We start from the raw sequence: 48,333 nt of genomic DNA on the forward strand, positions 1-48,333 counted from the left end.
ATTTAATTGAATTATATCTTACAATATATAAAGTAATTTCATTTCCTCAAATGATTTGTATCATATATTTCCTACGCAACTCAATTACTTCGATAATATGCTGTTCTTTTTATAACCAATACTGCTACCAGAATTATAAAACACGGAATGCCTATATATTTAAGCTCACTTAGAATAACATTAATTCCCCATTCTGAGAAAAATTTTTCTACACCAATTGGTGAGACTTTTATCTTTCTAAATGGAAAAAAATATCTTGAGTTTTCAAAAGGAATAAAAAAACCTACTCCTTTCCCACCTGATGTCATTGCGTCCAAAATACCATGTGACACGGTTGATAAAAACAAAACAATAGCAAAAATTAGCTTTCTACTTTTTCCGAATATAAATGAGAGCAACGCACTCCATAAAACAGCAAAAAGTATAGAATGTGTAAAGCCTCTATGTCCAAAAGGATGCGAATAACTAATACCAAATTTGAATGCTAATACATCAAGATCTGGCAAAATTGCAGAACCAATTGCTAAAAACAAAAGTAGTTCGCTCTCCTTAGAATCTATAAGCTTAGACGTTGTATAGGCTACTAATCCATGACCAAAAATTGAAGCCATTATACTTTATCTTTAGAATCTATAATAATAGTAACTGGTCCATCATTAATTAAATGCACTTTCATATCTTCACCAAACTCACCTGTTTGTATAGGTTTCCCTAGTCCCAATTGAAGTTTACCTAGCAATTTTTCATAAAGCGGAATAGCAACATCTGGCTTAGCTGCCTTTAAATAACTTGGCCTATTACCTTTTTTGGTACTTGCATGTAGTGTAAATTGACTTACCACAATAATATCTCCTCCAAAATCTACTATAGACATATTCATTACACCATTTTCATCTGGAAATATGCGAAGGTTCAAAATTTTATTACAAAGCCAATCTATATCGTCTTTATTATCGTCGTCAACAATACCTAACAACACCAAAAGTCCTTTTTGAATGGATACAATTTTAGAACTATCTATTACAACAGAAGCTTCAGAAACACGTTGAACAACTATTTTCATTCGTTATCCCAATTATCAGTTCTATAATGCTCATCTTCCCCTTCTAAAATCTGTAAATAACTTCGGTATCTAGAATATGAAATCTCATCATTTTCTAGAGCCTCTTTTACTGCACATTTTGGTTCTTTTAAATGCAAACAATTATTGAATTTACAATCTTGCTTTAGCGCAAAAAACTCAGGAAAATAATCACCTACTTCTTCTTTATCCATATTTACAACACCAAAACCTTTTATACCTGGTGTGTCTATGATTTTTGCATCGAAACTTAAATCGAACATCTCAGCAAAGGTTGTTGTATGCTGACCTTGCATGTGCTGTGTGGATATAGACTTGGTTTTTAAATCTAAGGAAGGTTCTATAGCATTTACTAATGTAGATTTCCCTACTCCAGAATGGCCTGCAAACATGCTAACTCTATTTAACATTAAAGCTTTAACCTTATCAATATTTTTTCCTGTAGTGGCAGAAATACCAATACATTCGTAACCTATTTTTCTGTAAACACTTGCTAAGTATTTTACCTCTAATAGAGTTTCATCATCACAAGTATCTACCTTATTAAACAACAGAATTGTTTTAATAGAATACGCCTCGGTTGTTACTAAAAACCTATCGATAAAGCTCGTAAAGGTTGGCGGATTATCTATTGTTACCAATAAAAATACTTGGTCTATATTAGACGCAATAATATGTGTTTGCTTCGATAAGTTTACCGATTTACGAACGATATAATTCTTACGGTCTTCGATTCTGTTAATAACGCCAGTCTCAGTATTATTCTTTGTTTCTAATTCAAATTCTACTATATCACCAACAGCAATAGGATTTGTACTCTTAATACCTTCTAACCTAAAACGGCCTTTAATTCTACATTCATAGAATTTACCATTTAGGGTTTTCACAGTGTACCAACTGCCTGTAGATTTATATACTATTCCTGTCATTACCACAAAGATGACCAATATTGTTTAATGGAACAAAAAAAGACAACCCTAAGACCAGTCATGGTCGGAAGATTTTTTCTTCCGACCATGACTGCGCAAATTGCAAGCCTTTTTTATAATATTTATCTTCTTAGTGATTAATAATTTTTTCTTGGTGATTAATAGATTCTTGGTGTATCGCCTTAAACATCTTTAAAACAAACTCTTCGCTCAGTCCTCTTTCATCTCCTTCTAATACCATTTTACCTAAAATCTCGTTCCAACGTTTGTTTTGCAACACTGCCACGTTCTTTTGTTTTTTAAGCGTTCCAATACCATCAGCAACTTTCATTCGTTTCCCTAACAAATCAATAATTTGGTTGTCAACCACATCAATCTGAGTTCTTAAATTATTAAGTTCTGCATTATATTCGGCTTCTGGATCAGACTCTTTTCTAATTCTTAAGTCTTGCATAATCCTAACCAATGTTTTTGGTGTGACTTGCTGGGCAGCATCACTCCATGCATTATCAGGATCGAAATGTGTTTCTATCATTAACCCATCAAAATTAAGATCTAATGCCGTTTGAGACACATCAAAAATCATGTCTCTTTTTCCAGTGATATGAGATGGGTCATTTATTAAAGGCAGATCCGGAAACTTATTTTGAAACTCAATAGCTAATTGCCATTCAGGTATATTTCTATATTTAGATTTCTCATAGGTAGAAAACCCTCTATGTATGGCTCCTAAATTTTTAATTCCGGCAGTATGTAATCTTTCAATACCTCCTAACCATAAAGCTAAATCTGGGTTTACTGGGTTTTTAACCAATACAATTTTATCAGTTCCCTTTAATGCATCAGCTATTTCTTGCATTATAAAAGGGCTCACAGTAGAACGTGCTCCTACCCATAACAAATCAATATCATGCTCTAAAGCCAATTCTACATGGTTTCTGTTAGCAACTTCTGTTGCTGTTTTTAGACCTGTCTCTGCCTTTACTTCTTGCAACCATTTTAAGCCTAAGGCACCAACACCTTCAAAATTTCCTGGACGTGTTCTAGGTTTCCAAATACCTGCTCTATAATAATTAACATCTGTGTCTTTTAACTCTTGGGCTATCTTTAATACTTGGTCTTTGGTTTCTGCACTGCATGGTCCTGCGATGACTAAGGGATGGTTTAACCCTAGATTATCTAACCATGTCCTCATTTCTTTTTTATTCTCCATTATTGCTTATTAATCTAATTATATCTTAAAACCTACGAGGTTTTTTTTAAACCTTGCTGGATATTTATTACTGTATTCCGTTTAATATATCTTTTATGTAATTTGTTGTCTCCATTTCTTTATAAACCGATTTAAAATCGTCATCTTCCATAAGCTTTTTAAAATACTGAAGATTATGGATATACTCGTCTAGAGTTTCTATTACGTTGGTTTTATTTTGTTTAAAAATTGGTGTCCACATTGCTGGCGAACTTTTTGCCAAACGTACCGTACTTTCAAATCCACTACCAGCCAGATCAAAAATATCGCGTTCGTTCTTTTCTTTATTAATAACGGTTTTACTTAGCATAAATGAACTTATATGAGATAAATGCGACACGTATGCTATATGCTTATCGTGTGCTTTTGGATTCATATAACGAATTCGCATACCTAATTCTGAAAACAATTTTAAAGCCTTCTCTTGAAGCTTGAATGCTGTTTCTTCAACCTCACAAATTATATTCGTTTTGCTTTTATACAATCCATAGATTGCTGCTCTTGGCCCAGAATATTCTGTACCAGCAATTGGATGCACAGCTAAATAATTTCTGCGTTTTGGATGGTCTTTTACTTTTAAGCAAATATCCTCTTTGGTTGATCCTGTATCAAATACAATAGTTTTATCAGAAACATGATTTAAAATACTTGGCAAAACTTTTAAAGCTGCATCAACAGGAATTGCTACAACGACCAAATCAGCCTTATCTAAGTCTGAAAGTTTTGCCTTTTCATCAATAACTCTTAGCAGAATCGCTTCATTTAAATGTGCTTCATTTTTGTCAATTCCAAAAATAGTGCTACTCGGATAAATCTTCTTTAGATCTAATGCAAAACTTCCTCCGATTAACCCAACTCCTACGACAAAAATATTTTTCATACTAACTAAACTCTTTTTATAGCTTCTTTAATAACATCTTCTGAAGTACATAATGAAAATCGCACATAACCCTCTCCATTACTTCCAAAAACGGTTCCTGGAGTAATAAAAATTGAGTGCTCTTTTAATACCAAATCTGTAAATTCTTCTGATTTTATATGTGGTGGCAATTTTGCCCAAACAAATAATCCTGTAGCATCTTTATCATAAGTACAATTAAGATCTTCTGCTAATTTCCATATTAACTGACGTCTTAGTTGGTAAACGCTATTTAAACTTACAAACCACATATACGAACATTTCAAAGCTTCAATAGCTCCTTTCTGAATGCCATAAAACATCCCAGAGTCCATGTTGCTTTTTACTTTTAATACTGCGCTTATAAAATCATAATTACCGACTAACATACCTACTCTCCAACCTGCCATATTAAAGGTTTTACTCAAAGAATTGAGTTCTAAACAAACATCTTTAGCGTTCTTATAACGCATAATACTTATTGGTTTTTCATTAAGCACAAAACTGTATGGATTATCATTTACAATAAGAATATTATGGCGTTTACCAAAGGCAATAACTTCATCATAAAACTTATTAGATGCATTTGCACCAGTTGGCATATGTGGGTAATTTACCCACATAATTTTTACACGCTTTAAATCTAAACGCTCTAATGCAGTAAAATCTGGCTGCCAATTATTATCTTCTTCTAAATCGTAAAATATAGGGTTTGCCTCTAAAAGTTTAGTCACTGCTGCATAAGTAGGGTAACCTGGATTAGGAACTAAAACTTTATCCCCTTTATTAAGAAATGTCATTGATATATGCATTATTCCTTCTTTACTACCTAACAAAGGCAACACTTCTGTTTGGCTACTAAGGCTTACTTTGTAATGCTTATTATAAAAATTAGCAATTTCTTCTCTAAGCTCTGGCAAGCCTTGATAACTTTGATATTTGTTTGCACCTTCATCATCTAAACTATCTCTTAATAGCATAGTTGCTTTAAAAGGTGGCTCCAAATCCGGACTTCCAATTCCTAAATTTATAATTGGTTTTCCTTGCGCTTTTAAAAACGCAACCTCCCTTAATTTTTTAGAAAAGTAATATTCTTCAACACTTTTTAAACGGTTGGCAACTTTAATCATAATCTCGTATTTTTATATTCACCCAACACTTTATAATTCTCTGCCATTAATTGAATAATTGATGACGCTTTTTTATAATCTTTATAATCCTTAAAAGTGACATCTACAAAGAAGGCGTACTTCCAAGGAGTCTCTATTTTTGGCAAAGATTGAATTTTAGTTAGGTTTAGTTTGCAATCACTTACTACATTTAGTATTGTAGCTAAGCTACCACGTTTGTGATTCAATTCAAATTTTAGAGAGGATTTATTCAGTCCTTTTCGTTCAATCTCATCATTTTTACGCTTAACAATAACAAAGCGTGTCTCATTATGTTTTATAGTTTGAATGCTTTCTGCTAATACATTAAGACCATATAATTCAGCTGCGTTTTTACTAGCAATTGCTGCAATTCCCTTAATGCCTTGTTTCGCAATTTGCTTCGCTACATCCGCAGTATCTTCTGCTTCTACCAATTTTATATGTGGAAGATTTTTAAAAAAATCTTTACATTGTAGTAAAGCCATAGGATGCGAATGCACTTCTAAAATAGATGCTATAGTTTGACCCGTTAGTGCTAAAAAATTATGCTGAATATCTAAATAATACTCACCAACAATACTTAAATTATAATTATCAATTAGGGCGTAATTTGGTATAATAGAGCCTGCTATAGAATTTTCTAATGCCATTACTATATTATCCGTATCACCTTGCAATAGAGTATCTACAGCACTATCAAAAGACATACACTCAACAACTTCTGCATTAATACTGAAATATTGTTGAGCGACTTGGTGATGAAACGACCCCTTAATTCCTTGTATTGCTATTGGTTTTTTCAAACGTTCATTGTTTCTTTTATGAGATCCAGAAGCGAGTTCAGTATTATTTCAAGTTCCTAATAGTTGAAATAAAAAAAGTCTCGATTAAATCGAGACTTTAAATTTATATTTTAATTAAAACATACTAAGCCTCGTTTCTTTAGCTAAAAAAGAAATAAAACCAGTTATAATATGTTTTAGATATGTTCATGTTTGTTTTCCATGCAAGTGGAAATCTATAATTAGATGCTAATGTAATTAATATTTTTATAAATTAAAATGTGAGCTTTGCTTTTTTAAACTTATCATTAAAGTTTTAAAGAATTAACGATAAAGACAATACAATATTATATAATACTTATTTTTGGGTAAACTTTTTCTAATATGTCAATTGAAGTTCAAAACATTACAAAACTATACAAAGATCAAAAAGCACTTAACGATGTTTCTTTTAAAGTAAAGGATGCTGAAATAGTTGGTTTTCTTGGACCTAATGGCGCTGGAAAATCTACAATGATGAAGATTTTGACGACTTATATTGAAGCTTCTGAAGGCTCTGCTTATGTTAATGGGTTTGATGTAAACTCTGACAAAAAAAATGTGCAGAGTTCTGTCGGTTATTTACCTGAACACAACCCTTTATACACGGATTTGTATGTTAAAGAATATTTGAATTTTAATGCTAACGTTTATGGCACTTCTAAATCTAGAATTGAAGAGGTTATAGAATTAACTGGCTTAACACCAGAAGCGCATAAAAAAATAAGTCAACTTTCTAAGGGTTATAGACAACGTGTTGGTTTAGCAAATGCTTTATTACACAATCCTGACGTTTTAATTTTAGATGAGCCAACAACAGGTTTAGATCCAAATCAATTAGTAGAGATTAGAAAACTTATTAAAACTATTGGTAAAGAAAAAACAGTTTTCCTATCTACACATATTATGCAAGAAGTTGAAGCCATGTGTGATCGTGTTATTATTATTAATAAAGGTGAAGTTGTTGCAGATAAATACTTAAAAGATTTAAGAGATGAACGAGAACAAATCGTGGTTGTAGAGTTTGATTATCGTGTTGAGGATGCTTTCTTATTAAAACTACCAAAAGTAATTACAGTAAAGAACACACATAACTTTATTTACGAAATCACTTTCTCTACTAAAGACGATATGCGTTCTCATGTGTTTGATTTCGCACATAATAATGATTTAAAAATTCTTCAACTCAATCAGAAAAACGCGAGTTTAGAGAGTTTGTTTAGAGAATTGACTAGTTAAAAATTAACTGCCCAATATAGATACGCTCTACATTTACAATTGGTGGTTCGTTAACCGAAATTAAATTCCCTGTCCCTCTAAGTTCGCCTGTTAGTGATTGTATTGGGTTAACCACCATATCGTTGCTTCCACGATGATAAACATCTACATACTGAGCAATGAGATTCTCGCCTTCGAAACGTCCAGAACCAGAATAGAAACCTACAAATAGATTAGTAACTGAACCTTCTAAATAAAAGAATGAAATATTATTGGAAACAATACTTATGTTTTCTGAAGCAACAGTTAGTCTAAAATCGCCAACTGTGAATTCGCTTCCTCCATTAAAATCTTCAGAATACAACACTATTGTATTATAATTTAGAATTCCGTCTGAAGAAATTTCATATTGAGACGATGTTCTTATTTCAATAAGGTTCGGAGCTTCAACATAAATTTTTGTGATTCCATATTCTCTAACATAATTACAGCTATTATTATCGGTTAGTATTAATTGATTACCAATAACTTCAACTATTACGTCATTAATTAAATTTTCACCAGATTCAATAGTAACTTTATAATCTGGTGACTCTTTTATAATTAGTTCTACATCTCTATTTACCAAGATTCTTTCGAAATTTGAAACTTCAACCATTTCCTGAATTATATTTCCAGAAGTTTGAAAGCAATCGATTCCATCTTCTCTATTGCAAGCGACAAGAAGTAATACAAAAATGTATATTAGTTTTTTCATAATCGTACTCCTATTCCAAATTCAACTGCTTCCGCTTTTGCAACATGAGATTTTAATGTCACAGATCCGAATAGCTTAGCGCCAAAATAACGTTTTAACCCTATTCTTATATAGGTTCGTCCTTCAAAATCAAAAGGATAATAGATGTAATAACCCAATTGAGTTTCTAAAGACAATTTATTGATGAATAATTCGTGCCCAACAAATAGCCCAACACGCTTATAATCTTCATCTCCACTAACATTTTCTTCAGGAAATGAAACAGACTGGTAGTAAATAAATTCTTTTAAAAAGTTTGAGAAAAACACATCTGCACCAAACTGAATTGCGCTGGCATGGCTTAAGCGTTTATCTGCATAAGCCGAAAGGCTATAAAAAGGAAATTGGCCACTACCTATAACATCGCTTTGGTTAATTCCGGTTCTAAAAGCAAGATTATATTTAATTGGTTCAGTGAATTTTTCATCACTTAAGTTATTTATATATTCTGGGTTTTCATCATTAAGATTATAAATTAAACCGACATTTAAAGCTATTATATTAATACTGGTATTTGGAGCTTTAACACTGCCATTAGAATAATGGATTAAAGACAAACCTGCTTGTAACCCAAAGCGATCAAGAAGATGTTCCTTTTTATAATTCAACATTAAACGTGTTGAACTCAAAAAATAGCTTCCAAAAGCAACATTTTTAGGGTTTTCTATTTTATCATACGGATTGGTATTAAAGGCTATACCTTGTGCTATTCTTAGCATTACATTGCGCTTAAAAAAATAGAAATTATAATGTGCATACAGCCCAAAAATATCACCTAGCTTCTCGTTTTTTAAATCTTGATAAATAAACGACGCACCATAATCTGGATAATTAAAACGTTGTTCCCAAGCTTTATTACCAAATGTTTTTTTATTCCAACTAAAAACAAACCCTTCTGGATGACCTGTAATTAAATGAAGTATATCATTATTATGAAGTGCTATATTACCTGCAAAATAATTGAGATCAAAATAAGAATTAGATATTTCCTTTTCTTGTGAAAATGATAGATGCCCAAATAAGACAATAAAACTCGTAAGCCAGTACTTCATTTATAAATGGTTACTGGCAAAAATATAATAATTAACGTAAAACATGCAATAGAAAACTTATTACGAATTAAAACTACTTCAATATATAGCCCATACTAAACATTCTAGACATAGAACTTTTGGTGATTTTTATTACCTATTTAGTTTTTAGGCTTACCGTCTATTCGTTTCAAGAATAGAAACCTAGGGTTAAATTTTAAACAGGAAACACAGCGCAATTAGTTCTTTTTCACCAAATTTTGAGTCTAACTTAGGTTTAAAGTATTAATACTACTCATTTGCCCACCCTATTGTCAATTACCATAAACACCTCTGGTTAAACATGATATCGGAATTTTTCCATTATAAAAAAACTCCATTTTATTTGCTAACTCAATGACATGTTTTCTAGTGTAGAATTTTCTAGTTCTGTTCTAAAACTTTGAATAACTTGTTATTGGATAAATCCTGCTCCAACAGTATTGTTAGATTGTGAATCTATTAGAATGAAAGAACCATTTGTTCTATGCGATTTAAAAGCATCGTAAAAAATAGGCTTGTTTAGTTTAAAGGAAACGGTTGCGATATCATTCATTTTTAAAGCATCTACAGTCTCATCTACACCAGAATAATCTGGGTTTATTTTATGATGAATCTGATCTACTTTTGCAAACACTTTATTAACTCCATGTTGCACTATATATTTCTTTCCTACGATTAGATTTTGAGAATCCATCCAAGAAACTGTTGCTGTAAACTGTTTTCCTACTGTTGGCTGGTTCTTTTCTTTAACGATCATATCTCCTCTACTAATATTTACGTCGTCTTCAAGTGTAATTAAAACAGAAGAACGTCTTGGAGCCATTGTTACTTTTTTATCGTAAAAGTGAATGTTTTTGATTTTTGATTTTGTTTGAGATGGCAAAACCACAATAGCATCACCAACACTTAATTCTCCTCCATATACTTTACCTGCATAACCTCTAAAATCATGAAACTCTTCAGTTTTTGGTCTTATTACATATTGTACAGGAAATCTTGGTGTGCCAGAATTGTAGATATCTTGATTATCAATATTTTCTAGATTCTCTAATAATGTTTCTCCTTTGTACCAAGGTGTGTTTTTAGATCTATTAACAACATTATCCCCTTTTAAAGCACTCACTGGCACGAATGTTATATTCTGATCTTGATAATCTCTCTTGTTCATCAAAGTTTCAAAATCTGCTTTGATAGCGTTATATTTTTCTTCAGAAAAATCAACTAAATCCATCTTGTTTATAGCTACGATAACCGTTTTAATTCTCAATAAATTATTGATAAAAAAGTGGCGGCTGGTTTGTTCTATAACACCTTTTCTTGCATCAATTAAAACTATTGCTGCTTGAGATGTTGATGCGCCTGTTACCATGTTTCTGGTATATTCTACATGACCTGGTGTATCTGCTATAATGTAACTTTTGTTAATTGTAGAAAAATAAATATGCGCCACATCTATTGTAATACCTTGCTCTCTTTCTGCAACTAATCCGTCTGTAGCTAAAGAAAAGTCTAAATAATCGTAACCAAGTTGACGACTTTTAGTTTCTATTGCTTCTAATTTATCTGATGTTAATGATTTTGTGTCGTAAAGCAGTCTTCCTATTAAAGTACTTTTCCCATCATCTACACTTCCTGCTGTTGCTATTTTTAATACTTCCATTTTTATTGGCTGTTGGCTTTTAGCCTTTGGCTATTAGCTTAATTTTTATTCTTTTTAATTATTGCTAGTGGCTAAGCGCTAAATTTGTTAAGCAAATTTTAAAAATAACCTTGTTGTTTACGTTTTTCCATTGCCGCTTCTGAGCGCTTATCATCTATTCTTGCACCGCGTTCTGATATTGTGGACTCTCTTATTTCTTGCACTACACTGCTAATATCTGAAGCATCTGAAAGTACAGCTGCTGTACAACTCATATCACCAACGGTTCTAAATCTCACTTCACGTTCTTGTACTTCTTCGTCATCTTCTCTGTAAACTACAGCATCTTCTGCGGACCATATTAAGCCATCTCTTAGAAATGTTGCTCTTGTGTGTGCGAAATAGATTGAAGGAATCTCTATCTGTTCTTTTTGAATGTAAGACCAAACGTCTAATTCTGTCCAGTTAGAAATAGGAAATACACGAACATTTTGTCCTAATTCTATTTGCCCATTCAGCATATCGAATAATTCGGGACGTTGGTTTTTTTCATCCCATTGCCCGAAATCGTCTCTTACAGAAAAAATACGTTCTTTAGCTCTAGCTTTTTCTTCATCTCTACGAGCTCCACCTATACAGGCATCGAACTTAAACTCTTCAATAGCGTCTAAAAGCGTTGTGGTTTGCAATACATTTCTACTTGCATACTTACCAGACTCCTCTCTTACCTTACCTTCATCAATTGAGTCTTGTACATTTCTAACGATTAATTCTAACCCGAGTTCTTCAACTAATCTATCTCTAAATTCAATTGTTTCAGGAAAATTGTGACCTGTATCAATATGCATTAAAGGAAATGGAATCTTTGCAGGATAAAAGGCTTTTTGTGCCAAACGCACTAAGGTTATTGAATCTTTACCACCCGAAAATAAAAGCACAGGACGCTCAAATTGAGCCGCAACTTCTCTAAAGATGTAAATGGCTTCGTTTTCTAATGGATTTATATTTATTGTATTCTTCATACTATCAGTTTTATGCGTGCAATCCACATTCTCTGTTTTCTAATTGCTTTGTTGGGTCGTAATACTTAAATTCATTTGGAAGCTGATATTCTTCTAAATACAGATCTAAAGCTTCATCCGAATAATTGTAAAATGGACTCACTTTAAGGACACCATTTTTATCTTGAGATACGATATCTATACTGTTTCTAAAAACAGTTTGTCCTTTACGTAAATTTGTAAACCACACGTCTGGTTGATGCTCAGTCATAGCTCTTTTAAAAGGCTCGAGTTTCACTTGCTCAGTAAATAATTTATGAGAGGGCTCATCTACACTTGGTATTCCTATAACCACATTACGATGTGCAACGGTTTGTTTAGGGACATACAATTTTATATTAAGACCTAATTGCTCAATCAATGCTTCAGCATGCTTGTAAGTATTTGGAGTATTATATCCTGTATCGCACCAAATTACTTTTATCTCTTTATTTGCCTTATTGGTAACATGCAAAATTGCTGCCTCATAAGGTCTAAAGTTTGTTGTAACGAGAGGGCTTTTTGCAACACTCAATGCCCAGTCCACAATTTCAACTGGCGATTTGCCTTCTAAGTTCTTGTTTATTTGTTCTAAGTTTAGTACCATTATTTTCCCCATTTAATATTGTTCCATGCACGTTCATGAAAGAAATAAAGCACCATTTTAGAAACTAGTTCTATACCTCCAATTGAAAAAGCTAATGCCAAAGTACCTGTAATGAGGTATGAAATGACAACTGTAGCCAATGTACCTAAGACTCGCCAACTAATCGTCTTTACAATGCTTCTTTTAATGTTTTCTTGAGAATCTTTAGAAACTTTTTCTTCCTTTTCTAAATTTAAATCTGTGTGTATTGCGCTATCCATAATTTGTTATTACCCTTATTACCCTATAGATTTAGTAGAATATAATGCAAACCTAAATATTATTTTGTAAATAACCTGCACTAATTATGAAAAAATTAAGGTGAAAAAATGAGGGTTCTTCAATTAGATATATCTGCTAAGGTTGTATTTCTAAGTATCTCTAAGGTCTTATCTCGTACTTTAAGCATTACATTATGTACTGCACAAGTGTTTTCATCTGGGCAATCATCACACTTTTCGTAGAAATTTAGGCTAACACATGGCACCATGGCAATTGGACCTTCTAAAAATCGCATTACGGTTGTCATCGGAATATCTTTTGGATCCTTTAATAAATAATAACCTCCTCCTTTACCCTTTTTAGAGCCTAAGATTCCGTTTTTTCTTAAAGTCAATAATATACTTTCTAAAAATTTTAGAGAAATATTTTCTGTGTTAGAAATTACTGAAATCTGTACAGGAATACGATCTTCTTGTTTAGCCAAATAAACCAAAGCTTTTATTCCGTATTTTGTTTTCTTTGAAAGCATACTGTAAATCTAGGTCTTTTTTACAAAACTTATATTATCAGTTTACGTTCCATTTTATTTTTCTACTTTTGTACCTTCAAAATTTAGAGGAAAAATTTGTCTGATTGCAACCTCTAACGCTGATAAAATTCAGCCGAAACAAAAATGCTAAAGCAGTAAGTATAACACTTCTCTAGCGACCAAGCAATCTATAAAGATTACATAAAACAACTATAACCTAAAAATAGGATTTATGCCATATTTATTTACTTCAGAAAGTGTTTCCGAGGGCCACCCAGATAAAGTCGCGGATCAAATAAGTGATGCTTTAATTGACAATTTTTTAGCCTTTGACCCAGAGTCTAAAGTCGCTTGTGAAACTTTAGTAACTACAGGACAGGTTTTTCTTGCAGGAGAAGTAAAATCTAACACCTACCTAGACGTACATAAGATAGCTAGAGATACAATTAATAAAATAGGCTATACCAAAAGTGAGTACATGTTTGATGGAAATTCTTGTGGAGTACTCTCTGCTATACACGAACAATCAGAAGACATTAATCGTGGTGTAGATAGAGCTTCTAAAGAAGAGCAAGGTGCTGGTGACCAAGGTATGATGTTTGGTTATGCTACAAACGAAACCGACAACTATATGCCTTTAGCTTTAGATTTGTCTCACAGAATTTTAAAAGAATTAGCCAAATTACGTCGAGAGAATAAAGAGATTACCTATTTACGACCAGATTCTAAAAGCCAGGTGACTATTGAATATAGTGACGATAATACACCTCAACGTATTGATGCCATTGTAGTTTCTACACAACACGATGATTTCGATGCTGATGAGGCAATGTTAGCAAAAATCAGAAAAGATATAGTTGATATCTTAATTCCGAGAGTTGTTGCAAAATTACCCGATCATATTAAACCTTTATTTAATAGTGATATTAAATATCATATAAACCCAACTGGTAAATTTGTTATTGGTGGACCTCATGGCGATACGGGTTTAACAGGTCGTAAAATTATTGTTGACACCTATGGTGGTAAAGGCGCACATGGTGGTGGAGCATTTTCTGGTAAAGACCCAAGTAAAGTAGATCGAAGTGCTGCTTATGCGACAAGACATATTGCCAAAAATTTAGTGGCTGCCGGATTATGCGATGAGATTTTAGTACAAGTATCTTATGCTATTGGTGTGGTAGAACCTATGGGGATTTTTGTAGATACTTACGGCTCTTGCCCTCTCAATTATACAGATGGTGAAATTGCAAAAAAAGTATCTGAGATATTTGATATGCGACCATCTGCAATTGAAAGTCGTTTAAAATTACGTCAACCTATTTATAGTGAAACTGCTGCTTATGGTCACATGGGAAGAACTCATGAAGTAGTCACTAAAACTTTTGAACGACCTTATGGAGAGCCTGTTTCTATAGATGTTGAATTGTTTACATGGGAAAAACTAGACTATGTTGATAAGGTAAAAACTGCATTCACTATTTAAAGTCTAAAGTAATAGTATATGAAACCCTCATAACTTGATCGTTATGAGGGTTTTTTTTAGGCTTTTACATTCCAAAATCAACTTAAAAAAGTTAACTTTGGTGTCCACCGACATTTCTATTATTTAAAATACCTACACTATTATTTCCTAACATAATAACCAAAATTATTAATTATGAGACTATTAATTACGCTCCTCTTAGCTATTACTACCTTAACTTCATTTAGCCAGATTAATGCAAAATTGATGCGCTATGTAGATGTATCAGACACGCAAATTACATTTGTGTATGGTGGTGATATCTGGGTTATGCCAAAATCTGGTGGTCAAGCAATTCAAATAACACATTCGCAAGGCGAAGAATCGTACCCTAAATTTTCGCCCGATGGATCAGAAATTGCTTTTACTGCAAGTTATAATGGCAATCTTGATGTCTATGTTATGCCAGTTAATGGTGGTGTCCCAAAACGCTTAACCTATGCTTCATTTCCCGATCGCATGCTAGATTGGCATCCTGATGGTAAAAGAATCTTGTTTGCTTCTAGACGAGAAATAAATACACCAAGAACACAACAATTCTTTCTTATTTCAAAAAAAGGTGGGATGCCAGAAAAAATGGCTATTCCTTATGGTGAATTAGCAAGTTTTTCTGATGATGGCAATCAGTTAGCATATATCACTAAGATTACCGAAAATTATCCTTTTAAAAGATATAGAGGAGGGTTAACTTCTGATGTTATTATTCACGATATAAAAAAGAACAAAGCTGAAAAAATTACTACCGACCATGCAAATGATGGAAAACCATCTTGGTCTGGTGATAACATCTATTTTCTATCAGATAGAGATAAAGAAATGCGAAGAAATATATGGGTTTATAGTGTCAAAGACAAAAGCATTAGAGCAATTACCAGTTTTACTGATTTTGACATTACCTACATCTCTGCTAGTTCCAACGATTTAGTTTTTGAAGCAGGTGGAACATTGCACTTAATGGATCTTAAAACAGAAAAACACAAAGCGGTTACTGTAACTGTAGTCAGTGATTTGTCAGTAGAAATTCCAAAAATGAAAAATGTTGGAAGCAGTATACAAAATATGACTGCCTCGCCTGATGGAAAAAGAATAGTTTTTGAAGCACGAGGTGAGTTATTCAATGTTCCTGCTAAAGACGGATATGTAGTTAACCTTACTCAATCTAGTGGTGCTTTTGACCAAAATCCATCATGGTCTCCAGACGGTAAACATATAGCTTGGTGGAGTGACCAATCTGGCGAATATGAGATTCATTTGCAAAATACAGCGACCCAGAAAACTACAAAACTTACAAATCGTAAGAGTGGCTTTGGTTATAGTTTAAATTGGTCACCAGACAGTAAAAAAATAGTTTTTATTGATGAAAAAAATGATATCAACCTCGTTGATGTGACCTCAAAAAGTGTAACAAAAATTGATGATAACATTTTTAATAATGGTCATGGTAGAAGATTTGGATTTTCTTTTAATTGGTCTCACGACTCTAAATGGATTACTTATACTAAAACTATTAATAATCAGAACAATGCAATATTTGTTTATAATTTAACAGAAAACAAAGTTCATCAAGTTACTAGTGGATTCTATTCAGATTGGGATCCAGTTTTTAGTACCGATGGCAGCTATCTGTTTTACCTTACCGATAGAACTTTTAACGCCTCATATAGTGGATTAGGTGATGGCACATGGATATATCCCAATAATAGTCAGTTAGCAGCCTTGAGTCTAACTAAAGAAGCTCCATACTTGTTGCTTCCAAAAAATGATGAAGTGGAAATTGCCTCTTCTGATAAATCAGAAGACAAAAAAGAGGATAAAAAAATGAAAATTCCACTTGTAATAGATTGGAGTAATATTGAAAGTAGAATTACAATTTTGCCCACTAAATCGGGGAATTTAGGATCGCCACATGCTTTTGATGGTAAAATTGTTTATACAAGATATCCGATTACAGGTGATCGCGACAATAAACCTTCATTAAAACTCTTTAATTTAAAAAAGCTTGAAGAAGAAACCATAATAGATAATATTCAAAGTGTAAAACCAACGGCAGACAATACATCTTTAATTGTAAGAAGCAGTGGGAAATATGGAATTATAAAGCCTGCTCCTAAACAAAAAATTGAAGACCCTATCTCTACTAAAAATATGGTAATGCAATGGAATCCAAAAGAAGAATGGATACAAATATTTAATGATACTTGGAGGAGACATCGCGATTTCTTCTACGACAGTGATATGCAACAAGTAGATTGGGATGAGCTAAGAATTCGTTATGGTGCACTAATTGAAGATGCTAGAACACGTTGGGACGTTACGAATATTCAATCTAATCTAAACGCTGAATTAAGCGCAGGACACACCTATGCTTCCGGAGGTGATTCTGAGAGCGTTAATTTTATTCGAACAGGGTTTTTGGGCATTGATTTTGAATTACACAACAATAAATATCGCATCAAAAGAATTGTTAAACCTGCGCTTTGGGATACAGAAGTACGTTCTCCGTTTGATCGACCAGGAGTAGATATTAATATTGGAGAATATATTCTCGGAGTTAACGGAATGGACGTAAGCACAAACAAAGAGCCTTATGCTGCTTTCGATGGCTTATCTGGTAAAACTATTTCTTTAAGTATTAGCAAAACTGGCAAAATTTCTGATGCTAAAAATTATGTTATTAAATGTCTTACACAGCGTGAAGAAAGCACTCTTCGTTATCACGAATGGATAGAGTCTAACAGAAAAATGGTAGAAAAATTATCTGGTGGTAAACTAGGATATATTTATATGTCTAACACTAGTGGACAAGGACAATTAGAGTTGGTTAAGATGTTCTATGGCCAACTAGATAAAGAAGGGTTTATTATTGATGAACGTTTTAATGGAGGTGGTCAATTGGCTGATCGTTTTTTAGAATTATTAAAACGCCCTTCTATTTATAATTTATATTGGCGCCATGGTAAACAAACTACGGCACCAAACAAAACAAATACTGGTCCAATGGGCATGCTTATTAATGGTTGGGCTGGTTCTGGTGGCGATGGTCTGCCTTGGGCTTTTAGAGAACTAAATGGCGGTCCTATTGTCGGAGAAAGAACTTTGGGAATACTGGTAGGTCCCGCTACTGGTCATCGTTTAATTGATGGTGGTCGCATAACTGTGCCTGGTGCTAGATTATATTTAAACAATGGAGATTGGTTTGCAGAAGGAATTGGTGTAAAACCAGATTTTGCAGTTTGGGATAACCCTAATATTTTAAGTCAAGGACGTGATCCTCAAATGGAAAAAGTCGTTGTAGAAGTAATGAAACTACTAAAAACGAATCCGGCTATTTCTGTACCACCTCCTAGCAAAGAAGATAGAACTGCTAAAGGCTTAAAAAATAATTAAAGTACCGATTTATTTACTTGGAAAAAAATAACTAAGTTGATATGGCGAAAATTAACTTCGACATCTTAAGGCTAAATTAAAATATATAAAACCCTCATAAATCAACTTTATGAGGGTTTTATAATTATACAATAATTTTCAACCATTTAGGTAGGAGTTTAACAACTAAAACTGTTTAATAATAAAGAGATGAATTACTCTGATGAATAAAAATCGATTAAATCAATACCTTATGAAAAACATTAAAAAATTTCCAAATCTTATTTTAGTGCTTTTGTTTTCTACATTCTTAATTACATCTTGTCAACAAGATGATGGCGATTCTGGAGGTGGAGAACAACAAGAGATTATACCAGAAACATTTTCTGAATACTTCGGTAATAACATCTCAAGAAATTTTCTTGGTAATGTTATTGATAAGAACAAAAATCCTATTGAAGGAGTTACGATTACTATTGGTAATGAAACTGCAACTACAGATAGCAACGGTATTTTTATTATTAACGATGCCAATGTAAAAGAACGTTTTGGTTTCGTAAAAGCAAAAAAAGCAGGCTATATAAACGGTTCTAGAGCAGTGGTTCCATCTAATGGCACAAACAAAGTCACCATTATGTTGCTTGAAGCTACAGTCATTGGCACCATTAATAGCGGAAATTCAGAAACTGTTACTTTGGGCAATGGGAGTTCTGTGAGCTTTGACGGAAACTTTGTAAAAGAAGATGGTTCTGTCTATTCTGGTTCAGTAGATGTGATTATGCATCACTTAGATCCTGCGGATGAAAATATGGTTATGCAAATGCCAGGCATGTTATATGCCGAAAATGAAGAAGGCGCTGAACGTTTGTTGCAAACACTAGGAATGTTAGCTGTAGAATTAATAGGAACAAATGGTGAAGATTTAAATTTACCAGAAGGCTCAACTTCTGAAATTAAAATTCCTTTAGATCCAAGTTTAATGGGAATAGCACCTGCAAGCATTCCGCTTTGGTATTTTGATGAAGATAATGGCTATTGGAAAGAAGAAGGACAAGCAACTTTACAAGGTAATATGTATGTTGGCACTGTAGCTCACTTTTCTTTTTGGAATTGCGACATACCTGCTGAAGCTATTACACTTTGCGTATCAGCGACAGACAACGAAAATAATCCATTAAGCAATCTTTATGCAAGTATTACAAGTGCTACTTTTGGTACGCGTGGTGGTTATATAAATGACAACGGAGAAGTATGTGGTTTTGTGCCTAGCGGAGAAGCTTTAGAGTTACGTATTTTTAGTTATGATATCTGTGGAAATGAACCACTTTATTCTCAGACAATTGGCCCATTTACATCAGATTCTAGCCTATCAGTAATTGTACCAGAAAATGCAGATATAATTGCTGAAACTGTTATTGGCAATTTTAATACTTGTGATGATAATGCAATAACGGACGGTTATGTACAATTAACTTATGCTGGCCAAACGTTCACTGATGCTGTAAATGATGGTTCTTTTGAAATTAATATGCTACGTTGTGATAATGATAATACCTTTAAAATAAAAGGTAGTGATTATGTTAACCTACAGACCACAGATAGTATTAGTTATACGTTTACTACACCATTAACTAATATTGGTACTATTAGCGCATGTAATTCTATTAATGAGTTTATCCAATATACAGTTGATGATGATGAAACAGTATTTATTTTTGAAAACATTTCTGCTAATTTTTATAGCGAAAGCCCAAATACAAATGGCCCGAATTTAGACATTTTTGGAAGTAGTAATGACCAGAATACTTGTATTTATATAAATGGCATTTTAAATAATCCAGATTATTTAGGCACTTATAGTAATCTTTATGCTAACGACAACGGTGAAATCAACGACACTGGTTTCTTTATAGGAGAATGTATTAGTGTCTCTAACACTAACAATAATATTACATACAATTTAAGTGCTTTAGGTACTGTTGGTGAATATATAGACATCAATTTTAATGGCTCTTATGAAGACTATAATGGAAATCCTCATATTATAACAGGTGTGGTACATGTTTTGAGAGATAATTAAAAAAAGTATAATAACAGTAAAGCCTTTGGTTACGACGTTTCGTAATTGAAGGTTTTATTTTGTAATTCATAAGATGTTTCACGCAACCATATCTACTTTTTTGTATCTTACCTATATAGTATAATCAATTAATTATGAAAAAAATTACGTTCTCCCTCATTCTTCTCTTTTTATTTATTGGATTTTCTAATGCACAAAACACTTGTGCAGATGCAACATCGCTATGTGGTTCTTTTGGTTCTGTATTTCCTAATACTACAGTTGATACCGTTTCTGAACCCAACTTCGATTACGGTTGCCTTGGCTCACAACCCAGACCAACTTGGTTTTATATTCCTATTGCTACAACTGGTGATGTAAATTTTCAAATATCACAATTCACAGAAATGGATGGTAGTGGTCAATTGTTAGATGTAGATTTTATTGTTTGGGGACCATTTACTGATGTTACTTGCAGCGCTGATGATCTTATGGACGGGAACATAGTTGACTGTAGTTTCAGTGCCTCAGCAGTTGAAAATGTTGAGATACCATCCGTACTGCCTGGAGAAATTTATATGCTCATGGTTACAAATTTTAGTGGTAGTGATGGGTTTATAGAAATGACAGAAACTACCAATACCAATTTCTTTGACACTGTAGATTGTACTGGTTTTATACTAAATGCTTTTATTGACACTAATGGTAATAATGTTAAAGACAACGATGAAATGGTTTTTCCGAATGGATATTTAAACTATACCGTAAATAATGGTGATGAAATTACTCTAAATACGGATTCTAACCAGTATTATATATTCGATAATAATGATAGCAATAGTTATGACTTTGAATATGTTATTGAAGATAGTTTTATCGATTACTTTTCAGTTGAGTCACCAACTATTCTAGATCAATATATAATTCCAGGTGAAATAATTAATTATGATATTCCTATCGACATCACTACTCCTTATGATGATATAGCCATAAATATTACACCTGTGAATTCACCAAACCCAGGATTCGATACAGAGCAATTAATTACGTATCAAAACCTTGGCTCATCTTATATTGCAGCAGGAACTATTACATATACATTCGATGTCCTTACCACATTTGTAAGCTCTTCTAATCTAAACGCAACGCTATCAGCAAACACATTAACTATACCTTTTACAGATTTAGCTCCTTTTGAAACTAGGACTATAGATATTACATTAAATACAAATACACCACCTGATGTTAATATTGATGACATCTTAACTTTTTCTGCTGATATAACTGCTGATGGTATTAATGATATTAACTTAGATGATAACACTTTTGAAATCAATGTTACTGTTATAGGTTCATTTGATCCTAATGATAAATTAGAAGGGCATGGAGGTACAATTGTGTATGAAGATTTTACAACTGATAACTATTTGTTTTATACGATTAGATTTCAAAATACAGGAAGCGCAAGTGCACAAAATGTAGTTATTAAAGATTTCTTAACAGATGAGCTCAATGCAAATACAATAATAATGCTTAGTGCCAGCCATTCGTACCAACTCAAAATAGATGAACAAGATTTAGAATGGGAATTTAGAAATATAAATTTGCCAGATAGCACTAACGACGAACCCAATAGTAAAGGTTTTATATCATTTAAAATAAAACCAACAACTGGTTATGATATTGATACTGTTTTTGAAAATACTGCTGAAATCTTGTTTGATTTTAATCTACCAATTATAACAAATACAAGTATCACTGCTTTTACAAATAGACTAAATATTGACAAATTGGTTAAGACAAAGATTTTGCTTTATCCAAATCCTACAAATGGAACTATTTTTATTACATCTAAAACTGTTTTAACACATTTAAAAATGACAAACGTTTTGGGACAAACGCTAATCTCTAAACCATTAAACACACTTGAAACTTCTCTAGAATTGCAACCCTATGCAGATGGGAGCTACTTTATAACGCTCCAATCTGATGACGGAGAAATAACCAAACGTATTATTAAAAATTAAGAAAACATAAAATAGCCTCCTCAATTGAGGAGGCTATTTTAATATTATAATGTATAAGTAAATCTAAAGGTTATAAAACGTGGTTGCACAAATGTCTCTGAGCTAAATACAGAAATATTACCTGCACCATTACTAATATTAGAATCTATATCTAATAAGTTAGAGGCTCTAAGAGAATATTCCCATTTTGCATCTCTGTCTTTTCTATAGCTTAACGAAGCGTTCCAAGTCTTAAAAGTATCTATTTCTCCATTACTCTCTTGGCTGGTATAACTAAAATCAGTAATAAAGGTCAGTGAATCCCATATATAAGCATCAAACTCTACAGATGGTGTATTAGTGATAAACTTTGTAGAATTAGAACCTTGGTCGTTAGTTCTCACGGAATAACCATACCTTAATCTTACGTTTGGCGCTTCTCTAAAATTAGTGCGTAATTCTGGTGTGTAACTTTGCGTAAAACTTTCATTCACAGATTGTCTTCCTTGAATAAACTGATTATTTAAACTGTAATTAAAGTTAGCTCTAAGACTCGCTCTTATTTTACCAAAAGTACGTTGCACTCTACCAAAAACAGAAGCACTCTCATCTGCAAATTGCGAGTTAAAGAACGTGCTTGTTCTAATAACACTTTCAAAATTAGTTAATGATCTAATCTGGTCTATATTTTTACTATAATTAGCACCAGCAAAAACGTTAGTATAGTTAAAGAGATTAAAACTACTATAAAATAATCTTAAATTGTGGGATAGCGCATTTTGTAACTCTGGATTACCAAACTGGATGCTGTTATAATTGTTTAATACTAATCCTTCAGCGATATTAGTAACATCGGTAAAGGTGTTTGTCATATTATAATTAAACTGTAAGCTCTCACTTTTCTTAAACTGTACCCGAGCTTCAAAATCTGGCAGCACATTAAAGAAATTATCTTCAAATGTTTCACCACCTTGTGTGTTTTTATTTCCATAAGCATGGAAAGATACACCTGGCGTAAATGTAAATTTACCTGTCTTAAATCTGTAATGTACTCCTACATATAAATCACTGAAATTATACTCAACATCATTAGAATCTCTACCATCATTAAAGGTTGGAGTTGGGTTAAATAACGAACCATCGTCTAAAAACTGGAAGATATTAGAATTAAATTGCTGATTACTTAAAATTGTCCCTAAAGTAAGATTAATGTTACTTTTCGCATTCAATATATTGTAATAATCTAATTTTGCATCTAGCTGATTAGACTTTACACGTCGTTCTTGATTAATATTATAACCAAACTGATCTTGGTCTAACCCTAATCCCGAAGCAGTGGTATCAAATACATCGCTATTACTTGGGTCTGGGTCATTAACTAACAGCGCATTATAAAAAGGATCTTCATCTTTTAGTAAATGTTGTGCTTCAAAAGCAAAAATATTATTCTCATTTAATGTATAGTAGTAACTCACATTTTGATTAATACTATATGGCTTAGCCTCATCAATTTGATTGGTTTGGCCAACAATAGAAGAAAATACATTCTGCCTTTCTTGATCGTCTGATATACGACCTAAAACATCATAATCTAATTGATTATTAACATTAGGCTTATAAGATGCACTTAACTTTGCAATGGCTTGATTCGTTGCTTCTCTACCAAGTTGTATTGTAGATTCGTCTGGTGGTAAACCAGCCGATTCATCTTGTGGTGTAGTTGGATCGTCTTCAATTTCTATATAATCGATAAAACTATCTTCTCTTGTTCTTAATCTGCTACTATTGTAGATAACAAAACCGCTTAAATCTAATGATTTATTTGGTGAGTAACTAAAATTAGCTGTAGCTAGTTTAGTTACCACTTCTTGAGCATTGGCTATGCTAGTTAATCCTCTAAGACCATTATTACCTAAATTAATACTTGTACCACTTGTTCTACTTGGCCTTCTAAAGCCTCCTCCAAAATTTCTAATATCTCTATTTGTTAAAACTACTTCACCAATATTATTCATATCACCAATAAGGTTGATACTATATTTTGGGCTATAATAAAATAACTTTGGTTGCATTAAATATAACTCATCATTTGGTGATGGTGCTGTACCAGCACCAGCTGTAATATCTCCAAACCAGAAGTTTTCTTTTCCTTCCTTAAGTTTAATATTAATAGCTACATTATCTTGATTATTCTGTACTCCACTTAACTGTCCTACTTCTGCATAATTACGTAAAACCTGCACTTTATCAACAGCATTAGATGGGATATTTTTTGTTGCCAATTTAGTATCACCATCAAAAAAATCTTTACCATTGACCATCAATTTATTTACAACTTTACCTTCAACTTCAATCTGCCCATCAGTATTAATTTCTACACCAGGCAATTTCTTAAGTACATCTTCTAATTTTCGCTCAGAGCCATTCTTAAATGAATCTGCATTATAGATTAAGGTATCACCTCTTACAGTAACTGGCATTTCGTAGGTTAACTCAACTGCGTCTAAAGAATTATCGGGTAATAACGTAAAATCTTTTGTTATGTCTGTTTCTTGAGTAGAGACTATCACTTCAGAAGTTTTAAGGCCAATGTAACTTACTTGTACTTTGTACTTGCCATTTTTTCCTAGAGACAACACATATTTACCTTTATCATTGGTTATGGCATAAGACTCTAAGGTGTTCGTTTCTTGATTGATGGCAATAATATTGGCAAGTTCTAATGGTGTGCCTATGCTGTCTTTTACAACACCTTGCATTTTAATTTGAGCAAATGAACTACCTGCTACTAATACACATAGTAGTGCTAATAATTTTTTCATGGTTTGATTGTTTTCTTTTTGATTGGTTAATTAAGTTACTTCATTTGAAGCGCAATCATTGTCTTATAAATAGGTTCAAATTTTAGTTTCTTCGGCCTCCATGTCCACCTCCGCGACCTCCACGTCCACTATACATCTCACGCATTTCCTGCATTTTTTTTGTAATGATCTTAGTGTATTCTGCCTGTGTAACTTCTTCTCCTTTTTCAGGTTTATCAATATCCTCTTTTTCTTCAGGGTTCATTACAATCTTGGTACATAAAATTGTTGTACGATCTGCGTTAATCTCTAATATTAAACCTGGTAAACCCCAATAATCATCTGGCCCTTGATTAATCGGAATTTGTGGTGTGTACCATGCCACAACTTCTATAGTTTTAGGGACTTCAATCTCACTCATTGGATCGACTGAATTTGCATCAGCTACATCAGTCGTTTTCATAGAGTCTTTAGCGACTTTCCCTTCTTTTTTCTCATCTTTATCGTTTCCACCTCTTCTTCGCATACTGCGCCAATCAAACTGGTCTACAATTTTAGTTGCTGTTGCTTTAAAGCACATGTATTTACCAATTTGTTTGGTTTCTGTACCCATTTTCCACTCGAGTGTTTTTAATTTGTCTTTAATTAAAAATTGTTTACCAAAAAACTCCTGATCTTGTAATAACTCTTTAGTTTTTACATTTTTATATTTTGGTCCTCCAGAAAAACTACTGGCAAAACCGCCAAATCCTCTTGCTCCTCCACCTGGAGCTTCTAGTTTTTCATCTTCTTTGTAAATAGATTCTGTTTTATTAAAGGTAAGTATATATTGTTTTTCCAAAAAACTTTTCATTCGCTCTTCCATTTGCTTTTTACGTTCTGGACTCATATCTCTACCACCAAATTGATCTAAATCCATTGTGGTCTTGGTTTGGTAATACGCTTTTCCTTGAAAATCTTGTGCAAATGAAATTGTGCTAACAAATACTAGTAATAATGTAAATTTTAATAGTGGTGTCTTCATCTTAAAAGGTTAATGTTGTCTAATAAATGTAATCTTATATTTTTTTGTTTATACTAAAAAAATTACACGGTATTATTCCTCAACATAGATTAATAATTAATTAGACTACAAAAGAAGCCGAAAGTTAAATTGCAATACGTTAAACTCTTGTTAAAGAAAATATCAACGTCTTCTTCCTCGATTATTACGGAATTCTTTCATTTTTTCTACAATAATTTCATTATATTCATTTTTAGAAACCACCTTTCCTTTTTCAGAAGCTTCAATCTCAACTTTCTCATCTGGGTTCATTACAATTTTAGAACAAAGCATAATTGTATTACCTGCACTAACTTCTATAATTAAACCAGGAAGTCCCCAATATTCTAGAGGTCCATGACCAACAGGAATTTGTGGTGTGTACCAGGCTTCTACTTCAGTCATGTCAATTATTGCTTCTTCATCAATTTCTGCACCTGTAGAATCAATCTTTTTCTCATTTGAACTTCTTTGACTATCCCAAGAAAAATTATACCAAGTCAACTCAATTGTGGGAATAGAAGCTGTAGCTTTAAAACATGTGTACTTTCCAATTTGTTTAGTCTTAGCACCCAATTTCCAATCAATTACTTGTAATTTATCCTTTACTAAAAATTGCTTGCCATAAAATTCTTGACTCTGAATTTGAGAATTGGTCTTTACATTTTTGTATTGCATTCCAGGTGTAAAGTTTTTTCCCCAAGAATCTGTAGCACCAGACATCGCATCTAATTTTTCATCTTCATAGAATGTGGACTCTTCTTTATTAAAGCTAAGTACATAATTTTTTTCTAGTCTATTTTTCATTCTAACCTGTACTTGCTTCTTTTGTGCTTCACTCATTCTTGAGCCCCAACTTCCTAAATTCAATGTCACCTTAGAAACATAAAATGCCTCCCTTGAAATTCTTGAATGGTTGATTTTTTATTTTTTTTTACACTAATCGGCAGTAATACTGTGAATACAAAGAGGCTGATTTTTAATAAGATTGATTTGATAATAAAGATGATCTTAATTTTAATTTGTTTAACAAATATAAAAAAATATTAAACAAAATAAATTTTGTTTATCATAAAATTATCAATCTAAACCATCTGTTTATTTAAAACTTGTTTCCCTTTCATATTATTTTCTATACTATTTAGCCACCAATAGTAATTGAGATACCTTCTCCTTTACGACCTTTTCTGGGAGCATAACGTTCCATCATTTCCTTATTTTTCTTATCCATAATCTCATCGTACTTTTCTTGATTGACTTCTTTTCCTTTTATAGGCTCTTCAATTTTTACTCTATCCTCTGGATTCAGCACAATTTTACTGCAGATAATGGTTAGTTTTCCATCATGTACTTCTAAAATTAAGCCTGGTAAACCTTGATACATTGCAGGTCCATTGTTTACAGGAATTTGAGGTGTGTACCAAGCGGTAACTGTACGTTCTTCCATCACTGGTTTTTTATCTTCTTTTTTGTCGTCAGAGTCCATACTAAATCCAGTATTATTAAACACCTCTACCTGCTTAGTATAGGTTGCTTTGTAGCATTGATATTCTCCTATATACTTAGTTTCGGCTTCAAGTTTCCAATCTATTTTTTTAAATTCATCTTTAACTAAAAAGATTTTACCCATAGTATCTTTTTGGTCTGCATAGCGATTATCCTTTGTGTTTTTATATAGCACATCAGACCCACCTCCATTACCAACCATTACTATCTGAAATTCTCCTCTCATTGCAGCTTGTGGCTTATCTAAGGCGACATCTTCCTTATATAAAGACGCCTCTTTATTAAAAGTTAATTGAAATGTTTTTTGAAATTGCTTTTTCATCATCTCCATCATCTTAGTATGCATTTCAGAATTCATCTGAGTGCTATCCATTTTAATATCAATTTTTCGTTGTGTTTTGTATGTTGCAACACCTTGAAAATCTTGGGCATTAACTGAAGAGAAGACTACTGTTAGTGCTAAAACTATAATTCTAATTACTGTTGTCATTAGTTTCTGTTTTTTAAATTATAAAACTTTAACGCTGAAGCTTTCGCTTTTAAAATGCTTTTTAAAAGTTTCTCTTTCTCATTAGCTTTTCCTTTAATAGTATATGTCATAGACCCTTTCAATTTAGACTTAGTCTCTTCAAAACTACAGTTAAGCTTAAAGGTTATATCTTCATCAACGTCCATCATTTTAAATAACTCATCTAGATCTTGTTCTTTAAAAGCAGATTCGAGTTCCTCAACTGAGTCTATAGTAACTTCTATACTCAGCGCTTCAACTTTTACAGTTTCTAATTCTTTTTCTATTATAGATTGGCTAAAACCTAAAAAAGGTATAAGTAATACTATGCATAGAAAAAAAGTTTTACTCAAAAATTTATTAAAGCTTAGGTTTTTGTGAGTTTTCGATTTCATGGATTATTGATTTTATAATTATTACATCACAAATATCTTAATACTTATTCTGTTTTTGAGTTAACGAACGTTAACGTGTGTTAACCAATTAGTGCTACTAAGATATAACTTTATACATTTGAAATATGAATGACAAAAGGTATAAATGGATTTTGTATACAATCGTTGCCGTAATAATTGCAACGATAGGTATTCAGATTTATTGGAATTATAAGAACTATCAAACTAATAAGCAACAACTTATTAACGAAGTGCAGATAAGTGTTGATAGGGCTGTAGATGATTATTATGCAAACTTAGCTGAACGTACAACTTTCGGTATTTTTCTTGAAGGAGATCAACAGAAAGATGCTTTTAAAGAAGGTGGTGAATTAGACAGGTTTTTAAAAAACATTGATGAATCAAAAAAAGAATTTCAGAACCTTGACTCATTGGATATTAATCACATAGAAGATATAACTATAGTTAGAGGGTTTAAAGTAGATTCTATAGAAAAAGAGCATAGTAAAATTCATCCTTCTATATCACCAAATGCATTTAAACTAAGAATCGATAGCCTTAAAACCCAAAACAAAGATTTTGACTTTAAAGAAATTGAAATGTTAACCTCTAAAGTAATTATTTCTATTAGTAATGACAGTATAAATTTAAATGAAGTAGATAGTTTAGTTAAACTTGAATTAGATAGAAAAAATTTAGCTGTTAACTATAAATTATATTACGATAAAGGTAAAACAAATAGGAAATCTTCGGCTGATCTTTTAAAAACATTAAATGATTCTATTTTAAAAAAAAATGGAACTTTAACGACCACTTCTAAATCTACTTTTTTACCAAAAGACAGTACACTTTTAATTGGTTTTACAAATGAGACTGCAACTATTTTAAAGAGAGGCTTAGCTGGCATTTTAATTTCTACACTATTAATTTTAGCGGTTATAAGCTGTCTGTTTTATTTACTAAAAATCATTAAACGCCAAAAACAACTTGCTGAAGTAAAAAACGACCTTATCAGTAATATTACACACGAGTTTAAAACACCAATTGCTACAATTGGTGTGGCTTTAGAAAGCATTAGTAATTTTAACGCCATTGAAGATAAAGAGAAAACTAAAAAATACATTAGCATGTCTTCTGAACAGTTAGGTAAACTCAATACTATGGTCGAAAAACTGCTTGAAACGGCTACTTTAGATAGCGATAGTTTAGAATTAAATAAAGAATCTATTGACATAGTAAACTTACTCAACTCATTAGTGAGTCGTTACAAAATTCGATTTACTGAAAAGGAATTTAATACCAGTTTTAAGGTTGAAAATTTACCTGCCAATGTTGATGTGTTTCATTTTGAAAATGCCTTAAATAATATTATAGACAATGCCGTTAAGTACGGTGGTTCTATAATTTCGATAGATTTAGTTCCTAAAGAAAAAGTCTTAGATATTTTAATATCAGATAATGGTAATACATTGACCAAAGCTAATAAAGAACGTGTTTTCGAAAAATTTTATCGCGTTCCAAAAGGTAACACTCATAATGTTAAAGGCTTTGGTATTGGTTTATATTACACTAAAACAATTATAGAAAAACATAAAGGTTTCATTGACTTAGAATTAAATAAAAATTTAACCACATTTAAAATTACACTGCCAAATGGTTGATAACATAAAATTATTATTAGCTGAAGACGAAGCAGCTCTTGGACAGATTATAAAAGAAAGTCTAGAGACTCGAGATTTCGAAGTTATTTTATGTGATAATGGTGAGAAAGCCTTTGAAAAGTATAAATCTGAGAGCCCTGAAATTTTAGTTTTAGATGTTATGATGCCTAAAAAAGATGGCTTCACACTTGCAAAAGAAGTTAGAGCTATAGATGATGCCATACCAATAATATTCTTAACTGCTAAATCCCAAACCGCTGATGTGGTCGAAGGTTTTTCTATTGGAGGTAACGACTACCTCAAAAAGCCTTTTAGTATGGAAGAACTCATTGTAAGAATTCATGGTTTATTAAATCGCTCTAAAATTCAGAAGATTTCAGATATTATAGAAATAGGTGACTATACATTCAATTTTCCAAAACAGCAATTGCGATATAAAGATGAAAACTCATCGCAATTAACTCATAGAGAAGCACACCTTTTATTTCATCTCATAAAAAACAAGAATGAAGTATTGGATCGTTCTTTAATATTGAATAAACTTTGGGGAACGGATGATTTCTTTTCTGCCAGAAGCATGGATGTCTTTATTACTAAGCTTCGTAAAAAGCTTAAATATGATAAAAGTGTTCAAATTATTAATGTTCGAGGTTTTGGCTATAAATTGGTAGTTTAAAGAGTATAACTATCTCTTTTTAGAGATACCTGCTTTAGTAAGTAATTTTATGATTCAATTTTTGTAATTTGCTTTACTCTATGCGCAAGTTATTTTATATATTATTTCTGTTTGGTTTTAATTGTTTTTCTCAGCAACAAGTAAAGGCAAGTATAAAAGATTCTACCTACTTAAAGGCCAAGAGTATCTTTGGAGTAGATGCATTTGAGACACTCTATTACGCGACTAAAGACAATTCATTTCACAAAAAAACAAAAGACACCACAATTACATATTCAAATTTTCAATTAGGAGAAATCACTTCAGCAAATACCTTTAATTCCTTAAAAATAAATTTATTTTACCAAAATTTCAATACTGTAATAATACTAGACAATCGTTTAGCAGAGATTTATAAAATCGACTTCAACAGAATTCAACCTTATAAGAATGTAAGCTTTGTTTCTACAGGTTTTGACAATACGCTTTGGGTATTTAATCAAGATTTGCAGCAATTAGAACTGTTTGATTATAAAACCAATAAAATAAGACTAAAAACTGTACCTGTGCAATCGGACGTTTTAGATCTAAAAAGTGACTATAACAATTGTTATATGCTCACAGAGAACTTTTTATATATCTACAATTATTTTGGAAGTTTAATTGCAAAACACACAAATGAAGGTTATGAAAGTCTCGCATTTAGCAAAGCGCATTTGGTATTAAGAAAGGCTGAACGTCTATACATATTGCAAAAAAATAAACTTAAAATTGAATCTATTGAACATCCAAATTTGTTAATAAATCAGTTTTTGGTAACCAATGAAACCTTGTATATTTACGACGACAAAACACTACGTCAATACCAACTAAAAATTGAATAAATTATGCATGTTGCCGTTGCAGGAAATATAGGAGCAGGTAAAACAACGCTCACAAAATTACTCGCTAAACATTATAAGTGGGAAGCCCAATTAGAAGACGTTGTTGACAATCCGTATTTAGATGATTTTTACAATCAGATGGAACGTTGGAGTTTCAACTTACAGGTCTATTTCTTAAACAGTAGATTCCGTCAAGTAAATCAAATTCAAGATAGCGGAAAAGACATTATCCAAGATAGAACCATTTATGAAGATGCGCATATTTTCGCACCTAATCTTCATGCAATGGGTTTAATGACAAATCGCGATTTCGAAAACTATTCATCGCTTTTTCAATTGATGGAGTCTTTCGTTAAAGGTCCCGATTTATTAATTTACTTACGTAGTTCTATTCCTAATTTAGTTGCTCAAATTCATAAACGCGGTCGAGACTATGAAAACACCATTAGTATTGATTATCTAAGTCGATTAAATGAGCGCTATGAAGCTTGGATTACTAAGTACGACAAAGGCAACTTATTAATCATTGATGTAGATAATTTAGATTTCGTTGCAAATCCAGAAGATTTAGGTGGCATTATTAATAAAATCGATGCTCAGATTAATGGTTTGTTCTAAGCAATAAACCCATGTTTTCTTGCATGGTTTAAGGCCTGATTACTTGTTTTAATAATTAGCACAGGAACTTCACCATAATTTTTAAATAAATTAGAAATACGTTTCATTCGTTTAGAATGCTGAACACTTCTTAAATAAATTCCTGTAATCCTTTTAGGAAATTTCTTAACTATATCTAAATATATATACGCGTCTTTTTCACCACAGTCACCAATAAGAATAAATTTTAAATTTGGATACGTATTTAGGATATTATAAATCTCATGATATTTATGTGCTAATTCAGTTTTTGGTGTGCGATCAAAAGGTGTCCTAAGATCTCTTAGTAAAATAGGCCCTTTCGGGAAATTATTTATCCTTAAAAAGAACTCTAGATAGCGATATAAATTCCAAGGGCTATTACTCACATAAAAAACAGGATTAGCATCTTTATTCGATTTTCCGCGATGTAATAAATGATAAAACTCAGCAGATCCCTCTAAAACTTTACGTTTATGTGGTGTTTTAAATATTGTGTTTACTATAACACGCCATTTTAAGTGAGATGATACACCTGTATGTAATATTGTATCATCAATATCGCTAATAACTCCAAAACTAGAATTTACTCTTGGCACAAGCATTTTTCCTGAAAATCTATTTTTAAGTTGAATCTTTCTCTTATGTTCAGATGCATAAGCGACGACAAAATTTAACCAACCTTCATCATCTAATAACTCATAGATATTTTCCGTTGTTTCATCTACAAAAAAATAACCCTCATCATCGGTATTACAAGTAATAGTATTGCCATTTGGAAATGTAATTGACACTGGCGTATTTCTAATTTCATCGGTTTCAAAACGCTTCCAAGAATTCACAAAAAGATTAAACCAACCTTTTTTATCTAAATCTATATCTTCATCTTCTAAAGCTCTGCCCTTGAGATACAGATGTGATTTTGCACCATAAGTATTAAAAGGAATGATTTGTAAAGGGTCTTTTTTTAACATTTAGAGTAAACTATAGGTTATAAAAATAAAAAAGCCACACGAATTGTGTGGCTTAAAAACGAAATAATAAAATATTATCCTTTAGTAATATCTATTTTTTCAATAACTTTTTCAACTTCACCACCTTCATTTTTTAATGTAGCTTCAAAAGCGTTTAGTTTTTTCTCTACTTCAGCTTTAGTACCTTCAAATATAATTACTTCAGATACTTTTTTCCCTTCTTTCGAAGTTGAGTAATTAACTGTTGCTTTTGCTAAATCTTTAGATTCTATTGTCATTTCAATTGAAACTTCATCTTCAATATTTGCCATTTCAGTTTCGGAAGAATGACCTCCTAAAATTGGTGCAATTACTAAACCAATAAGACATGTTAATTTAATTAAGATGTTCATTGAAGGACCAGACGTATCTTTAAATGGATCTCCAACAGTATCACCTGTTACAGCTGCTTTATGAGCCTCAGAACCCTTAAAAGTCATTTCTCCATTAATCTCTACACCAGCTTCAAAAGATTTCTTAGCGTTGTCCCAAGCACCACCTGCATTGTTTTGGAAGATTGCCCATAACACACCTGAAACTGTAACACCAGCCATATAACCACCTAACATTTCTGCAATAGCAAGATTATCCATACCAAATAACATTGGTACAAAAGCAATTACTAATGGAAATCCGATAGTTAATAAACCAGGCAACATCATTTCTTTTAAAGAGGCTTGTGTAGATATAGCAACACATTTATCATATTCTGGTTTTCCAGTGCCTTCCATAATCCCAGGAATATCTCTAAACTGACGACGTACTTCTTGTACCATTTCCATGGCAGCTTTACCTACAGCATTCATTGCTAAAGCAGAAAATACTACTGGTACCATACCACCAACAAATAACATTGCTAATACTGGTGCTTTAAAGATGTTAATTCCGTCAATTCCTGTAAACGTTACATAAGCAGCAAATAATGCTAAAGACGTTAATGCAGCAGAAGCGATTGCAAATCCTTTTCCAGTTGCAGCAGTTGTATTACCAACTGAATCTAAAATATCTGTACGTTCTCTTACTATTGGTTCTTGTTCGCTCATTTCAGCAATACCACCTGCATTATCAGATATTGGGCCGAATGCATCAATTGCTAACTGCATTGCAGTTGTAGCCATCATTGCAGAAGCAGCTAAAGCGACACCATAGAATCCTGCAAATGCGTAAGATGCCCAAATCGCTCCAGCAAATAATAATACTGAAGGGAATGTAGATATCATACCTGTTGCAAGACCAGCGATAATATTAGTTCCAGCTCCTGTAGAAGACTGTTGTACTATTTTTAAGATTGGGCTTTTCCCTAATCCTGTGTAATATTCTGTTACTGAAGAAATAACTGCACCTACAAACAATCCAACTAAAGTAGCATAAAATACACGCATTGCAGAAATTTCTACTAATCCTTCACCGAAGAAGTTCATTTTCATGGTTTCTGGTAACATCCATGTTACTAGACCAAAACATGAAACAGCTACTAAAATAATAGAAGTCCAGTTACCAATATTTAAAGCTCCCATAACTTGAGCTTCTTTGGCATCATTACTTTTTATTTTTACTAACATGGTACCGATGATAGAAATGATAATTCCTGCACCAGCAATTGCCATTGGCAATAAGATTGGGCCAATACCTCCAAATAGGTCATCGATTGATCCACCCATATCTTTAATCACATAGTTACCAAGAACCATAGCAGCTAATACTGTTGCTACATAAGATCCAAATAAATCAGCTCCCATACCTGCAACATCACCTACATTATCACCAACGTTATCTGCAATTGTAGCAGGATTACGAGGATCATCTTCTGGGATACCAGCTTCTACTTTACCAACTAAATCAGCTCCAACATCTGCAGCCTTAGTATAAATACCACCACCTACTCTTGCGAATAACGCAATAGATTCTGCTCCAAGAGAGAAACCAGCTAATGTTTCTAATACAATAGTCATATCCATTGTATTGGTCCATTCGCCTCCCATAAATACCTGGAAAAATATAATAAAGAATACTGTTAACCCTAATACTGCTAAACCAGCTACACCAAGACCCATTACTGTTCCACCTCCAAAAGAGATTTTAAGTGCGTTTGGTAAACTTGTACGAGCCGCTTGTGTTGTTCTTACATTTGTTTTAGTAGCTATTTTCATTCCGATGTTACCAGCGAAAGCAGAAAACACAGCTCCACAAACAAAAGCGATGATAATTAAATAACTTGTTGTTTCAACAAAATGAGCAACTACAGCTAATAAAGCAGCTACAATAACCACAAAAATGGCAAGCAGTCTATATTCTGCATTTAAGAATGCTAATGCTCCTTCGTAGATATGATCTGAAATTTCTTTCATTTTACCATCTCCAGCATCTTGTTTCATAACCCACGATTGTTTTATAATCATGTAAATTAATCCTAAAAGTGCCAAAGCAATTGGCATGTAAATCATCATTGATTCCATATTATATATTTTAATTTTTAATTTATTATTTAGCTGGGCAAAAGTAACAAAATAGACGAGAATAGAAAAACCCTTTAGCTGTAATTGCTAAAGGGCTCTATAAATGCTATTATATAATTAGGTTTAGATCGCAAAATCACCATTAGTTTTATGCTCGCTAGTTTCATAACGCTCAATGCATTTGTTGAGAATATCGTAGGCCTCTTGAGCATTTCCCCAACCACCAACATCTACTCTTTTCTTTTCTAAATCTTTATAAACTTGAAAAAAATGTTCAATTTCTTTAATTTGATGCGGATTCATATCAGACAAATCATTAAGATTATTCCATATAGGATCAGAAACTGGCACACAAATCACTTTTTCATCAGGTCCTTTTTCGTCTGCCATGTGAAATACTCCAATAGGCTTCACCTCCACCACACACATCGGAAACGTAGGTTCCCCTCCCATAACTAAAACATCTAAAGGATCACCATCTAATGCAAGTGTTTCTGGTATAAAACCATAATCTGCTGGATACATCATAGATGAAAATAGCATACGGTCGAAACGAATTTTCTTTAAATCGAAATCGTATTCATATTTATTACGGCTTCCTTTCGGAATTTCTATTAATACATCGAAGGTTAATTTTCCTGTTGCAGTCATATTTATTTTCTTTTAAAAAGGGCTGCAAAGATAAGCAACTGATTAAGTTTCACCAACAAAAAACAAAATTGAGTTTTTATATAATTCAATATGTAATCGTTTAATTATTACCTTGTAATCCAATTTCATTAATCCATTAACGCATGAAACGTATCCTAACATTTTTACTTTCTATTTTCATTTCCTCAACTGCTTTTTCTCAAGATCAAAAATACCGAGGAAAGTTTGAACCAATTGATAATATGATTCCTCAACCAAACGTGTATCGTTCGGCAAGTGGTGCACCAGGAAAAGCCTATTGGCAACAACGTGCAGATTATAAAATTAAAGCCAAACTCGATGAAAAAAATAACACCATAAGTGGTGATGAAACGATCACTTATTTCAACAATTCTCCAGATGACCTCACATACTTATGGATACAACTAGAGCAAAATGTAAATAAAAAAGAGAATGAAGACTTTGGTTATGCATTCGGAAATGTGCGCGATTCAATGAATACAAGACACATGCAATTTTTAACGCGTGCTATTGATTTTCCGGCTGGTTATTCTATAAAGTATATTAAAGATAGTGATGGCAATGCTATTAAATCTTTAGTGAATAACACCATGATGAAAGTGTTACTGAATCAACCTTTAAAAGCAGGTAAATCACTTACGTTTTCTATTGGTTGGTCTTATTATATTACCGATAGAAGTATGTACTTATTATCTCGAGAAGGCTATGAGTATTTCCCTGAAGACAACAATACAGTTTACCTTATTGCGCATTGGTTTCCTAGAATGGCTGTTTATAATGATACTGAGGGATGGCAAAACAAACAATTTCAGAAACTAGGCGAGTTTGCATTAGAGTTTGGCGATTATGATGTTGAAATTACTGTACCAGCAGACCATATCGTCGCCTCCACTGGAGATTTAAAAAATGAGTCTGAGGTACTAACAAAGACCCAACAACAACGTATGGCTAAGGCAAGAAAATCAGTAGATAAACCACTATTGATTATTACTCCTGATGAAGCCATTGCAAACGAGAAAAAGAAATCTAATAAAACTAAAATCTGGAGATATAGAGCAGAAAACGTTCGTGACTTTGCCTTTGCATCATCACGTAAATTTATATGGGATGCACAGGCTGTACCACTAGAGACACATACTGTTATGGCTATGTCCTTTTATCCAAAAGAAGGTTTACCTGTTTGGAGCGAATCATCTACACTAGCCGTAAAGAATGCTTTAGAAGTTTACTCTGAAGCTGTATTTGAATACCCATATCCTGTTGCTATCTCTGTAAACACATCTAACATTGGTATGGAATTTCCAATGATAAGTTTCAATGGTGGCAGACCTATCAATGGAAAAATAAGCAAAAATGCTAAAGCAGGTATGATTAGCACAATAGTACATGAAGTTGGACACAATTGGTTTCCTATGATTGTGAGTTCAGATGAGCGTCAATGGATGTGGATGGATGAGGGATTAAATACATTTATACACCAACGCACTATGGAAGAACGTTATCCTAATTACCCTCATACTGTACCTAAAAGTATAGTTCCATTTATGACAGGTGATAAGAGTATAATGCGACCAATAATGACATCTTCTGATAACGAATTATTAAGTCAGTTTGGTGCTAATTATTATCAAAAACCAACAGTAGGATTACAAATGTTAAGAAAGTCTATTATTGGTAAAGAATTATTTGATCAGGCTTTTAAAGAATATGCTAATCGCTGGAAATACAAGCACCCAAATCCGGCTGATTTATTTAGAACCCTTGAAGATGCTACTGCTGCTGACTTAGATTGGTTTTATAGAGGTTGGTTTTTTACTACGGACAATGTAGATATGGAGTTAACTAACGTAAAATGGTTTACAGTTGCAGATGAAAACAATATTGAAAATAAAAATACGATTATAAAAGCAAGTATTAAAGCTGAGAATGCAGGAGAAAATACTAAAGATTTTGCTGGCGGACCAGAAACTATTACAATGGTAACAACGCCAGACCAAGCTTATGGACAGTTTTTATCTCGAATTGATGAACCAGAAATACGGAAACAACTCTTTGGTAAAAATATTTATGAGATTACCGTAAAAAATATTGGAGGTCTTATTATGCCAGTAACCATTGAATGGCAATTTACTGATGGAACTAGCGAGATTGATGTCTTACCTGCAGAAATTTGGAGATTAAATGAGTATGAAATCACCAAAACATTTATAAAATCTAAACAAGTTGAAAAAGTAGTGTTAGATCCAAATTTTGAATATGCCGATACCAATATTAAAAATAATAGTTTTCCAAAGGTTGAAGAAGTTTCAGATTTTGATAAATTTAAGAGTAAAAATTAGACAGTTGATATTAAGTTAAAAATAAAAACCAAAACTACCTGTAACACCAAAACGTCTCGCGCCTGGATTATCTAAATAGTTACCTCTAAAGTTAAAATCTAATCGTAATACTTTAAAAATATTGGCCACACCAAAACTGTACTCATAGTAAGCACGCGAGTCTGGAGCTATTAGTGGAAATTCAACCACATTTCCTGTGGTACTTAACGCAATATTTTCATCAGACAATTCGCCCCAAACACCTCTTAAACTCAAAATAGCTCTAAGATTATATTTCTTTAAAAATGGAATGCGTGAAAATACACGACCATTAAAATTATGCTCTAAGTGCATTGATGTATAGGTATCTGTAACAAATTCGTAAAAATCGAGCTGTGAAAAGGTATTATAAATTGAAAAATAAGTCTGATTACCTGGAACAACGCTTAATAAAGATAACGGAACTTCACCAAAAGTTTTACCAGCTTCAATAGACGTTGTTAAACGCCCAAAACCACCCACTTGCCATGGTTTAATGTACGAAAACTGCACTTTAGTATAATTAAAATCACTATCAAACCAATTGCGATCTCCTTTACTAACTTGCGCAAAAAGACGCGCAAAATTATCATTTTTATTTTTTCGCTCTACACCAAAACCAGTCATTTGTCGCTTTGGGTAATAAGCCAATGATAAACGACTTTCAAACTGTTTTACTTCAGATGAAATACCTGTTGGAGATTCTAAATCATTATAATCTAAACTGAATGTTGGTGATGCAGAACGTAATTCCCTAAAGCTTCCATCTAGTCTAACTTCAAAATTTCTTGCAGGCTCAATGGACATTCCGAGATTTGTTAAGCTTATATTGGTTAATTTATCATTAGCACCAGTACTTATAACAGAAGACGATGCTAAACTTCGACCCAAAACGTCTGTAGAACTTGTTAAACTTGCGCCTATTTGTTCTACATCTCGCCTATTTCCACCAAATAGTGTCAATCGACTCCGTTTGTCTAGCAACCATTTACCAGAAATACCATATTTAAATTTATCATCCCTAAACCCATAGGCAATAAAACCTTCTAATCTCCAAATATCATTTGGCCCAAAATAAGTTCTACCACCTGTTCTTAGTCTAAGACCTTCAACCTCATTAAATCCAAATGTTGAAAAAATTGGACCATAATCAAAATTAATACTCGGAAACTCAACATATCCAGAAGCCAAAATACTTCCTAAGTTATAAAGGCGTTTAAATTTTTTAACCGTTTTAAGGGTGTCTAACATTTTGTAAACCCCTTTTTCATCCTTATTTAAAACTTCTAGTCTATTCTTTTGCCAAAAGTCATCTTCTCTATTATAAACATCCTCTTCATAATTATAAACAACCTTTTCATAATATTCTTTATCCTTTGGATGATTGAATTCATAATTATCATAAAGCGTGGTTCGTTTTCCGTAAACACCTCTAGACTTTTCCTTTTTATTTAAAGCAAAGTCAGACAAAAAATAATCGCGCTTTATTAGGAATACCGAATCATTAAGTACTTCGAACTCCTGTTCAATATAAATTTCTTTTACCCAGTTAATATTGGCACTTTTAGACGCTTGAAGATTAATTTCCTTAATCGCATAAGTAGAATCATTGACCCAAAAATCACCTTTAAAAGTCAATTCATTTTTACGTCTTGGATAATAGATAATGTTATAGCACCATTTGTTATCTATAAAAGCACTATCTGATAACACATAATTATAGGTCTGTATTCCGGTACGACTTAATGGGCTTACAAAGCTTTTATCGAAAAACTTAAGGTAGTTATCATAGACGTTGTATTCTGAATACAAATCGTCTATAAAATCTATAATCACTTGATTATTACTAAATCCCGAATTTTTATTTCCTAATAAATCTTCGCGCTCTTTATTAATAACATTATCACCAGATATTTTTTTTACCGATTCATTTAAGAAAATAGGCAAATAAGTTTTCCCTGTTACACTTGAGGTATCTACTTCTTCAAAAACAAACTCCATACCTTTAAAGAGTTTGCTCTTTATTAAAGCACTATCGATGGTATTTAAATCGAACTCTACTTTTTCATATTGATCATATTCATATTGCTTAAACTGACTTAACCCATTGAGACGTTTACGTTCCCATATTTTTTTTAGAAGCCGTATAGCAGGATTTTCTGAAGCTTTTTTAGATTGCTTTCCTGTAACGATAAGCACTTCGTTAAGTGAGGATGCTTCTTCTTTTAAAATAAATTTTAAATCGTAATTAACACGCTTGTTAAGAGTTATCTCTAACTTTTCGAAGCCCAAAAATGAAACGATTAGAGTTTCCCATTTTTCGTCTGATTCTAAATAGAATTTTCCGTCTTCATTAGTGATGGTACCTTCAGTTGAACCCTTAAACAAAACATTGGCGAAAGGAATTGGTGTATTGTTTTCATCGAACACGTAACCACTAACTTTAGTCTGCGCAAGAGCAGAAAAAAAACTGAGGCCTAAAAAGGTTATAAGTAGTTTTATCTTCATATTTAAAAAACAAACTTCATCAACAACCATGCTAAACTATAGCTTAAGGTTACTAATGAAGTTAATTAAACGCAGGAAACTGCAATTTATTTGTACATTACTTTTTTCACTGCTTTAACAACGTCGTCACTGTTTGGTAACCATTCTGCTAATAAAACTGGTGAATATGGTGCAGGAGTATCTGCTGTATTAATTTTTACTACAGGAGCATCTAAATAATCAAACGCTTCTGATTGTACTAAGTATGTGATATCTGTTGCCACATTTCCAAAAGGCCAAGCCTCTTCTAAAACAACGAGGCGATTGGTTTTCTTTACCGATTTTACAATGGCGTTTCTGTCCATAGGACGTATGGTACGCAAATCAATTATCTCGCAAGAAATATCTTCTTTAGCTAATTCGTCAGCTGCTTTATATGCCTCTTTTATAATCTTTCCAAAAGATACAATAGTTACATCTGTACCTTCGCGTTTAATTTCGGCAACTCCAATAGGCACAGTATATTCTCCTTCTGGCACTTCTCCCTTATCTCCATACATTTGTTCACTTTCCATAAAAATTACAGGATCGTCATCTCTAATTGCAGATTTCAATAAACCTTTAGCATCATAAGGATTAGAAGGGATAATTACTTTTAAACCAGGCGTGTTGGCAAACCAATTTTCAAAAGCTTGTGAATGTGTTGCTCCTAACTGACCTGCAGAACCTGTTGGCCCTCTAAACACAATTGGACATTTAAATTGTCCACCAGACATTTGTCTAATTTTAGCCGCATTATTAATAATTTGATCAATACCAACTAAAGAGAAGTTAAACGTCATATACTCAACAATAGGACGATTTCCTGTCATTGTAGAACCAATTGCGATACCAGCAAAACCAAGCTCAGCAATTGGTGTATCAATAACACGCTTAGCACCAAACTCATCTAACATTCCTTTTGAAGCTTTATAGGCACCATTATATTCTGCAACCTCTTCACCCATTAAATAAATGCTTTCATCTCTGCGCATCTCTTCGCTCATGGCTTCGCAAATAGCTTCTCTAAATTGAATTGTCTTCATTATCTAGTTTTTAATCGAATAGCAAAAATAGGAATTATTCATTATTATTTTACAATAATAAAGCGGATAAAATTGAGACTAGTAAATTTAAAAATTTTGATTAAATCCAAAACCCCTTTAAGCCATTAAATTATTGATTTAACACCTAAACACAAATTATTTATTAAAACAATAATTTTACTATGCATGCATAGTAAAATTTCAATTATTATATTTATCTTCGTGCACTAGAAAAAAGACGTTTAAATAAATAATTTTTTATGAAGATATTAGTATGTATTAGTCATGTTCCTGATACAACCTCAAAGATTAATTTCATGGATGGTGATACTAAATTTGACACTAATGGTGTTCAGTTTGTAATCAATCCTAATGACGAATTTGGTTTAACTCGCGCTATGTGGTTTAAAGAAAAACAAGGTGCAAGCGTAGATGTTGTTAATGTTGGTGGTGCAGAAACAGAACCTACTTTAAGAAAAGCCTTAGCGATTGGCGCAGATTCTGCAATTAGAGTAAATACTGAAGCGACTGATGGTTTTGTTGTTGCCAAACAATTAGCAAAAGTGGTTAATGATGGTGGTTATGATTTGGTAATTGCTGGTAGAGAATCTATTGATTATAATGGAGCAATGGTACCAGGAATGTTAGCTTCTATGGTTAATGCCAACTTTGTAACTAATTGTATTGGTTTAGAAATTGACGGAACAAATGCTAAAGCAGTGAGAGAAATTGACGGAGGAAAAGAAACTGTAAGTACTTCTTTACCATTGGTTATTGGTGGACAAAAAGGGTTGGTTGAGGAAAGTGATTTACGTATTCCGAATATGAGAGGTATTATGATGGCTCGTAAAAAACCATTAACCGTAGTTGAACCTACTGATGCTAATGCTGAAACAAAAGCAACTAGTTTTGAAAAACCAGCTCCAAAAGGTGCTGTAACATTGGTAGACGCAGATAATATTGATGAATTAGTTAACTTACTTCATAACGAAGCTAAAGTTATATAGTCTGTCATTCCTGCGCAGGCAGGAATCCACAAATAAATTATAACAAATTAGATTCCTGCCATTGCAGGAATGACAAAAAAAGAATTATGTCCATTATAGTATATACAGAATCAGAAAGCGGAAAATTAAAGAAAACGGCTTTAGAAGTGGTCTCTTATGCAAAAGCTATTGCAGATCAAATGGGAACATCAGTTACTGCTGTTGCCATTAACACAGACAATGCTGAAAGCCTAGGAAACTATGGTGCATCTAAAGTTCTTTCCATAAAAAATGAAGCCTTAAGTGCATTTAACGCAAAAATTTATGCTGCTGCAATTGAGCAAGCTGCAAAACAAGAAAGCGCAAAAGTTGTCGTTTTAAGTTCTAGCGCAGATAGTAAATATTTAGCTCCATTATTAGCCATAGGATTAGATGCTGGTTATGTTTCTAATGTTTTTGAAACACCATCTAACGTGTCTCCTTTTACAGTAAAGCGTTCAGTGTTTACAAATAAAGCCTTTGCTAATACAGAGATTACTACAGATGTAAAAGTTGTTGGTTTATCTAACAATTCTTTTGGTTTGGTAGAATCTGGTGGAAGTGCCACTGTTGAAGATTTTTCGCCATCACTACCAGATTCTGGCGTAAGCGTAGAGTCTGTTGATAGAGTAACGGATAAAGTGAGTATTGCAGATGCAGAAATCGTAGTTTCTGGTGGACGCGGATTAAAAGGTCCAGAAAATTGGGGAATGATTGAAGAACTCGCTTCCGTATTAGGCGCAGCTACGGCGTGTTCTAAGCCAGTTTCAGATTTGGGTTGGAGACCGCACAGTGAACACGTAGGGCAAACAGGAAAACCTGTAGCTTCTAATCTATATATTGCAATAGGTATTTCTGGTGCAATTCAACATTTAGCAGGCATCAATTCTTCTAAAGTAAAAGTAGTAATCAACACAGATGCAGAAGCACCATTCTTTAAGGCAGCAGATTATGGAGTCGTAGGTGACGCCTTCGAAGTGGTCCCAAAGCTCATTGAAAAATTAAAAGCTTTTAAAGCCCAAAATACATAATTTTATTACCTTGTAATATTAAAGGGCTGTTTAAATTTAGAATTTCTCTTATTAGCTTACGTTTCGTCGAGAGTATAGAAGGAATTATCCAAATGTGCATTATGCAGTTGGTAAAGTCCAAATTTAAACAGTTCTTTGTGTTTTATAAAATATGAGCTTAGTTCGTTTAAATATCAAAGGCATTTCATACAGCCAAACGCAGAATGGTGCTTACGCATTAATTTTAAATGAAGTTGATGGTGACAGAAAATTACCTATTGTCATAGGAGCTTTCGAAGCACAATCTATAGCTATTGCTTTAGAAAAAGAAATTCGTCCACCACGACCACTTACTCACGATTTATTTAAAAATTTTGCTGACCGCTTTGATGTTGTTGTAAAACAAGTGATAATACATAAGTTGGTTGATGGTGTATTTTACTCTAGTTTAATTTGCGAACGCGATAAAATTGAAGAAATTATTGATGCCCGAACAAGCGATGCTATTGCATTAGCTTTGCGTTTTCAAGCACCTATATTTACTTATAAAAACATTTTAGATAAAGCCGGAATCTATCTTAAAGTTAATCCTAAAAAGGATGATGAAGAACAAGATAGCATCCTCGTTGATGATATAATTGCAGAAGAAATAGAAACTGTAACTTTCGAACAAGAAGGCTATAAAAACAAATCACTGGAAGACCTTAACTCCCTTTTAGATGAAGCTGTAACTAATGAAGATTACGAAAAAGCAGCCAAAATAAGAGACGAAATTTCTAAACGCTAGTTAACATATACTTTTATGAATCATTTTTTCAAGGCCTTTATTGCTATTTTTATTGGATTTTCATCAATTACGGCACAAGAACTTGAAAAAACATGGGAATCCCAATCATCAGAAAGTATCTATAGCTCTCTCGAATTTAAAAAAGGAGAATTTAACTTCTATTCAAACTCTAAAAAAAACTTAAAAGGTGATTACATGTATCAGAACAACTTACTGGTACTATATTACAATGACTCCATTAACTCTATAAAAAGGTATAAAATCTCAGAACTCACTGATTCTACCTTAGTTTTCTCAGGAAAAGACATCCATTTTAATTTAGTATCAGCTAAAAAAGACATACTAAAGACTAAAGATAAAGCTGCTTCAGACAGTATTATTCCCAGTCAGGGATTTACTTTCTCCAGTTTATGGCGAGGAATATTAGGGATGATAACTTTAATTTTTATTTCCTTTTTATTTAGTAGTAATCGTAAAGCAATTAATTGGAAAACTGTTGGAATTGGGTTAGCATTTCAACTCATAATAGCAGTTGGTGTTTTAAAAATAACTTTTGTAAAAACGGCTTTTGAATATGTTGGTGAAGGGTTTATAGCTATTCTTGGTTTTACTCAAGCCGGAAGTGAGTTTTTGTTTGGAGGCATGCTAGATGTAAATTCTTTCGGTTTTATTTTTGCTTTTCAAGTTTTACCAACTATAATTTTCTTCTCAGCATTAACTTCAGTGTTGTTCTATTTAGGTATCATTCAGAAAGTCGTAAAAGGGATGGGCTGGTTGCTAACAAAAGCTTTAGGTATTTCTGGTGCAGAAAGCCTAAGTGTTGCAGGTAATATTTTCTTAGGTCAGACCGAAGCTCCATTACTAATTAAGGCTTATTTAGAAAAAATGAATAAGTCCGAAATACTTTTAGTTATGATAGGTGGTATGGCAACTGTAGCTGGTGCTGTTTTAGCCGCATACATTGGCTTTTTAGGTGGAGAAGACAAGGAGTTACAATTGTTTTATGCTAAGCATTTATTAGCAGCTTCTGTAATGGCTGCACCTGGTGCTATAGTTATTTCAAAAATATTATTTCCTCAAACTGAAAAAGTAAATACTGAAGTAGAAGTATCACAAGAAAAGATAGGTTCAAACATTTTAGAGTCTATTGCCAATGGTACTACAGAGGGTTTAAAATTAGCCGTAAATGTTGGAGCAATGCTTTTAGTATTCGTTGCTTTTATTGCGATGATTAATGGTATTTTAGGAGGTGTAGCAAGTTTTGATGGGTTTACTATAGGTGTCCTAAATATTGATTGGCATTTTACATCACTAAACGAAATCATTGCTAATAATACACCTTATGATAGCTTATCATTAGAGTTTCTTTTAGGATATATATTTGCTCCTTTAATGTGGTTAATTGGTGTCGCCTCCGAAGACATGGCCTTAATGGGTCAACTCTTAGGTATTAAACTGGCAGCAAGTGAATTTATAGGCTATATTCAATTAGCTGATTTAAAAGATGTAGCTAACTCAACACATCTTACTTATAATAAATCTATAATAATGGCAACCTATATGCTTTGTGGATTTGCCAACTTTGCCTCTATTGGTATACAAATTGGCGGTATTGGATCTTTAGCGCCAGGACAACGTAAACAATTATCTAAATTTGGTATGAAAGCATTATTAGGTGGTACAATAGCATCATTAATTTCTGCAACTATTGCAGGTATGATAATTGGCTAGTCTAATTCCTGCGAGGGCATAAATCTCATAATTTATAGTTAACCCGTTGTGCCTTTTTAATCTAAAAACAATACAAATTGACGTCCGTTCGAGTGATTTTGAGGTACGAAAAATTGTATCGAGAACTATATTTGTATTGAAATTCTTGTTCTCGATACAAATTTTACTCATTTTCAATCGTAAAATCCACTCGAACTACGAGTTTCATCAAAATGCACAACGGGTTATATAGTTAATAACTTTTAATATTATACAAAGCTTCAAGTCTAATGATTTGAAGCTTTTATTTAATTTCGTTATCGGTCATTTTGGTGCTATTTCTGTAACAAAATCCAACAAAATTTAGTTTAATTTAATGAGATTCCTGCTTTTGCAGTAAGAGAACATGAAACAATATCACAACTTAGTAAAACACGTTTTAGCAGAAGGGAACGAAAAAGGAGATAGAACAGGTACAGGAACAAAAAGTGTTTTTGGTTACCAATTGCGTTTCGATTTAAGTGAAGGTTTTCCCATGGTAACAACTAAAAAGTTGCATCTAAAATCCATTATATATGAACTCCTTTGGTTCTTAAAAGGAGATACAAACACAAAATATTTAACCGAAAACGGAGTACGTATTTGGAATGATTGGGCTGACGACAATGGAGATCTTGGACCAGTATACGGCCATCAATGGAGAAATTGGGCGAGTGAAGACATCGATCAGATTAAAGAGGTTATCGCAACTTTAAAAAATAATCCTAACAGTCGTAGAATGTTAGTGTCTGCATGGAATCCTTCAGTTTTACCAGATACTTCTAAATCATTTACTGATAATGTAGCCAATGGCAAAGCAGCTTTACCTCCATGTCATGCCTTTTTTCAATTCTATGTAGCAGGTGGTAAACTATCTTGTCAACTCTACCAACGTAGTGCAGATATCTTTTTAGGCGTTCCTTTCAATATTGCGTCTTATGCTTTATTTACTATGATGATGGCTCAGGTTTGCGGATTCGAAGCTGGAGATTTTATCCACACTTTTGGTGATGCTCATATCTATAGCAATCATTATGAGCAATTAGAATTACAATTATCTCGAGACATTAGACCATTACCAAAAATGGTATTAAATCCTGAAATTAAAGATATCTTCGACTTTAAATTTGAAGATTTCACCCTTATGGATTACAATCCGCATCCACATATTAAGGGTGTTGTGGCAGTTTAAATATTTTTATGAAGTCTTTATTTTCCCCTATTATATTCCTATTTGGCTTTTTTGCATTTTGCCAAGATGCGACCTCTACCCAATCTGAATTAGACTCTCTGTTTAATAAAAGAGTTACGAAAATATTTAAAATCATTGAGAATGTGCCTCTTTATAAAGGC

The 48,333-nt window shown here is 32.7% G+C and carries 39 protein-coding genes; 15 read left to right on the plus strand and 24 right to left on the minus strand.

Annotation, left to right across the window (positions count from 1 at the left end; all coding sequences use genetic code 11):
- Positions 1–80: 80 nt before the first annotated feature.
- The 7 genes from AAC053_RS02515 to AAC053_RS02545 form a co-directional block, all read right to left on the minus strand.
- Entirely contained in the window at positions 81–611 is a 531-nt protein-coding gene (locus tag AAC053_RS02515) for a metal-dependent hydrolase (protein WP_339752374.1), read from the minus strand.
- A complete protein-coding gene (gene dtd, locus AAC053_RS02520; protein WP_339752376.1) occupies positions 611–1,063 on the minus strand; it encodes a D-aminoacyl-tRNA deacylase in 453 nt (150 codons plus the stop codon). The genes AAC053_RS02515 and dtd overlap by 1 nt, the downstream gene beginning before the upstream one ends.
- On the minus strand, positions 1,060–2,010 hold the full coding sequence (gene rsgA, locus AAC053_RS02525; protein WP_339752379.1) for a ribosome small subunit-dependent GTPase A: 951 nt from the start codon (positions 2,008–2,010) through the stop codon (positions 1,060–1,062). Before rsgA ends, dtd begins: the two co-directional genes overlap by 4 nt.
- Before the next feature lie 130 nt (positions 2,011–2,140).
- Positions 2,141–3,223 (minus strand): bifunctional 3-deoxy-7-phosphoheptulonate synthase/chorismate mutase type II, encoded by a 1,083-nt coding sequence (locus AAC053_RS02530; protein WP_339752381.1) that lies wholly within the window; start codon positions 3,221–3,223, stop codon positions 2,141–2,143.
- A gap of 67 nt (positions 3,224–3,290) precedes the next feature.
- Positions 3,291–4,142: a prephenate dehydrogenase gene (locus tag AAC053_RS02535; protein ID WP_339752383.1), complete on the minus strand. Its 852-nt coding sequence runs from the start codon at positions 4,140–4,142 to the stop codon at positions 3,291–3,293.
- A gap of 5 nt (positions 4,143–4,147) precedes the next feature.
- Positions 4,148–5,290, minus strand: coding sequence for an aminotransferase class I/II-fold pyridoxal phosphate-dependent enzyme (locus AAC053_RS02540; protein ID WP_339752386.1), 1,143 nt, complete (start codon positions 5,288–5,290; stop codon positions 4,148–4,150).
- The gene (locus tag AAC053_RS02545) at positions 5,287–6,114 is read right to left on the minus strand and encodes a prephenate dehydratase (RefSeq protein WP_339752389.1); all 828 of its coding nucleotides are present in this window, start codon (positions 6,112–6,114) and stop codon (positions 5,287–5,289) included. Before AAC053_RS02545 ends, AAC053_RS02540 begins: the two co-directional genes overlap by 4 nt.
- 363 nt (positions 6,115–6,477) lie before the next feature.
- Between AAC053_RS02545 and gldA the strand changes: the two genes are divergently transcribed.
- Positions 6,478–7,371, plus strand: a complete 894-nt coding sequence (gene gldA, locus AAC053_RS02550) for a gliding motility-associated ABC transporter ATP-binding subunit GldA (protein WP_339752392.1) — start codon at positions 6,478–6,480, stop codon at positions 7,369–7,371.
- On the opposite strand, the gene AAC053_RS02555 is transcribed toward gldA, so the two are convergent.
- The 7 genes from AAC053_RS02555 to AAC053_RS02585 form a co-directional block, all read right to left on the minus strand.
- Positions 7,364–8,107 (minus strand): head GIN domain-containing protein, encoded by a 744-nt coding sequence (locus tag AAC053_RS02555; protein WP_339752395.1) that lies wholly within the window; start codon positions 8,105–8,107, stop codon positions 7,364–7,366. The genes gldA and AAC053_RS02555 overlap by 8 nt on opposite strands.
- Positions 8,104–9,198 (minus strand): acyloxyacyl hydrolase, encoded by a 1,095-nt coding sequence (locus tag AAC053_RS02560; protein WP_339752398.1) that lies wholly within the window; start codon positions 9,196–9,198, stop codon positions 8,104–8,106. The genes AAC053_RS02555 and AAC053_RS02560 overlap by 4 nt, the downstream gene beginning before the upstream one ends.
- 433 nt (positions 9,199–9,631) lie before the next feature.
- Positions 9,632–10,879 (minus strand): GTP-binding protein, encoded by a 1,248-nt coding sequence (locus AAC053_RS02565; protein WP_339752401.1) that lies wholly within the window; start codon positions 10,877–10,879, stop codon positions 9,632–9,634.
- Between the two features lie 98 nt (positions 10,880–10,977).
- Positions 10,978–11,880 (minus strand): sulfate adenylyltransferase subunit CysD, encoded by a 903-nt coding sequence (gene cysD / locus AAC053_RS02570; protein WP_339752403.1) that lies wholly within the window; start codon positions 11,878–11,880, stop codon positions 10,978–10,980.
- A gap of 10 nt (positions 11,881–11,890) precedes the next feature.
- Positions 11,891–12,505, minus strand: coding sequence for a phosphoadenosine phosphosulfate reductase family protein (locus tag AAC053_RS02575; RefSeq protein ID WP_339752406.1), 615 nt, complete (start codon positions 12,503–12,505; stop codon positions 11,891–11,893).
- Positions 12,505–12,765, minus strand: a complete 261-nt coding sequence (locus AAC053_RS02580; RefSeq protein ID WP_339752409.1) for a DUF2061 domain-containing protein — start codon at positions 12,763–12,765, stop codon at positions 12,505–12,507. Before AAC053_RS02580 ends, AAC053_RS02575 begins: the two co-directional genes overlap by 1 nt.
- Before the next feature lie 119 nt (positions 12,766–12,884).
- Positions 12,885–13,295, minus strand: a complete 411-nt coding sequence (locus AAC053_RS02585) for an Rrf2 family transcriptional regulator (protein ID WP_339752411.1) — start codon at positions 13,293–13,295, stop codon at positions 12,885–12,887.
- A 232-nt stretch (positions 13,296–13,527) separates the two neighbouring features.
- Here AAC053_RS02585 and metK point away from each other — a divergent pair, with 232 nt between their 5' ends.
- The 4 genes from metK (at position 13,528) to AAC053_RS02605 (ending at position 22,272) form a co-directional block, all read left to right on the plus strand.
- A complete protein-coding gene (gene metK / locus AAC053_RS02590) occupies positions 13,528–14,781 on the plus strand; it encodes a methionine adenosyltransferase (RefSeq protein ID WP_339752414.1) in 1,254 nt (417 codons plus the stop codon).
- A 174-nt stretch (positions 14,782–14,955) separates the two neighbouring features.
- Positions 14,956–18,207 (plus strand): PDZ domain-containing protein, encoded by a 3,252-nt coding sequence (locus AAC053_RS02595; RefSeq protein ID WP_339752417.1) that lies wholly within the window; start codon positions 14,956–14,958, stop codon positions 18,205–18,207.
- Between the two features lie 232 nt (positions 18,208–18,439).
- Positions 18,440–20,266 carry a hypothetical protein gene (locus AAC053_RS02600; RefSeq protein WP_339752419.1) on the plus strand — a complete coding sequence of 609 codons (1,827 nt, stop codon included), beginning with the start codon at positions 18,440–18,442 and terminating at the stop codon, positions 20,264–20,266.
- A gap of 134 nt (positions 20,267–20,400) precedes the next feature.
- Positions 20,401–22,272 (plus strand): T9SS type A sorting domain-containing protein, encoded by a 1,872-nt coding sequence (locus AAC053_RS02605; protein ID WP_339752421.1) that lies wholly within the window; start codon positions 20,401–20,403, stop codon positions 22,270–22,272.
- A gap of 44 nt (positions 22,273–22,316) precedes the next feature.
- Here the strand turns inward: AAC053_RS02605 and AAC053_RS02610 are convergent, their stop codons facing one another.
- From AAC053_RS02610 to AAC053_RS02630, 5 genes are all read right to left on the minus strand, one after another.
- Positions 22,317–25,073, minus strand: coding sequence for a TonB-dependent receptor (locus AAC053_RS02610; RefSeq protein ID WP_339752424.1), 2,757 nt, complete (start codon positions 25,071–25,073; stop codon positions 22,317–22,319).
- Positions 25,074–25,155: 82 nt separating this feature from the next.
- Entirely contained in the window at positions 25,156–26,076 is a 921-nt protein-coding gene (locus AAC053_RS02615) for a GLPGLI family protein (RefSeq protein ID WP_339752427.1), read from the minus strand.
- 162 nt (positions 26,077–26,238) lie between these two features.
- The gene (locus tag AAC053_RS02620; protein WP_339752430.1) at positions 26,239–26,937 is read right to left on the minus strand and encodes a GLPGLI family protein; all 699 of its coding nucleotides are present in this window, start codon (positions 26,935–26,937) and stop codon (positions 26,239–26,241) included.
- 298 nt (positions 26,938–27,235) lie between these two features.
- Positions 27,236–28,090 carry a GLPGLI family protein gene (locus AAC053_RS02625; protein ID WP_339752433.1) on the minus strand — a complete coding sequence of 285 codons (855 nt, stop codon included), beginning with the start codon at positions 28,088–28,090 and terminating at the stop codon, positions 27,236–27,238.
- Positions 28,090–28,461, minus strand: a complete 372-nt coding sequence (locus tag AAC053_RS02630) for a hypothetical protein (RefSeq protein WP_339752436.1) — start codon at positions 28,459–28,461, stop codon at positions 28,090–28,092. Before AAC053_RS02630 ends, AAC053_RS02625 begins: the two co-directional genes overlap by 1 nt.
- Positions 28,462–28,628: 167 nt before the next feature.
- Between AAC053_RS02630 and AAC053_RS02635 the strand changes: the two genes are divergently transcribed.
- The 4 genes from AAC053_RS02635 to AAC053_RS02650 all read left to right on the plus strand — a co-directional run bounded on the left by AAC053_RS02635 (position 28,629) and on the right by AAC053_RS02650 (position 32,321).
- Positions 28,629–30,164: an ATP-binding protein gene (locus AAC053_RS02635; protein WP_339752438.1), complete on the plus strand. Its 1,536-nt coding sequence runs from the start codon at positions 28,629–28,631 to the stop codon at positions 30,162–30,164.
- Positions 30,157–30,840 carry a response regulator transcription factor gene (locus tag AAC053_RS02640; protein WP_339752440.1) on the plus strand — a complete coding sequence of 228 codons (684 nt, stop codon included), beginning with the start codon at positions 30,157–30,159 and terminating at the stop codon, positions 30,838–30,840. Before AAC053_RS02635 ends, AAC053_RS02640 begins: the two co-directional genes overlap by 8 nt.
- A gap of 80 nt (positions 30,841–30,920) precedes the next feature.
- Positions 30,921–31,703, plus strand: a complete 783-nt coding sequence (locus AAC053_RS02645; RefSeq protein ID WP_339752443.1) for a hypothetical protein — start codon at positions 30,921–30,923, stop codon at positions 31,701–31,703.
- A 3-nt stretch (positions 31,704–31,706) separates the two neighbouring features.
- On the plus strand, positions 31,707–32,321 hold the full coding sequence (locus AAC053_RS02650) for a deoxynucleoside kinase (protein ID WP_339752445.1): 615 nt from the start codon (positions 31,707–31,709) through the stop codon (positions 32,319–32,321).
- On the opposite strand, the gene AAC053_RS02655 is transcribed toward AAC053_RS02650, so the two are convergent.
- From AAC053_RS02655 to AAC053_RS02665, 3 genes are all read right to left on the minus strand, one after another.
- The gene (locus AAC053_RS02655) at positions 32,318–33,313 is read right to left on the minus strand and encodes a phosphatase domain-containing protein (RefSeq protein ID WP_339752447.1); all 996 of its coding nucleotides are present in this window, start codon (positions 33,311–33,313) and stop codon (positions 32,318–32,320) included. The genes AAC053_RS02650 and AAC053_RS02655 overlap by 4 nt on opposite strands.
- Before the next feature lie 74 nt (positions 33,314–33,387).
- A complete protein-coding gene (locus AAC053_RS02660) occupies positions 33,388–35,808 on the minus strand; it encodes a sodium-translocating pyrophosphatase (protein ID WP_339752450.1) in 2,421 nt (806 codons plus the stop codon).
- Between the two features lie 123 nt (positions 35,809–35,931).
- Complete coding sequence (locus AAC053_RS02665) at positions 35,932–36,459, minus strand: inorganic diphosphatase (RefSeq protein ID WP_339752452.1); 528 nt, start codon at positions 36,457–36,459, stop codon at positions 35,932–35,934.
- A gap of 143 nt (positions 36,460–36,602) precedes the next feature.
- Between AAC053_RS02665 and AAC053_RS02670 the strand changes: the two genes are divergently transcribed.
- Positions 36,603–38,819: a M1 family metallopeptidase gene (locus AAC053_RS02670; RefSeq protein WP_339752455.1), complete on the plus strand. Its 2,217-nt coding sequence runs from the start codon at positions 36,603–36,605 to the stop codon at positions 38,817–38,819.
- Positions 38,820–38,834: 15 nt separating this feature from the next.
- On the opposite strand, the gene AAC053_RS02675 is transcribed toward AAC053_RS02670, so the two are convergent.
- Together AAC053_RS02675 and AAC053_RS02680 are read right to left on the minus strand one after the other, a co-directional pair.
- Complete coding sequence (locus AAC053_RS02675; RefSeq protein ID WP_339752458.1) at positions 38,835–41,345, minus strand: DUF5686 family protein; 2,511 nt, start codon at positions 41,343–41,345, stop codon at positions 38,835–38,837.
- A gap of 86 nt (positions 41,346–41,431) precedes the next feature.
- On the minus strand, positions 41,432–42,409 hold the full coding sequence (locus AAC053_RS02680; protein ID WP_339752460.1) for a pyruvate dehydrogenase complex E1 component subunit beta: 978 nt from the start codon (positions 42,407–42,409) through the stop codon (positions 41,432–41,434).
- Positions 42,410–42,669: 260 nt separating this feature from the next.
- Here AAC053_RS02680 and AAC053_RS02685 point away from each other — a divergent pair, with 260 nt between their 5' ends.
- The 5 genes from AAC053_RS02685 to AAC053_RS02705 all read left to right on the plus strand — a co-directional run bounded on the left by AAC053_RS02685 (position 42,670) and on the right by AAC053_RS02705 (position 48,172).
- Entirely contained in the window at positions 42,670–43,416 is a 747-nt protein-coding gene (locus tag AAC053_RS02685) for an electron transfer flavoprotein subunit beta/FixA family protein (protein ID WP_339752463.1), read from the plus strand.
- An 86-nt stretch (positions 43,417–43,502) separates the two neighbouring features.
- Positions 43,503–44,465 (plus strand): electron transfer flavoprotein subunit alpha/FixB family protein, encoded by a 963-nt coding sequence (locus AAC053_RS02690; RefSeq protein WP_339752466.1) that lies wholly within the window; start codon positions 43,503–43,505, stop codon positions 44,463–44,465.
- A 151-nt stretch (positions 44,466–44,616) separates the two neighbouring features.
- Positions 44,617–45,231 (plus strand): bifunctional nuclease family protein, encoded by a 615-nt coding sequence (locus AAC053_RS02695; RefSeq protein WP_339752468.1) that lies wholly within the window; start codon positions 44,617–44,619, stop codon positions 45,229–45,231.
- Between the two features lie 15 nt (positions 45,232–45,246).
- A complete protein-coding gene (locus AAC053_RS02700; RefSeq protein ID WP_339752471.1) occupies positions 45,247–46,962 on the plus strand; it encodes a nucleoside transporter C-terminal domain-containing protein in 1,716 nt (571 codons plus the stop codon).
- 385 nt (positions 46,963–47,347) lie between these two features.
- The gene (locus AAC053_RS02705; RefSeq protein ID WP_339752473.1) at positions 47,348–48,172 is read left to right on the plus strand and encodes a thymidylate synthase; all 825 of its coding nucleotides are present in this window, start codon (positions 47,348–47,350) and stop codon (positions 48,170–48,172) included.
- The last annotated feature ends 161 nt before the right edge of the window (positions 48,173–48,333 follow it).

Source organism: uncultured Winogradskyella sp. (assembly GCF_963975125.1).
Classification (GTDB): Bacteria; Bacteroidota; Bacteroidia; order Flavobacteriales; family Flavobacteriaceae; genus Winogradskyella.

What these genes read in the sequence shown, in the direction of transcription:
- AAC053_RS02585 (WP_339752411.1), bottom strand. Translation starts at nt 13,295, where the DNA reads ATGCTTTCAAAGAAAACAAAATACGGAATAAAAGCTTTGGTTTATTTG.
- AAC053_RS02535 (WP_339752383.1), bottom strand. Translation starts at nt 4,142, where the DNA reads ATGAAAAATATTTTTGTCGTAGGAGTTGGGTTAATCGGAGGAAGTTTT.
- gldA (WP_339752392.1), top strand. Translation starts at nt 6,478, where the DNA reads ATGTCAATTGAAGTTCAAAACATTACAAAACTATACAAAGATCAAAAA.
- AAC053_RS02560 (WP_339752398.1), bottom strand. Translation starts at nt 9,198, where the DNA reads ATGAAGTACTGGCTTACGAGTTTTATTGTCTTATTTGGGCATCTATCA.
- AAC053_RS02580 (WP_339752409.1), bottom strand. Translation starts at nt 12,765, where the DNA reads ATGGATAGCGCAATACACACAGATTTAAATTTAGAAAAGGAAGAAAAA.
- AAC053_RS02565 (WP_339752401.1), bottom strand. Translation starts at nt 10,879, where the DNA reads ATGGAAGTATTAAAAATAGCAACAGCAGGAAGTGTAGATGATGGGAAA.
- AAC053_RS02705 (WP_339752473.1), top strand. Translation starts at nt 47,348, where the DNA reads ATGAAACAATATCACAACTTAGTAAAACACGTTTTAGCAGAAGGGAAC.
- AAC053_RS02645 (WP_339752443.1), top strand. Translation starts at nt 30,921, where the DNA reads ATGCGCAAGTTATTTTATATATTATTTCTGTTTGGTTTTAATTGTTTT.
- AAC053_RS02695 (WP_339752468.1), top strand. Translation starts at nt 44,617, where the DNA reads ATGAGCTTAGTTCGTTTAAATATCAAAGGCATTTCATACAGCCAAACG.
- AAC053_RS02615 (WP_339752427.1), bottom strand. Translation starts at nt 26,076, where the DNA reads ATGAAGACACCACTATTAAAATTTACATTATTACTAGTATTTGTTAGC.
- AAC053_RS02660 (WP_339752450.1), bottom strand. Translation starts at nt 35,808, where the DNA reads ATGGAATCAATGATGATTTACATGCCAATTGCTTTGGCACTTTTAGGA.
- dtd (WP_339752376.1), bottom strand. Translation starts at nt 1,063, where the DNA reads ATGAAAATAGTTGTTCAACGTGTTTCTGAAGCTTCTGTTGTAATAGAT.
- AAC053_RS02635 (WP_339752438.1), top strand. Translation starts at nt 28,629, where the DNA reads ATGAATGACAAAAGGTATAAATGGATTTTGTATACAATCGTTGCCGTA.
- AAC053_RS02625 (WP_339752433.1), bottom strand. Translation starts at nt 28,090, where the DNA reads ATGACAACAGTAATTAGAATTATAGTTTTAGCACTAACAGTAGTCTTC.
- AAC053_RS02600 (WP_339752419.1), top strand. Translation starts at nt 18,440, where the DNA reads ATGAAAAACATTAAAAAATTTCCAAATCTTATTTTAGTGCTTTTGTTT.
- AAC053_RS02680 (WP_339752460.1), bottom strand. Translation starts at nt 42,409, where the DNA reads ATGAAGACAATTCAATTTAGAGAAGCTATTTGCGAAGCCATGAGCGAA.
- rsgA (WP_339752379.1), bottom strand. Translation starts at nt 2,010, where the DNA reads ATGACAGGAATAGTATATAAATCTACAGGCAGTTGGTACACTGTGAAA.
- AAC053_RS02665 (WP_339752452.1), bottom strand. Translation starts at nt 36,459, where the DNA reads ATGACTGCAACAGGAAAATTAACCTTCGATGTATTAATAGAAATTCCG.
- AAC053_RS02700 (WP_339752471.1), top strand. Translation starts at nt 45,247, where the DNA reads ATGAATCATTTTTTCAAGGCCTTTATTGCTATTTTTATTGGATTTTCA.
- AAC053_RS02640 (WP_339752440.1), top strand. Translation starts at nt 30,157, where the DNA reads ATGGTTGATAACATAAAATTATTATTAGCTGAAGACGAAGCAGCTCTT.
- AAC053_RS02555 (WP_339752395.1), bottom strand. Translation starts at nt 8,107, where the DNA reads ATGAAAAAACTAATATACATTTTTGTATTACTTCTTGTCGCTTGCAAT.
- metK (WP_339752414.1), top strand. Translation starts at nt 13,528, where the DNA reads ATGCCATATTTATTTACTTCAGAAAGTGTTTCCGAGGGCCACCCAGAT.
- AAC053_RS02675 (WP_339752458.1), bottom strand. Translation starts at nt 41,345, where the DNA reads ATGAAGATAAAACTACTTATAACCTTTTTAGGCCTCAGTTTTTTTTCT.
- AAC053_RS02650 (WP_339752445.1), top strand. Translation starts at nt 31,707, where the DNA reads ATGCATGTTGCCGTTGCAGGAAATATAGGAGCAGGTAAAACAACGCTC.
- AAC053_RS02670 (WP_339752455.1), top strand. Translation starts at nt 36,603, where the DNA reads ATGAAACGTATCCTAACATTTTTACTTTCTATTTTCATTTCCTCAACT.
- AAC053_RS02530 (WP_339752381.1), bottom strand. Translation starts at nt 3,223, where the DNA reads ATGGAGAATAAAAAAGAAATGAGGACATGGTTAGATAATCTAGGGTTA.
- AAC053_RS02685 (WP_339752463.1), top strand. Translation starts at nt 42,670, where the DNA reads ATGAAGATATTAGTATGTATTAGTCATGTTCCTGATACAACCTCAAAG.
- AAC053_RS02595 (WP_339752417.1), top strand. Translation starts at nt 14,956, where the DNA reads ATGAGACTATTAATTACGCTCCTCTTAGCTATTACTACCTTAACTTCA.
- AAC053_RS02575 (WP_339752406.1), bottom strand. Translation starts at nt 12,505, where the DNA reads ATGGTACTAAACTTAGAACAAATAAACAAGAACTTAGAAGGCAAATCG.
- AAC053_RS02540 (WP_339752386.1), bottom strand. Translation starts at nt 5,290, where the DNA reads ATGATTAAAGTTGCCAACCGTTTAAAAAGTGTTGAAGAATATTACTTT.
- AAC053_RS02655 (WP_339752447.1), bottom strand. Translation starts at nt 33,313, where the DNA reads ATGTTAAAAAAAGACCCTTTACAAATCATTCCTTTTAATACTTATGGT.
- AAC053_RS02605 (WP_339752421.1), top strand. Translation starts at nt 20,401, where the DNA reads ATGAAAAAAATTACGTTCTCCCTCATTCTTCTCTTTTTATTTATTGGA.
- AAC053_RS02690 (WP_339752466.1), top strand. Translation starts at nt 43,503, where the DNA reads ATGTCCATTATAGTATATACAGAATCAGAAAGCGGAAAATTAAAGAAA.
- AAC053_RS02515 (WP_339752374.1), bottom strand. Translation starts at nt 611, where the DNA reads ATGGCTTCAATTTTTGGTCATGGATTAGTAGCCTATACAACGTCTAAG.
- AAC053_RS02620 (WP_339752430.1), bottom strand. Translation starts at nt 26,937, where the DNA reads ATGAGTGAAGCACAAAAGAAGCAAGTACAGGTTAGAATGAAAAATAGA.
- AAC053_RS02610 (WP_339752424.1), bottom strand. Translation starts at nt 25,073, where the DNA reads ATGAAAAAATTATTAGCACTACTATGTGTATTAGTAGCAGGTAGTTCA.
- cysD (WP_339752403.1), bottom strand. Translation starts at nt 11,880, where the DNA reads ATGAAGAATACAATAAATATAAATCCATTAGAAAACGAAGCCATTTAC.